The sequence below is a fragment of the Streptomyces sp. NPDC057474 genome (assembly GCF_042802555.1).
Lineage (GTDB): Bacteria > Actinomycetota > Actinomycetes > Streptomycetales > Streptomycetaceae > Streptomyces.
Genome location: NZ_JBHVDX010000047.1, coordinates 1 through 51,749 on the forward strand (window position 1 = coordinate 1; position 51,749 = coordinate 51,749).

Below are 51,749 nucleotides of genomic sequence, written 5' to 3' on the forward strand. Positions count from 1 at the left end.
GTTGATAGGCCAGATATGGAAGCCTGGTAACGGGTGGAGTTGACTGGTACTAATAGGCCGAGGGCTTGTCCTCAGTTGCTCGCGTCCACTGTGTTGGTTCTGAAACCACGAACAACCCCACGTCTGTCACAGAGCGTGGTGCGGTTGAGTTGTTTCATAGTGTTTCGGTGGTCATAGCGTGAGGGAAACGCCCGGTTACATTCCGAACCCGGAAGCTAAGCCTTACAGCGCCGATGGTACTGCAGGGGGGACCCTGTGGGAGAGTAGGACGCCGCCGAACAAATATTGAGAGAGCTGGTCCCCGAATTTCGGTTCGGGGACCAGCTCTTTTTTGTTGGGCGTCACTTGGAGTTCACATTGCGCGACCAGGATCCGCGCCATGGGTACCGTTGGAATGCTCAGGGCCGCGGGTGTCGGCGCCGGTGACGAAGTGGTCGTGCCGGCTTTCGGGAACCCGGAGGTCGCTCAGGCGGTGAGCCTGGCAGGGGCTGTGCCGGTGTTCGCCGACATAGACCCGGTGACGTACTGCCTGGATGCCTCGGCTGTCGAGGCCGCGGTGACGTCTCGGACGGTGGCTGCGGTCGTCGTGCATCGCTTCGGGCGGTCCGCCGACATCGTGGCGCTGCGTCAAGTCGGTCAGCGGCATGGGCTGTTGGTGCTGGAACAGGGGGAGTCTGCGACGCCGTACAGCGAGTTGGGGGAGCGTCGCCAGAGGGCCGCGTATCTCAGTGCGAAGCTGAAGGGCGTACGGACTCCCGAAGGGTGTGACGGGCACACCTTCCAGCAGTACGTCGTACGGGTGCCCGGGAACGGGCGGCCGGATCGGGACGCCTTCGCGCGGGCCGTACGGGCCAAGGGAGTCGAGTGCAGTGTGCCGGTGAAGACGCCGGTGCACCGGATGCCCGGGTTCCGGCGGGACGTATGTCTGCCGGAGACCGAGCGGGCCGCAGACGAGACGCTGGCGTTGCCCATCGGCGGCGAGATGTCTCGGCGGGAACTGCAGCGACTGGTGTCCGCGTGCAATGCGCTCGGCGGGCCGCTGCAGCCGGCCTTCTAGGTCTCTTGATGTGCGGGGTTACTCGGGGGCGCGGGGGCGCGGGGAGCTGTAGGCAGTGCGCTGGGTGGTTCGAAGCGTCCGCCGGTTCGGGGTATGATCTATCTCGTTGCCGCGGGGGAAACCTCGGACAGGTGACAGGCCCCTATAGCTCAGTCGGTAGAGCGTCTCCATGGTAAGGAGAAGGTCAACGGTTCGATTCCGTTTGGGGGCTCAGCCAAAAGGCCCCGCCCGATTGGGCGGGGCCTTTGTCGTGTCCGGAGTCAGTCCGTCTGGAGGCCCGGGACGCGCATCGCCAGGATGGCCATGTCGTCGGAGGGAGCGTCGGAGGCGAAGCGTTCGACCGCGCGCATGACGCGGGCCGCGACCGCGCCCGCCGTGAGGCCTGTGCAGTTGGTGAGGACCTCCGTGAGGCCGTCGTCGCCCAACATGCGGGTGCCTTCCCGGCGTTCGGTGACGCCGTCCGTGACACAGAGGAGGACGTCGCCGGGGTCGAGGGTGACCGTCTGCTCGTACAGCTCCAGGTCCTCCATGACGCCGAGCAGAGCCTGGGGTTCGGCGGCGGGCTCGACCGTGCCGTCCTGGCGGAGGCGCAGCGGGAGCGGGTGGCCGGCGCAGACGACCTTCAGTACGGCGCTGCCGTCCTCCTGGGGCCACAGCTCGCCGTACAGGAGCGTCAGGAAGCGGCTGCGTGCGCCCTCGTCGATGATCGCGGAGTTGAGGCGCTCCAGGACCGCCGGGCCGCCGTAGCCCTCACGGGCCAGCAGGCGCAGGGCGTGGCGGGCCAGGCCGGTGACCGCGGCGGCCTCCGGGCCGGTGCCGCAGACGTCGCCGATGGCGAAGCCGTACGCGCCGTCGCGGATGGGGAAGAGGTCGTAGAAGTCGCCGCCCACCTCGTTGCCCTCGCCGGCCGCGCGGTAGATGACCTCGACCTCGACGCCGTCGATCAGGGGGAGCTCGGGCGGGAGGAGGCTGCGCTGGAGGGACTGGCTGATGGCCACGCGCTCCGAGTACAGGCGGGCGTTGTCCAGGGCGAGGGCGGCCCGGCGGGAGAGGTCCTCCGCCAGCTCCAGGATCTCCTGGCGGAAGTGCTCGTCCGTGGGCTTGCCGAGGGTCAGCATGCCGATGACACGGTTGCGGGCCACGAGCGGGAGTACGACGGTCTCGCCGCCCACCGCCGAGGCTGTCGCCAGCGTCGTGCCGATGCCCGAGCTGACCGTGGCGGGTTCGCCCAGGCCCAGGCTGCGCATGGAGGTGCGCAGGGCCGCCTGGTGGGCCGCCTCGGCGGGGGCCGTCCAGACGCGGGCGCCCGGTGTGGGGATGGGCTCCGGCGGGCGGATCTTGGAGAGGAGGGCCTTGAGGCCGTCGATGAGGTCCTCGTCCTCGTGCAGCACGTAACTGAGGTAGGGGTCCGAGGCCTGGTCGGCGATCGTGTAGACCGCGCACCAGGTGGCGAGGGTCGGGATCGTCATCTGGGCCATGAGGGCCAGGGTCTGGTCGCGGTCCAGGGTGCCTGCCAGGAGGTCGGAGGCTTCCACCAGGAAGCTCAGCGATCCGCGGCGCAGACGCTCCAGCTCGCCCAGACGGGCCGACTCGACAGCCAGGGCGATGCGGTCGGCGGCGAACTGGAGGCGCAGGGCCTCCTCGTTGGAGTACCGGCCCTGGGACTCGGCGGCGACGCCCAGGGAGCCTGTGAGGCGGCCCTCGACCTTGAGGGGGACCGTGACGACCGAGCGCATGCCCGTGCCGTTGAGGAGGGGGACGGCGCCAGGGACGGCCGTGAGGTCGTCGTGGACGGCGGGCATGCGGGCGGAGCCGTAGCGGCCTGGGCCGGCGTCGACGGGGACGCGGGCGAAGCGCTGGCGGGCCGAGGGGAGGCCCGTGGAGGCCCGTACCTCCAGCTCGGTCTCGTCGTCCGTGGCCAGGAGCAGGAAGGCGGAGTCGCCGTCGAGCATGTCGCGGGCGCGTTCGACCGTGCGCTGGAGGAGGCCGTCGAGGTCGTCTGGGGCGGGGGAGCCGATGAAGAGCTCGAAGGGGTCCGTGGCCTGGCCGTCGCCGGAACCGGAGCCGTCACCGGCCGGCATGCGGATCGGGGTCTGGAGGACGGCGCGCTCGTGGTCCCGTACGAGAAGGCAGACTGTGGAGGGGTCACCGGCCGCGTCGCGGACCCGGAGGTGGGAGGCGTAGACCGGAATCACACGGCCGTTGGCGCCGCGGATGCCGTAACTGCCCTCCCAGCGGGAGAGTTGGAGGGCCTCGGCGACGCCGGTGCTGGTGCCGGGGGTGTGCGGCCAGGCAGCGAGGTCGGTGAGAGGCTTGCCGATGACCTGGTCGGGGGCGTAGCCGAAGAGTTCCTCGGCGTCCTCGTTCCACGCGCCGATAGCGCCCGCGCGGTCGATCTGGACGACCGCGACGCGGACCCGGCCGTCGGCGAGCGGGAGCAGGTCGGCGGGGAGGGACGGGCCGGCCGAGCGGGTGCCCACCGGGCGGTCGGGGAGGTCGAGTTGGAACCAGACCTGCTTGTGCGTGGACGTGTATTCGACGCCCCAGCGGGAGGCCATCGCCGCGCACAGCTGGAGGCCCCGGCCGCCCTCGCGGTCCGGGCTGCCCATGTTGATGTGGCTGCCCTGGAGGGGGATCTCACGTTCGGGGTATCTGTCGGCGACCTCGATGCGTACGCCGTCGTCCGCGCGGAGACAGAGGACGTCGGCGTTGGTGCCGGCGTGGACGACCGCGTTGGTGACGAGTTCGCTGGTGAGGACCACCGCGTCGTCCACGATGTCGGCGAAGCCCCAGCCCTGGAGGGTGTCGCGGACGAACGAGCGGGCGATCGCGACGGATCGTGAGACGGCAGTGAAGCTGGCGGCCGCGCGCGCGGTGATCACAGAACTCCTTGTCCGGTTCTCGACGTGCGGGGATCCTGGGACGGCCTCCTGCCGTGGCAGAGGCTGGTACTCCGTCGGCCTGGGGTCCTGGGGGGTCTCCCCAGGATGCAGTCCGGTGGTCATGGTGCGGCCGCCCCTCCGATGCCTGCCCGCTCGTGCTCGTGCGCCACCGCCCAGGCCGGACGGGACCGGCATGGCTGGACAGCCGCATGCAAGGTTACTTACCTTCGCCGTCCATGCGGATGCCGGTCGTCTGTGTTTCCGTCCGGAGGTGTGCGGACCGTGTGCGAAGCTGCCGAACTGTTATGGCCTGGTTCAGCCATGGTGAAACACTGGGCAGGCTTCCGGGAGAAGGTCGAGCAAAGCCGAGTACCTTCCCAGTGCGCCGGGGAGTGGCACCCGGCCCGCTGAGCAGAAGTATCCGAGTACGAAGTGGTACGAGTGGTACGAGCAGTGTGAGCAGTACGAAGCGTTCGATCACGGCGAAGTACGTCTAGCAGGAACGGTCGACCCTTGCGGGAGGGGACACAGTGGAGTCTGGCGCAGCGACGCGGGGCACTAAGGCGCGCGCGAAAGGCGGACAGTCCCTAGGTGACCAGCGCACATCACGTAAACCGCGCAATGGGACCACGACCGTGGACACGGCTGCCCTGAACCGGCTGCTCACGGCGCTGGAGGCGATGCGGGACGGCAACTTCCGCAAGCGGCTGACCGTCTCGGGCGACGGTGTCATGTCCGAGGTCGCCGCCGTCTTCAACGAGGTGGCGGACCGGAACATGCACCTGACCGGCGAGTTGTCGCGGGTGCGGCGCGTGGTGGGGCGTGAGGGCAAACTCACCGAGCGGTTGGAGACGGGCGCCACCGAAGGGTCCTGGGCGGCCGCTATCGACGCCTCGAACGCGCTGGTCGACGACCTCGTACGGCCTGTCTCCGAGGTCAGCCGGGTGCTGTCGGCCGTCGCGGACGGTGATCTGTCGCCGCGCATGGAGCTGCGGACGCAGGCGCCGGACGGGAGCGGGCACCCGCTGCGCGGGGAGTTCCTGAAGGTCGGACGTACGGTCAACAACCTGGTCGACCAGCTGTCGACGTTCACCGACGAGGTCACGCGGGTGGCCAGCGAGGTGGGCACCGAGGGGAAGCTGGGCGGGCAGGCCAAGGTGCGCGGCATGTCCGGTTCGTGGAAGGACCTGACGGAGTCCGTCAACACGATGGCGTACCGGCTCACCGCACAGGTGAGGGACATCGCGCTGGTGACGACCGCGGTCGCGAAGGGTGACTTGTCCCGGAAGGTCACGGTTCACGTGGCCGGCGAGATGCTGGAGCTGAAGGAGACCGTCAACACGATGGTCGACCAGCTCTCCGCGTTCTCCTCCGAGGTGACCCGAGTCGCCCGTGAGGTGGGCACGGACGGGCAGCTCGGTGGTCAGGCCGAGGTGCCGGGTGTGGCGGGTGTGTGGAAGGAGCTCACCGATTCGGTGAACACCATGGCCGGGAATCTCACCGCGCAGGTGCGGGGGATCGCCCAGGTCACCACCGCGGTCGCCAACGGCGATCTGTCGCAGAAGGTCACCGTGCCCGCACGCGGTGAGGTCGCCAAGCTCGCCGAGACCATCAACCAGATGACCGAGACGCTGCGGATCTTCGCCGACGAGGTCACCCGTGTCGCCAACGAGGTCGGTGCCGAGGGCCGGCTGGGCGGTCAGGCGCAGGTGCCGGGCGCGGCGGGAACGTGGAAGGACCTCACCGATTCGGTGAACACGGTGTTCCGGAACCTCACCATTCAGGTGCGGGACATCGCGGCGGTGACCACCGCGGTCGCCAACGGCGACCTCTCGCAGAAAGTCACCGTGGACGTGGCCGGCGAAATGCTGGAGTTGAAGAACACCGTCAACGGGATGGTCGACCAGCTCTCGTACTTCGGTGACGAGGTCACGAGGGTGGCCAACGAGGTCGGTGCCGAGGGCCGGCTGGGCGGTCAGGCGCAGGTGCCGGGCGCGGCCGGTACGTGGAAGGACCTGACGGACTCCGTCAACACCGCGTTCCGAAATCTCACCGGACAGGTGAGGAACATCGCGGCGGTGACGACGGCCGTGGCCAACGGCGACCTCTCGCAGAAGGTCACCGTCGATGTCGCGGGCGAGATGCTCGAACTGAAGAACACCGTGAACACGATGGTGGACCAGCTGTCGTCGTTCGCCGACCAGGTGACGCGGATGGCCCGGGACGTGGGCACGGAGGGCCGTCTCGGCGGTCAGGCCCGCGTGGACGGCGTGTCCGGTACGTGGAAGGAACTCACCGACTCCGTCAACTCGATGGCGTCCAACCTCACCGGCCAGGTGCGGAACATCGCGCAGGTGACGACGGCCGTGGCGCGGGGCGACCTGTCCCAGAAGATCGACGTCGACGCGCGCGGCGAGATCCTGGAGCTGAAGAACACCATCAACACGATGGTGGACCAGTTGTCGTCCTTCGCGGACCAGGTGACCCGGGTCGCCCGGGACGTGGGCACGGAGGGCCGCCTCGGCGGTCAGGCGCAGGTGCCCGGGGTCGCCGGTGTGTGGCGCGACCTCACCGAGTCCGTGAACGGCATGGCGGGCAACCTGACCGGCCAGGTCCGCAACATCGCGCAGGTCGCCACGGCGGTGGCCCGCGGCGACCTCTCCCAGAAGATCACCGTGGACGCGCGCGGCGAGATCCTGGAGCTGAAGAACACGCTGAACACGATGGTGGACCAGCTGTCGTCCTTCGCGGAGGAGGTCACCAGGGTCGCCCGCGAGGTGGGTACGGAGGGCCAGCTCGGTGGTCAGGCCGAGGTGCAGGGTGTCTCCGGCACCTGGAAGGACCTCACGCAGTCGGTGAACTTCATGGCGAACAACCTGACGATCCAGGTGCGTCAGATCGCCGAGGTCACGACCGCGGTCGCCAAGGGCGACCTGTCGAAGAAGATCACCGTGGACGCGAAGGGCGAGATCCTCGAACTCGTCACCACCGTCAACACGATGGTCGACCAGCTGTCTTCCTTCGCCGAGCAGGTGACCCGGGTGGCCCGCGAGGTGGGCACCGAGGGCATCCTCGGCGGCCAGGCGCACGTGCCGGGCGTCACCGGCATCTGGAAGGACCTCAGCGGCAATGTGAACCTGATGGCCAAGAACCTGACCATGCAGGTGCGGAACATCTCCCAGGTCGCGGCGGCCGTCGCCAACGGCGACCTGACCCGTACGGTGACGATCGAGGCTGCCGGTGAGGTCGCGCAGCTCGCCGACACCTTCAACAGCATGGTGAAGACGCTGAGTTCCTTCGCCGACCAGGTCACCAAGGTGGCCCGTGAGGTGGGCACGGACGGGATCCTGGGCGGCCAGGCGCACGTGCCGGGTGTGGCGGGCACGTGGAAGGACCTCACCGAGTCCGTGAACTCGATGGCGTCCAACCTCACCGGACAGGTCCGCAACATCGCGATGGTGACGACCGCCATCGCCAAGGGCGACCTGACCAAGAAGATCGACATCGACGCGCGCGGCGAGATCCTTGAGCTCAAGACCACCATCAACACGATGGTCGACCAGCTGTCGTCCTTCGCCGAGGAGGTCACCCGGGTGGCCCGCGAGGTGGGTACCGAGGGGCAGCTGGGCGGTCTGGCGCGCGTGCGGGACGTCGACGGCACCTGGCGGGACCTCACCGAGTCGGTGAACGAGATGGCCGGGAACCTGACCCGGCAGGTGCGCGCCATCGCGCGCGTGGCCACCGCGGTGACCCGGGGCGATCTGAACCTCAAGATCGACGTCGACGCGTCCGGCGAGATCAAGGAGCTGCAGGACTACATCAACAAGATGATCGCCAACCTGCGCGACACCACGATCGCCAACCAGGAGCAGGACTGGCTCAAGGGCAACCTCGCCCGGATCTCGGCCCTGATGCAGGGCCGCCGGGACCTCGACGACGTGGCCTCGCTGATCATGAGCGAGCTGACGCCGGTGGTGTCCGCGCAGCACGGCGCGTTCTTCCTCGCGCTGCCGTTCCTCGACGGCAAGGACCTGGCCCCGGACAACGACGACCAGTACGAGCTGCGCATGCTCGGCTCGTACGGCTACTCCATGGGCTCCATGCCGACGTCGTTCCGGCCCGGTGAGGCGCTGGTCGGGACGGCCGCGAAGGAGAAGCGCACGATCCTGGTGGAGAACGCCCCGAGCGGCTATCTGAAGATCTCCTCCGGGCTGGGTGAGGCTCCGCCCGCGCAGGTCATCGTGCTGCCGGTGCTCTTCGAGGGGACCGTGCTCGGGGTCATCGAGCTGGCGTCGTTCACACCGTTCACGCAGATCCAGAAGGACTTCCTGAGCCAGATCGCGGAGATGATCGCGACGAGCGTGAACACCATCTCCGTCAACACCAAGACCGAGGTGCTGCTGAAGCAGTCGCAGGAGCTGACCGAGCAACTGCGTGAGCGGTCCGACGAGTTGGAGAACCGGCAGAAGGCCCTCCAGGCGTCCAACGCCGAACTGGAGGAGAAGGCCGAGCTGCTGGCCCGGCAGAACCGCGACATCGAGGTCAAGAACACCGAGATCGAGGAGGCGCGGCAGGTCCTGGAGGAGCGCGCCGAGCAGCTCGCGGTCTCCATGCGCTACAAGAGCGAGTTCCTCGCGAACATGTCACACGAGCTGCGCACGCCGCTCAACTCGTTGCTGATCCTCGCCAAGCTGCTCGCCGACAACGCCGAGTCGAATCTGACGCCCAAGCAGGTCGAGTTCGCCGAGACCATCCACGGGGCGGGTTCCGACCTGCTCCAGCTGATCAACGACATCCTGGACCTGTCGAAGGTCGAGGCGGGCAAGATGGACGTCTCGCCGACCCGTATCGCCCTCGTCCAGCTCGTCGACTACGTGGAGGCCACCTTCCGGCCGCTGACCGCGGAGAAGGGCCTCGACTTCTCCGTACGGGTCTCGCCGGAGCTGCCCGCCACGCTGCACACGGACGAACAGCGGCTGTTGCAGGTGCTGCGGAACCTGCTGTCCAACGCGGTGAAGTTCACCGACTCCGGGGCTGTGGAGCTGGTCATCCGGCCGGCCGGCGCGGATGTGCCGGTGGCCATCAAAGAGCAGCTGCTGGAGGCGGGCTCGCTGCGGGACGCGGACGCCGGCATGATCGCGTTCTCGGTGACGGACACGGGCATCGGCATCGCGGCCAGCAAGATGCGGGTCATCTTCGAGGCGTTCAAGCAGGCGGACGGCACCACGAGCCGCAAGTACGGCGGGACTGGTCTGGGGTTGTCCATCTCGCGGGAGATCGCCCGGCTGCTGGGCGGCGAGATTTACGCACAGAGCGAGCCCGGACGCGGCTCCACCTTCATCCTCTATTTGCCGCTGCACCCGAGCGAACTGCCCCCGCAGGGCTACGCGCACAACGCGCCCGCCGCGCTGGAGGCGGGGGAGCTGCTGGCCTCCGAGAACGAGCTGGCCGAGCGCACCGAGACGCCGGCCGAGGTGAAGTCGTACCGGGAGACCCAGAGCGGGGCCGCCGCGCTCTTCAGGCGGCGCCGCAGGTCCGTGTCGGCCGGCTCCCCGTCCGCCCTGTACCAACAGGGCAACGGGCAGGCGCAGGAGCACTGGGCGCAGCAGGCCGCCCAGGAGGCGGCATCGCAGTCGCGCCCGACGGTCCGCTTCGACGGCGAGAAGGTGCTCATCGTCGACGACGACATCCGCAACGTGTTCGCGCTCACCAGCGTCCTGGAGCAGCACGGCCTGTCCGTGCTGTACGCCGAGAACGGCCGTGAGGGCATCGAGGTCCTGGAGCAGCACGACGACGTGACGGTCGTTCTGATGGACATCATGATGCCTGAGATGGACGGATACGCGACGACCACGGCGATCCGCCGGATGCCCCAGTTCGCCGGACTGCCGATCATCGCGCTGACGGCCAAGGCGATGAAGGGTGACCGGGAGAAGGCGATCGATTCGGGAGCCTCGGACTATGTGACGAAACCGGTCGATCCGGATCATCTGCTGTCGGTCATGGAGCAGTGGATGCGGAGTGAGTGACCGGGAGTGCGGCAGGTGGTCACAACCCGTTGGGCGGCGCACGGAGTTGCTGACTGAGTGTGGCCGAGGTCGTGTAGAAACGCGGGAATCGGGGAACCTTCTGGTCCCCTGCTGCGTTTCTGCTACGAGCACAGTGACATCATGGTGACAGGGTGTGGCGACAGGCGGGGTGCGGCTACGATGACCGGCACAAGGACGGGTGGCGCGAGGGAGTCGTCCCCTGGGGTGACGCCGAGTGGTGTCACGTCGAGTCCTGTGGACAGGGGAGGCCCCAAGCCGGGGCGAGGAGGGCGGGCCATGGTGCAGAAGGCCAAGATCCTCCTGGTCGATGACCGGCCGGAGAATCTGTTGGCGCTGGAGGCCATCCTCTCCGCGCTCGATCAGACACTGGTGCGGGCATCGTCCGGGGAGGAAGCGCTCAAGGCGCTGTTGACGGACGACTTCGCGGTCATTCTGCTGGACGTCCAGATGCCGGGAATGGACGGTTTCGAAACAGCCGCGCACATCAAGCGGCGTGAACGGACCCGGGACATCCCGATCATTTTCCTCACCGCCATCAACCACGGACCGCACCACACGTTCCGTGGGTACGCGGCGGGTGCGGTCGACTACATCTCGAAGCCGTTCGACCCATGGGTGCTGCGCGCCAAGGTCTCGGTGTTTGTCGAGCTGTACATGAAGAACTGCCAGCTCAGGGAGCAGGCGGCGCTGCTGCGGCTCCAGTTGGAAGGTGGCGCCAAGGGCACCGCGGGCGGTTCCAAGGAGCCCTCCGGCGGCATTCTCGCCGAGCTCTCCGCGCGGCTCGCGGCTGTCGAGGAACAGGCGGAGGCGCTGTCCAAACAGCTCGACGACGACTCCGCGGACGCGGCCGCCGTGGCCACCGCGGCCCATCTCGAACGCAAACTGACGGGCCTGCGCAGGGCGCTGGACGCCTTGGAGCCGGGCACGGGCGGACCCTCGTCGGTGTCGTCGCAGAACTGAGCACGTTCCGGAGCGCGGGCCGGGGTCACGCAAGTGGCCCAGGCCCGTGCCCCGTTGTGACAGGTGGCCGTGCGGACTGAGGGCGTGCCAGGCCGGCCGTGTCAGCTTCGGGGCCTCAAGTGCGCGACACGAACGGGTGAAGCGGTAGGCACACGTGTCGGCTGTGGCCTCCACCGGTAACCTCACACTCATGGCCTCACGTCAGTCCGCAGCGAAGAAGCCGCCCGCGAAGAAGGCGGCCGCTCCGACGAAGGCTCCGGCGAAGAAGGCCCCCGCGAAGAAAACCGCCGCCAAGAAGGCACCCGCCAAGAAGGCGACGGCGAAGAAGACGGCCCCTCCGAAGCCGGCGCCCAACCCCACCGGAGGCGTGTACAGACTCGTACGCGCCATCTGGCTCGGTGCCGCGCACGCCGTCGGCGCCGTCTTCCGCGGCATAGGGCAGGGCGCGAGGGGTCTCGACCCGGCGCACCGCAAGGACGGCGTCGCGCTCCTGCTGCTCGCCCTCGCCCTGATCGTCGCCGCCGGCACCTGGTCCAATCTGCACGGCCCGGTCGGCGATCTCGTCGAGATGCTCGTGACCGGTGCCTTCGGCCGGCTCGACCTGCTCGTGCCGATACTGCTCGCGGTCATCGCCGTACGGTTCATCCGGCACCCCGAGAAACCCGACGCCAACGGCCGCATCGTCATCGGCCTGTCCGCGCTCGTCATCGGCGTGCTCGGACAGGTCCACCTCGCCTGCGGCTCGCCCGCCCGCAGCGTCGGCATGCAGGCGATAAAGGACGCCGGGGGGCTCATCGGCTGGGGCACGGCGACCCCGCTGACGTACACCATGGGCGACGCCCTCGCCGTGGCGATGCTCGTGCTGCTCTCGGTCTTCGGGCTGCTCGTCGTCACCGCGACGCCGGTCAACGCGATCCCGCAGCGGCTGCGGCTGCTCGGACAGAAGCTGGGCATCGTCGCGGACGACGAGGACGACGACGAGTACGGCGAGGACGACGCCCGCTACGCCGAGCAGTGGCGCGGTTCGCTGCCCGCGCGCCCCCGCAGGCGCGGCTCGGACCCCGAGCCGTACGACCCCGACGGCGCCGAGCAGGAGGCCCTCACCAGGCGCCGCCCGAGGCGCTCCGCGGTACGGCAGCCCGACCCGAATCGCCCGATGGACGCCGTGGACGTCGCCGCGGCCGCCGCCGCAGCGCTCGACGGGGCCGTGCTGCACGGGATGCCACCGTCGCCGGTGGTCGCCGACCTCACCCAGGGCGTGAGTGTGGGGGACCGCGAGGAGACCACCCCCGTTCCGGCCGCGCGCAGCAAGACGCCCAAGCAGGAACCCCCGGCCGCCAAGCCGCCCAAGGGCGCCCGGCAGGACACCCTGGTGCCGGACCTCACCAAGCAGGCCCCCGACGCGCCCCGCGAGCTGCCGCCGCGCGCCGAACAGCTCCAGCTCTCCGGCGACATCACCTACTCCCTGCCCTCGCTCGACCTCCTGGAGCGGGGCGGCCCCGGCAAGACACGCAGCGCCGCCAACGACGCCATAGTGGCCTCCCTCTCGAACGTGTTCTCCGAGTTCAAGGTCGACGCCTCCGTCACCGGCTTCACCCGCGGGCCGACGGTCACCCGCTACGAGGTCGAGCTGGGCCCGGCGGTCAAGGTCGAGCGGATCACCGCGCTGACCAAGAACATCGCCTACGCCGTCGCCAGCCCGGACGTACGGATCATCAGCCCGATCCCCGGCAAGTCGGCCGTCGGCATCGAGATCCCCAACACCGACCGCGAGATGGTCAACCTCGGCGACGTACTGCGCCTCGCGGACGCGGCCGAGGACGACCACCCGATGCTGGTCGCGCTCGGCAAGGACGTCGAGGGCGGCTATGTGATGGCCAATCTGGCGAAGATGCCGCATGTGCTCGTCGCAGGTGCGACCGGCTCGGGTAAATCGTCGTGTATCAACTGCCTGATCACCTCCGTCATGGTCCGCGCGACCCCCGAGGACGTCCGCATGGTCCTCGTCGACCCCAAGCGCGTCGAGCTGACCGCGTACGAGGGCATCCCGCACCTCATCACGCCGATCATCACCAACCCCAAGCGGGCCGCCGAGGCGCTCCAGTGGGTAGTGCGCGAGATGGACCTGCGCTACGACGACCTGGCCGCGTTCGGCTACCGGCACATCGACGACTTCAACGAGGCCATCCGGAACGGCAAGGTCAAGCTGCCCGAGGGCAGTGAGCGAGAGCTGTCCCCGTACCCGTACCTGCTGGTGATCGTGGACGAGCTGGCCGACCTGATGATGGTCGCGCCGAGGGACGTCGAGGACGCGATCGTGCGCATCACGCAGCTCGCGCGCGCGGCCGGCATCCATCTGGTGCTCGCCACACAGCGGCCGTCCGTGGATGTCGTCACCGGTCTGATCAAGGCGAACGTGCCCTCGCGGCTCGCCTTCGCCACCTCCTCGCTCGCCGACTCGCGCGTCATCCTCGACCAGCCCGGCGCCGAGAAACTGATCGGCAAGGGCGACGGGCTGTTCCTGCCGATGGGGGCGAACAAACCGACCCGTATGCAGGGCGCGTTCGTGACCGAGGGTGAGGTCGCGGCGATCGTCCAGCACTGCAAGGACCAGATGGCGCCCGTCTTCCGGGACGATGTCACCGTGGGCACCAAGCAGAAGAAGGAGATCGACGAGGAGATCGGCGACGACCTCGACCTGCTGTGCCAGGCGGCCGAACTGGTCGTCACCACGCAGTTCGGTTCGACCTCCATGCTCCAGCGCAAGCTGCGCGTCGGCTTCGCCAAGGCCGGGCGGCTGATGGACCTCATGGAGTCGCGGGGCATCGTGGGGCCGAGCGAGGGCTCCAAGGCACGTGACGTTCTTGTGAAACCCGACGAGCTGGACGGCGTACTGGCCGTGATCCGGGGGGAGACTGAGGCGTAAGGCCGCAAGCGGGATCGCGGAGGGGCGCACGGCAGGGAAAACCGGTTGTCCGACGGGCGGAACGCGGATGCAATTACGGCATCCAGGTATTCGAACGTGACTCACCCGTAAGGAAATAGTGAGCAACCGTTTCCCCTCGGCGTACGTCAAGTTGGACGAGGGGACAGCCTCGTGCCCCACCCTCACCACCAGCAGGATGTCCGGCCATTCTGATGGCGTACAAAGTCCACCGCCCGGTTGCCCCACCCTTTCGTACCCCCCCTAGACTGAACCTCCAGCACAGGTGGCTACACGCTCGAAAGGCGCCCCCGTGTCCATCGGCAACTCCCCTGACGGCAACTTCCCCGAAGACGAGCGTCCGTTCGAAGACGACCGTGACGAACGCTCGGCGGAACGCCCCTCGATCGGCCGTGCCCTCCAACAGGCACGCATCGCGGCCGGGCTGACCGTCGACGACGTCAGCAACGCCACCCGGGTCCGCATGGCCATCGTGCACGCGATCGAGCAGGACGACTTCGCCTCCTGCGGTGGCGACGTCTACGCGCGCGGTCACCTCCGCACCCTCGCACGCGCTGTGGGCATCGACCCCGTCCCGCTGCTCGCGCAGTTCGACGAGGCCCACGGCGGGCGGCCTGCGCCGACCCCGGCGGCCCCGCTGTTCGAGGCGGAGCGGATCCGTCCCGAGCGGCGTGGCCCCAACTGGACCGCCGCCATGGTCGCCGCGATCGTCGCGGTGATCGGCTTCGTCGGGTTCACCGCGTTCAACGGCAACGACGACGGCGACACCACGCAGGTCGCCGAGGGCTCCACGCCGACCACCAGCAAGCCCGCCTCGCCCACGCCCAAGGCCGACAAGCCCGACGCCGACCCGAAGCCCGACCCGACCGACAGCGCCATCGCGGCCGCGCCTCGTGGCAAGGTGACCGTCCAGGTCAGTGCCGCCGACGGCCGCAGCTGGATCTCCGCCAAGGACCACAACGGCCGGCTTCTGTGGGACGGCCTGCTCAAGCAGGGCCAGTCCAAGACCTTCCAGGACAGCTCCAAGATCGACCTCGTCCTCGGTGACGCCGGGGCCATCCAGCTCTACGTCAACGGCAAGAAGATCGAGGACGACTTCCAGCCCGGCCAGGTCGAACGCCTGACCTATACGAAGGGCGACCCCGAGGTCGGCTGACCCTTCGGATCGCGCCGGGGGCAGGCACAGACACCACAGAGGGAAACGCGGGTACGGGGTTGGCCAAGATCGGCCAACCCCGTCGACGTGGGCTGTCAGTGGGACGAAGTAGTCTTGAGCCCATGCCTGAACGCCGTACCGTCGCACTCGTCACTCTTGGCTGCGCCCGTAACGAGGTGGACTCGGAGGAGCTCGCAGGCCGCTTGGAGGCGGACGGCTGGGAGCTCGTCGAGGACGCCGAGGAAGCGGACGTCGCGGTCGTCAACACCTGTGGCTTCGTCGAGGCCGCCAAGAAGGACTCCGTCGACGCGCTCCTGGAGGCCAACGACCTCAAGGGGCACGGCAGGACCCAGGCCGTCGTGGCGGTCGGTTGTATGGCCGAGCGGTACGGCAAGGAGCTCGCCGAGGCGCTGCCCGAGGCCGACGGCGTGCTCGGCTTCGACGACTACGCGAACATCTCCGACCGCCTCCAGACCATCCTGAACGGCGGCATCCACGCCTCGCACACCCCCCGCGACCGGCGCAAGCTGCTGCCGATCAGCCCGGCCGAGCGCCAGGACTCCGCGGCCGAGGTCGCGCTTCCGGGGCACGCCCCCGCCGATCTTCCGGAAGGCCTCGCTCCGGCTTCCGGGCCGCGCTCACCGCTGCGCCGCCGTCTGGACGGCTCGCCCGTCGCCTCTGTGAAGCTCGCCTCCGGCTGCGACCGCCGTTGCTCCTTCTGCGCCATCCCGTCCTTCCGCGGCTCCTTCATCTCGCGCCGGCCCTCGGATGTGCTGAACGAGACACGGTGGCTGGCCGAGCAGGGCGTCAAGGAGGTCATGCTGGTCTCCGAGAACAACACCTCGTACGGCAAGGACCTGGGCGACATCCGGCTGCTGGAGTCCCTGCTGCCCGAGCTCGCCGCGGTCGACGGCATCGAGCGGGTGCGCGTGAGCTATCTCCAGCCCGCCGAGATGAGGCCCGGCCTCATCGACGTGCTCACTTCCACACCCAAGGTCGTGCCCTATTTCGACCTGTCCTTCCAGCACTCCGCCCCCGCCGTGCTGCGCTCGATGCGCCGCTTCGGCGACACCGACCGCTTCCTGGAACTGCTCGACACCATTCGCGCCAAGGCCCCCGAGGCCGGCGTGCGGTCCAACTTCATCGTGGGCTTCCCCGGCGAGACCGAGGACGACCTCGCGGAGCTGGAGCGGTTCCTGAACGGCGCGAGACTGGACGCGATCGGTGTCTTCGGGTACTCCGACGAGGAGGGCACCGAAGCGGCGACGTACGAGAACAAGCTGGCCGAGGACGTCGTCGCCGAGCGGCTCGCCCGGGTTTCGCGGCTGGCCGAGGAACTGGTCTCGCAGCGTGCCGAGGAGCGCGTCGGGCAGACCGTGCGCGTGCTGGTGGAGTCGGTCGGCGGCGACGAGGGCGCGTACGGCCGCGGTGCTCACCAGGCGCCCGAGACGGACGGCCAGGTGCTGTTCACGAGCGGCGAGGAGCTGAGCGTCGGCCTTATGGTCGAGGCGAAGGTGGTCGGCACGGAAGGCGTCGACCTGGTGGCCGAGGTGCTTCCGGGTTCACTCGGCTCCCTCGCGTGTACTGAGGAGGCGGCCAGATGACGGGAGTCCCGGCATCCGCGGCGGGCGGCACCTCCGGCGCCAAGGGCGCGACGAGCGCCTCCGGCGTCACCGGCGCCCCGAGCGCTGCCGGAGAAACGCGGCCCGTGCGTGGCGGGAAGCTGGGAGCTGCCGCCGTCAACCAGGCCAGCCTCTGGAACATCGCGAACATCCTGACCATGGTCCGCCTGGTCCTCGTGCCGGGCTTCGTCGTGCTGATGCTCATGGACGGCGGGTACGACCCGGTCTGGCGGGCCTGGGCGTGGGCCGCCTTCGCCGTCGCCATGATCACCGACGTCTTCGACGGCCACCTGGCCCGGACGTACGACCTCGTCACCGACTTCGGGAAGATCGCCGACCCCATCGCCGACAAGGCGATCATGGGTGCCGCGCTGATCTGTCTGTCGTCCCTCGATGATCTGCCGTGGTGGGTGACGGGAGTCATCCTCGGCCGGGAACTCGGGATCACGGTCCTGCGTTTCATCGTCATCCGGTACGGAGTCATCCCGGCGAGCCGCGGCGGCAAGCTGAAGACCCTGACCCAGGGCATCGCCGTCGGGATGTACGTCCTGGCGCTGGAGGGGCCCCTGGCCACCCTGAGGTGGTGGGTGATGGCCGCGGCGGTCATCTTGACCGTCGTCACCGGACTCGACTATGTGAGACAGGCCATTGTGCTGCGGCGTCGCGGAACCTCCGAGCGCGAAGCCGCGGCGGAGGGAGCGGAGCGTTGACTTCCACGGCCGCCGAAGTGCTGCGACTACTGACAGTGAGGGGAGAGACGCTCGCCGTCGCCGAGTCGCTGACCGGCGGTCTGGTCGCGGCCGCGATCACCGCGGCCCCGGGGTCCTCCAAGGCCTTCCGCGGCTCGGTCACCGCGTACGCCACCGAGTTGAAGCACCAGTTGCTCGGTGTCGACGACACCCTCCTGGATCGGCGCGGAGCGGTGGATCCGCAGGTCGCGGCCCAGATGGCGGACGGCATCCGCAAGGCGCTCGGCGCCGACTGGGGAATTTCGACCACCGGCGTAGCAGGTCCCGAACCACAGGACGGCCGGCCCGTCGGCACGGTCTATGTCGCCGTCGCCGGGCCGTCGACGGCGGAATCCGGCGTATCAGGTGGCGGGAAAGTGTCGTCGTTGCGGTTGAACGGCGGCCGGACGGACATCCGTATGGAGAGTGTACGGAGCGTACTCGCACTGCTTCTTGAGGAGCTTGCGGGCGAACAGACCGGGAACGAGCGGGCACAGGATACGGAACAGAACGGGGGGACTTGATGTTTGCAGCCCTGAGTGAACACAACAGCGCTCCCCGCACGGCCGCAGCGCAAGGCGGTACGGTGGGGCGTGAAGGATGCGGCTACACGGTCCGAGGAGGGAGCCACCGATGATTCTGCTCCGTCGCCTGCTTGGTGACGTGTTGCGTCGGCAGCGCCAGCGCCAGGGCCGTACTCTGCGCGAAGTCTCCTCGTCCGCCCGAGTCTCACTCGGCTATCTCTCCGAGGTGGAGCGGGGGCAGAAGGAGGCTTCCTCCGAGTTGCTCTCCGCCATTTGCGACGCGCTGGACGTACGGATGTCCGAGCTCATGCGGGAAGTGAGCGACGACCTCGCCCTTGCCGAGCTGGCCCAGTCCGCAGCGGCCACCGAGCCGGTGCCAGCACCAGTGCGTCGACCGATGCTCAACTCCGTCTCAGTGGCCGGTGTGCCACCGGAGCGGGTCACGATCAAGGCGCCAGCCGAAGCGGTGGACGTCGTCGCGGCGTGATCGACCGCGAGTGTGTGCGTGAGGTCGGCGCGCGCCGGTGAAGAAGTAGAAGCGAAGCGGGAGCCCCGGGCGGGCCTCCAGGGAGACCTGGGGGTGCCGGCCGGGGCTTTTTGTGTCGCGCCCGGTCGTGGGGCGGCCCGGTGGTGCTGAGGCTCCCGTTTGCCGGGGGGGTGGTGTGCGGTCATGGTGGAGGGGCGGTATCGGGGGCGTGCGCGCGACTCGTTCGTACGGCCGCGCAGGGTTGTACGAGCGCACAGCGGCGTCGTACAGCGCACTGGGTCGTACGAGCGCACAGGCTCGCACGGTCGTCTCGAGAAACCGGAGCGTGCTGATGTACGTGGTGAAGAGCCCGCTGTCCGAGGCCGATCTCAAGACCGTCTCCGAGGCGCTGCAGGGCGCCCTGGTCGATCTCGTCGACCTCTCCCTCGTGGCCAAGCAGATCCACTGGAACGTGGTCGGGCCACGCTTCCGCTCGGTCCATCTCCAGCTCGACGAGGTCGTGGACACCGCCCGGCTGCACTCCGACACGGTCGCCGAACGTGCCTCCACCCTCGGTGTCCCGCCGGACGGGCGGGCCGGGACGGTGGCCGGGAGCAGCGGTATCGGCAGCGTCCCGGACGGCTGGGTCAAGGACACGGACGCGGTGGGGACCCTGGTGGACGCCCTCGGCGCGGTGATCACCCGGATGCGGACGCGGGTGGAGAGCACCGCGGAGGCGGACCCGGTGAGCCAGGACATCTTCATCGGGATCACGGCGGATCTCGAGAAGCACCACTGGATGTTCCAGGCGGAGAACGGGTAGCGCGGCGGCGGATGCGTGCGGGTGTCGGCTTCCTTCCCGCGACCGGTGGGTGCGGCGGGGGCGTGAGGAGGGCGGTGAGCGGCTGCGGGGCGCATCGGGTGCCCTGTGGATGCGGTCCTCGTGAGGGGGCCGTGCGTCCCTGTGCCGGTGGTGCGCCCTCTCCGGCCGTGACGAGGGCCGTCTAGCGTCGTTCTGGGGGCCCGGAGGCCTTGGAGGTGGCGGCCATGCGAATAGTTCGCTGGGGGGCGGCTCTGGGGCTCGGCGCGCTGTGGTGGTGGGGTGTGCTGCGACTCGCGTTGGTGCCGGATGCCGGCGCGGTGGAGGGGGCGGTCGCGGCCGGCGGGTGGGGGCTGAGTCTCCTGCCTGTGCACTGCGTGCCGAAGGGGCGGGTGCTTGGGGAGGTCGGGGGGCGCTTTTGGGGGCGCGTCGGGGGGCGTGGGGGACGGCGGGGGCATGGGGGCGAGTGGGGGAGTGCGATCGACGGGGGAAGCGCGGTCGACCGGGGGGAGTGTGGTTGACCGGGCTGGGGCGGGCGGTCGGGGCGGTCCAGGGGTGCGCGGTGGGGGCCGTGGTCACCAGGGCATGGCCACCCCGCCGTTCGGGCGGAGGATCTGACCCGTCGTGAACGCCGAGGCGTCGGAGGCGAGGTGCAGCACGGCGTGCGCGATGTCGTCGGGCTCGCCGACCCGGCTCAGCGGTGACAGCCGGGCCATGAAGGACTCTGTCCGTGCCTGTGCCTCGCCGTCGTGGCGGTCGGTCATGGGCGTACGGATCCAGCCCGGCGCCACCGCGTTGACGCGGATGCCGTGCGGGCCGACTTCGGTCGCCAGGGTCTTCGTCAGCTGGACCACCGCCGCCTTGGTCACGCCGTAGCAGAGCAGCCCCGGGCCGCCGGTGTCGACGGCGCCGGAGGCCATGGTGACGATGCTGCCCCGTGTCTCGTCGGCGATCATCCGGCGGGCCGCTTCCTGGCAGGCGTGGAGCACGCCCTTGAAGTTGACGTTCCACACCCGCTCGAGATCCTCGTCCCGGGTCTCCAGCACCGGGCTGCTGTGCATGATCCCGGCGATCGCCGCCATCACATGGAGCCGCTCGCAGCAGGCCACCGCTCGCGCGAGCTGGGCACGGTCGGTGACGTCGAGGTGGTGGGTGTGGGCGGTGCCGTTCCCGGCCTTGATCAGGGTCGCCGTCTCGTGCAGGCCCTGCGCGTCGCGGTCCGCGCAGTGCACGGTGGCGCCCGCCTCGGCGAGCAGTACGGCCGACGCGCGGCCGATACCGCTGCCGGCGCCGGTGACGAACGCGGTGCGGCCGGTGAGGTCGTACGCCGGGATGGGCATGAGGCGACGGTACGAGTGTTTCTGACGGTCCGTCAATTGGGTGTGCGGCGTTGGACGCGGGGGTTCGGGCGGGGTGTTCTGGCGGTGCCCGGAGCCGGTGCCGGGCCCGGCTGGCAGGTGGGGCACCAGTAGGTGGGACGTTCGCGGGAGCCATCGCCCTGGTCGGCCGCGCGGACGGGGGTGTGGCAGTGCAGGCAGGGGCGGGGGGCTCGGCCGTACACGAAGAGGTCGTGGTGGCGGTGGCCTGTCGTGCTGCGGATCGGGCGGTCGCGGTTGGCTTCGAGGAGCTTCTTGGCGAGGGCGGGCAGCCGGGCGGCGAGATCCTCCGGGAGGGCGCCGACGGGGAGCCACGGGGTGACCCGGAGCAGGAAGCAGAGCTCGCTCTTGTAGACATTGCCGATACCGGCGAGGTTGCGCTGGTCCAGGAGCGCCTCGCCGAGGGGGCGGGCGGGGTCGCTCAGGAGGTTGGTGAGGGCGCGGTCGGGGTCCCAGTCCGGGCCGAGCAGGTCGGGGCCGAGGTGGCCCACGGCGCGGTGTTCGTCGGTCGTGCGGATCAACTCCAGTACGGGGAGGCGGTAGCCGACGGCCGTGCGGTCGATGTTGCCCAGGATCGCGCGGATCTGGTGCGCCGGGCCGCCTCGCCAGCGCTCGCTGTTGGCGTACACCTTCCAGGAGCCGTCCATCCGCAGATGGGAGTGCAGGGTCAGGCCGCCTTCGATGCGGGTGAGGAGGTGTTTGCCGCGGGGGGTCACGTCCAGGACGGTACGGCCCGTGAGGTCGGCCGTGGCGTATCTCGGTACGCGTAGGTCGGAACGGGTCAGAACCTTGCCGGCGAGGGCGGTGTGGAGTCGTCTCGCCGTTTGCCAGACGGTGTCACCTTCGGGCATGGGTCAAGGGTGGCACGGGTGAGGGGCCGGACGCCTTATGGCTCGGGGGCTCGGCCGGTTGGCCGGTGCGGGTTGTGGTGGCTGGTCGCGCGGTTCCCCGCGCGACTTACGGGGCCGGGGCCTTCGTGGCTCTTTGCTCAGTGATCACGAGTGGTCACGCTCGGATGCGTAGGCCGCGCGGGGTTGCGATGAAGCCCGCTGCTTCCAGGAGGGGGCCGTGGGGGGACGTGAGGGCGGAGGTGCCGTTCACGCGTTCCACTGTGACCGTGCCGAGGGAGCCTGCGCGTGCTGCTGCGGACAGGGCTTCGGCGGCCGGGAGGAGGCGGGGGTCGTCCATGGGTCTGGCGTCCGGGTCGGCGGGCCAGGCCAGCAGGGTCTTGCCGCCGCGCTCCATGTAGAGGGTCAGTTCACCGTCGACCAGGACGACCAGGGAGCCCGCCTTGCGGCCCGGTTTGTGTCCGGCTTCGGTGGGTGGTTCGGGCCAGGGGAGGGCGGCGCCGTAGGCGTTGGCGGGGTCGGCCGCAGCCAGGACGACGGCTCGGGGGGAGGGGGCGGGGCGGGTGCGGTGCGGGTCGCGGCCTGTTCGGCCGTAGGGCCCGGTTCGGCTGTACGGCCCGCCTTCGCCGTAGGGGCCGCTTTGGCTGTAGGAACCGTCTTGGTCGTACGCGCTGTGCTCGCCGGGGCTGCCGTCCGGGGCGGAGCCGAAGTCGGCCGGAGCGGCGAAGTCGACGGGGGTGAAGGGGGCGCCGGGCATGGGGGCACGTTCGGAGTCTGGGCTGTGGAGGGCGTGTCCGTCGGGGAAATCGACCCAGGGGGTCGGGCTTGAGGTCGGGGCCTGGGTTGCGGCGTGGCCTTCGGCGAAGCCGTTCGGGACGGGGCTGGGCAGGGGCTCGTTTCGTTCACGGGCGTTGGCCACCGCGCGTAGGCGGTCGACGGCGCCGTCCATCGCGAACTGCGCGGCTCCCAGGCCCTCGACGACGTAGCCGCGGCGGGCCTGGCCGCTTTCCTCGAAGACGGACAGGACGCGGTAGACGGCGGAGAACCCGCCTTCGACGCCTTCGGCGGCCACGGCGCCGCGGGTCACGACGCCGTGGCGGTCGAGAAGGGTGCGGGCCAGAGCGTGGGCGCGGACGGTGGGGTCGGGCTCGTGGACGGGGAGGAGGGACCAGCGGCCGGCGACCGTGGGTGGGCCCGTACGGGACTGGGGGCGTGCGGCGGCGGTCAGGGAGCCGTACCGGCCGCGCGGGACCGTGCGCTTGGCACGGTGGGCGGTGGAGCCCGCGGTGCGGCCCGATCCCAGGAGGGAGCGCATGGGGGTGAGAGTGTCGTTGGTGAGCCTGCCGGACCACACCAGATCCCAGACGGCGTCGGCCAGTTGAGGATCGGTGACGTCGGGGTGGGTGGTCGCGCGGACCTGGTCGGTGATCTGGCGGAAAAAGAGGCCGTAGCCGCCGTAGAGGGCGTCCAGGATCGACTGGTGGAGCGCGGTCAGCTCCAGGGGGTGCGGGGGCGGGAGGAGGAGCGGGGCCGTGTCCGCCAGATACAGCGAGACCCAGCCGTCCTTGCCCGGGAGGGCTCCGGCGCCCGCCCAGACGGCCTCGCCGGCCGCGGTGAGTTCGTCGAGCATCGCGGGGGTGTAGTTGGCGACCCGGGAGGGCAGGACCAGCTTCTCCAGGGCGGAGGCGGGGACGGAGGCGCCCTGCACCTGCTCGATCGCGCGCACCAGGCCGTCGATGCCGCGCAGTCCGTGGCCGCCGCCCACATGCTGCCATTGCGGCAGGAACTGGGCGAGCGCGGCGGGCGGCACCGGCTCCAGCTCGTGCCGCAGAGCTGCCAGCGAGCGGCGGCGCAGGCGGCGCAGCACGGCCGAGTCGCACCACTCCTGGCCGATGCCCGCCGGGTGGAACTCGCCCTGCACGACACGACCGTTCGCCGCCAGTCGATGGAGCGCCCCGTCCGTGACGGCCACACCCAGGCCGAAGCGGGCGGCGGCCGTGGCCGAGGTGAACGGGCCGTGCGTGCGCGCGTACCGGGCCAGGAGGTCGCCGAGGGGGTCCTTGACCGGCTCGGTGAAAGCCTCCGGGACACCGACCGGCAGGGCCGTGCCCAGTGCGTCACGCAGTCGGCCCGCGTCCTCGATCGCCGCCCAGTGGTCGGTGCCGGCGATCCGGACGCGGATGGCGCGGCGGGTCCCGGCCAGCTCTAGCGCCCACTGCGGCTCGGCGCCGCGCTTCGTCAACTCGGCGTCCGTGAGGGGGCCGAGGAGCCGGAGCAGGTCCGCGATGCCTTCGGCGTCCTTGACGCGGCGGTCCTCGGTGAGCCACTGGAGCTCCCGCTCCAACTCGGTCAGCACCTCGGCGTCGAGCAGTTCCCGCAGCTCCGCCTGGCCCAGCAGCTCGGCCAGCAGCCGGGAGTCCAGCGACAGGGCGGCGGCGCGGCGCTCGGCGAGCGGGGAGTCGCCCTCGTACAGGAACTGGGCGACGTAGCCGAAGAGGAGGGAGCGGGCGAACGGGGAGGGTTCCGGGGTGGTGACCTCGACGAGGCGGACCTTGCGGGACTCGATGTCGCCCATCAGCTCGGCGAGACCCGGGACGTCGAAGACGTCCTGGAGGCATTCACGGACCGCCTCCAGGACGATCGGGAACGAGCCGAACTCGCTGGCGACCTGCAGCAGTTGGGCCGCGCGCTGGCGCTGCTGCCACAAGGGCGTGCGCTTGCCCGGGCTGCGGCGGGGCAGCAGGAGCGCCCGGGCGGCGCATTCGCGGAAGCGGGACGCGAACAACGCCGAGCCGCCCACCTGGTCGGTGACGATCTGGTCGACCTCCCCCTTGTCGAAGGCGACGTCCGCCGCGCCGACCGGGGCCTGCTCGGCGTCGACCGCCGTGTTCAAGGGTGCGCCCGCCTTCATGGGCTCCTGGTCGAGCAGGTCCAGGCCCATCAGGTCGGCGTCGGGCAGGCGCAGCACGATGCCGTCGTCGGCGTGCATGACCTGGGCGTCCATGCCGTACCGCTCGGAGAGCTTCGCGCCGAGGGCGAGGGCCCAGGGAGCGTGGACCTGGGCTCCGAAGGGGGAGTGGACGACGACTCGCCAGTCGCCCAGCTCGTCGCGGAAGCGTTCGACGACGATGGTGCGGTCGTCGGGGACGTGGCCGCAGGCCTCGCGCTGTTCGGCCAGGTAGGAGAGCACATTGTCCGCGGCCCAGGCGTCGAGTCCGGCGGTCAGCAGGCGCAGCCGGGCGTCCGCCTGGGACAGGGAGCCCACTTCGCGCAGGAACGCGCCGACCGCGCGGCCCAGTTCGAGCGGGCGACCGAGCTGGTCGCCCTTCCAGAAGGGCAGGCGGCCCGGGACTCCCGGCGCGGGGGAGACCAGCACCCGGTCGCGCGTGATGTCCTCGATGCGCCAGGAGCTGGTGCCAAGGGTGAAGACGTCCCCGACACGGGACTCGTACACCATCTCCTCGTCGAGCTCGCCGACCCGGCCGCCGCCCTTCCTGGGGTCGGAGCCCACGAGGAAGACCCCGAAGAGGCCGCGGTCCGGGATCGTGCCTCCGGAGGTGACCGCCAGGCGCTGGGCGCCCGGTCGCCCTGTGATCGTGCCCGCGATCCGATCCCACACCACGCGCGGGCGCAGCTCCGCGAAGGCGTCGGACGGATAGCGGCCCGCGAGCATGTCGAGGACGGCCGTGAACGCGGACTCGGGGAGCGCGGCGAAGGGCGCGGCGCGGCGGACGGTGGCGAGGAGGTCGTCGAACTGCCAGGTGTCCATCGAGGTCATGGCGACGACCTGCTGCGCCAGGACGTCCAGGGGGTTGCCGGGGATCCTCAGGGACTCGATGGAGCCGCTGCGCATCCGCTCGGTGACCACGGCCGACTGGACCAGGTCGCCGCGGTACTTGGGGAAGACCACGCCTGTGGAGACCGCGCCCACCTGGTGTCCCGCGCGGCCCACGCGCTGCAGGCCGGAGGCGACCGAGGGCGGTGACTCCACCTGGATGACGAGATCCACCGCGCCCATGTCGATGCCCAGTTCGAGGCTGGAGGTGGCGACCACGGCGGGCAGCCGGCCCGCCTTCAGATCCTCCTCGACCAAAGCGCGCTGCTCCTTGGAGACCGAGCCGTGGTGGGCCCGGGCGAGGACCGGGGGCGCTCCCTGGGCCGCGCCCGAGCCGCCCATCAGCTCCGCCGGGCCGTGGTGCTCGTCCAGGGGCTCACCGGTGGCCCGCTCGTACGCGATCTCGTTGAGCCGGTTGCACAGTCGCTCGGCGAGGCGGCGGGAGTTGGCGAACACGATCGTGGAGCGGTGGGCCTGGACGAGGTCGGCGATCCGCTCCTCGACGTGCGGCCAGATCGACGGCCGTTCCGCGCCCTCGTTGCCGTCGGCGACCGGGGAGCCGCCCAGCTCGCCCAGATCCTCGACCGGGACGACCACCGAGAGGTCGAACTCCTTGCCGGACGGAGGCTGGACGATCTCCACCCGGCGGCGCGGGGAGAGATAGCGCGCGACCTCGTCGACGGGGCGCACGGTGGCGGACAGGCCGATCCGGCGCGCCGGCCTGGGCAGCAGCTCGTCGAGCCGCTCCAGGGAGAGCGCCAGATGGGCGCCGCGTTTGGTGCCCGCGACGGCGTGCACCTCGTCCAGGATCACCGTCTCCACGCCCGTCAGCGCGTCGCGCGTCGCCGACGTCAGCATCAGGAACAGCGACTCGGGGGTGGTGATCAGGATGTCCGGCGGACGCGTGGACAGGGCCCGGCGCTCGGCGGCCGGGGTGTCCCCGGAGCGGATGCCCACCTTCAGCTCGGGCTCGGGCAACCCCAGGCGCACCGATTCCTGCCGGATACCGGTCAGCGGACTGCGCAGGTTCCGCTCCACGTCCACCGCGAGTGCCTTCAGCGGTGACACGTACAGCACCCGGCAACGCTTCCTCGGGTCGGCCGGGGGCGGGCTCGACGTCAGTTGGTCCAGCGCGGCGAGGAACGCGGCCAGTGTCTTGCCGGAGCCGGTCGGGGCGACCACCAGCACGTCCGAGCCCTCGCCGATCGCCCGCCACGCCCCGGCCTGGGCCGCGGTGGGCGCGGAGAAGGCCCCCGCGAACCAGCCGCGGGTCGCGGGGGAGAAGCCGTCGAGGGCTCGATCTGCGGAGCTGACCATGCCCCCATCCTGCACCCGACCACTGACAATGGCCCGGACCTGCGGAAACGGCTCGGACCGGGGAGGCCGGGGAGGTCGGGAGGTGGGGGAGGCAGGGCGGGCTTCGCTGCTCGTTGCTGTGCTGTGGGGTGAGTGGCCTGCTCGAGTCGCCGCGCGGCGTGCGCGGTGCCTGTGACCGCGCATGCCTCGCCCTCGGGCACGGGTCCCGCCCCTCCGGACAGTCCGCGACGCAGAATGGGGGCATGGCGGGTTCGGCGGAGCGGGCGAGGCACTGGCAGTACGCGGAGCTGCCTGGCGTCGACCGGGCCGCTGCCCCAGCGTGCCGTCCGCACGGCCGGAGCCCCCGTCGCGGCACGCGCGCGTGCCGCGCTCGACGCGCGGATGGCCGACCAGCCGACCCTGGAGCGGCTCGCCGCCGACCTCGGCACCAGCCCCTTCGCCCTCTTGCGGGCCTTCCGCACGGCCTACGGCATGCCGCCGCACACCTGGCTGACCGACGCCCGCGTCCGCCGGGCACGGAGCCTGCTCGACGCGGGCACGCCTCCCGCTGATGCGGCCGTCGCCGTCGGCTTCACGGACCAGCCTCATCGCAACCGCCACTTCAGCCGGATCGTCGGCGTGCCTCCGGGCGCGTACCAGCGGGAACGCATGGTGTCCTGGTGGCTGCGTCGGCTGCTCCAATCGTCCTCTGGGCGGAGGGGCGCCGCAGGGCCGGTGGCCGACCGGGGAGCCGCCGGAGGAGCGAAGGCCGACCCGAGGATCAGCAGGACGGCGGGACAGGACGGCCCACAGGGCGAGGACGGCCAACAGCGGGATCGGCGGAACGACCGGCGGGACGACCGGCGGGACGACCGGCAAAGAGAGGGCCGATGAACGTCTGGGCCGCGCGATCGTCGTCACCGCCGTCGGATGCTACGCCGTCAAGCTCATCGGCCTCCTGGTCCCCGAGGGCGTTTCGGAACGACCGATCGTCCAGCGCCTCGCCGCCCTGCTGCCCGTGGCACTCCTCGCCGCCCTCACGGCCCAGCAGACCTTCGCCGACGGGCACGACCCAGTACTGGACGCGAGGACCGCAGGGCTGGCCGCAGCGGCCGTAGCCCTGCTCCTCCGTGCCCCCTTCCTGCTCGTCGTGGCCGCGGCGGTGATCGTGACGGCGGGGGTGCGGGCGATGACGGGATGACGGCTGACGCGGCTGCTGTGCGGCACGCGCGCGTGGGCGCGTGCCTGGACCCGCGTTCGTACGACACACGCGCGCGTGCACCCTGTCTGTGACGCACGCGCGCGTGCCGGTCGACCGGCCTCAGCCGATCGACCGGCCGTACGCCCGCAACGTACGCAGTGCCTCGATCGTCACGATCGGGCGGCTCTCCATGGCGGTGCTCGGGGCCCACTGGCGCCAGCGGATCGGCCAGCCGCCGTCCTCCGTCTGTTCGCTCGTCAGGAAGTCCAGGGAACGGGACATCTCCTCGTCGGTGAACCACGTGCGCGCGAGGGAATCCGGGGTGTGTGCGAAGTCGTGCGGGTAGTGGTGCTCGCCCGGTGCGTAACCGGCGGACACCGGGTAGTCGTTCGGCCGCTCCGGATCCAGCGTGGCGAGCCGGTGTTCGCGCACCAGGCGGCCGAGTCGGTCGGCGGCTGCCCGGGCGCGCGGGCGGTCGGGCACGGACTCCAGGAACGCCACGGCGGCGTGGACCTCGTAGGGGTGCGACTTCTCCAGGGACTCGACCGCCTGCCAACAGAAGTCGGTGGCCCGGAACAGCCACGCGTGCCACACCTGGTTGCGGTGCAACAGGCCCACCACGGGCCCGGTGGCCAGCAGATCACTGGGCGGGTCGTCGACGATCGGCACGAACGGGGCCGCCGGGTAGCCGCGCTGGGCGGGGTGCACCGCGGGGAGGGCGCCGTCCGGGGTCGACACGGCGGTCAGATAGCGGCACACGCGCTCCACCCGCTGTCCGCCGCAGCGCCCGATCGAGTCCAGGACCCGCAGCGCGTGCCCGGTGTGCAGCGGCTGGCTCACGGGCCCGCGCAGATCGGGTTCGAGCGCGTGGCCGTACCCCTCGTCGGCGTTGCGGTAGGCGGACAACGCGGTCTCCACCGGGTCGGCGCCCCCGTCCAGGAAGTGGTACGCGAAGCGGCGCTGCTCCAGCACACGCGCGGTCAGCCAGACGAACTGTTCGGCGCGAGCCAGCGGGGTGCGCGCCGGGGACGACGAGGGGAGTGGGGATGCTCCGGTTTCGGCCATGGCTCCGACCGTAGGGCGGAAAGCGGTATCGGCAAGCCGTCCCGGCCAGGCCCACCCCCTGGGGCGGGATACTGGAGTCATGCGGTTGACGGTCTTCTGGCAGCGGATGGCGGATCACTTCGGTGAGGGGTACGCCGACACCTTCGCGCGCGATCATGTGATGTCCGACCTCGGCGGGCGCACGGTGCACGAGGCGCTGGACGCCGGCTGGGAGGCCAAGGACGTGTGGCGCGTGGTGTGCGCGACCATGGGCGTTCCGGCCGAAAACCGCTGAAAAACCACGGACTTCACCAGGCGGACGCCGGTCGTTGGACCGGAAGATCCGGGGGCGGCGACTGATTGTCGGTGGCGTGGGCGAGACTTGGCCCGTGGCCCCCACAGACGAGACCGCGCAGTACGAGCACCAGGCGTCCCCGTTCGGCACGACACCACCCACCGGCCCCCCGGCCGGCCCGGGGCCCGGTGCCGCGCCGAGTGGCCGCATGCCCCGCTGGCTGCCGCGCGCGATGGTGCTGGCACTCTCCCTCGTCGCCGTCTTCCAGTTGGGCAGCTGGGCGTTCCACCAACTCATCGGGCTGCTGACCAACATCCTCATCGCGTTCTTCCTGGCGCTCGCGATCGAGCCCGCGGTGAGCTGGATGGCCTCGAAGGGACTGCGCAGGGGCTTCGCCACCTTCCTGGTCTTCCTGATCACGCTGGTCGGGGCCGCCGGGTTCGTCACCCTGCTCGGTTCGATGCTCGCCGGCCAGATCATCAAGATGGTCGAGGATTTCCCGGCGTACCTCGACTCCGTCATCAGCTGGATCAACACGAGCTTCCACACCGAGCTCAAGCGCGTCGACATCCAGGAGGGGCTGCTCCGCTCCGACTGGCTGCAGAAGTACGTCCAGAACAGCGCCACCGGCGTCCTCGACGTCTCCACGCAGGTGCTGGGCGGTCTCTTCCAACTGCTGACGATCGCGCTGTTCTCGTTCTACTTCGCCGCCGACGGCCCACGGCTGCGGCGCGCGCTGTGCTCCGTACTGCCGCCCGCCAAGCAGGCCGAGGTGCTGCGCGCGTGGGAGATAGCCGTCGACAAGACCGGTGGCTATCTGTACTCACGCGGCCTGATGGCGCTGATCTCCGGCGCCGCGCACTACGTCCTGTTGGAGTACCTCGACGTGCCCTACGCGCCCGCGCTCGCGGTCTGGGTCGGTCTGGTCTCGCAGTTCATCCCCACGATCGGCACCTATCTCGCGGGTGCCCTGCCGATGCTGATCGCCTTCACGGTCAACCCGTGGTATGCGCTGTGGGTCCTCGTCTTCGTGGTCATCTACCAGCAGTTCGAGAACTACGTGCTGCAGCCCAAGCTGACCGCCAAGACCGTGGACATCCACCCGGCCGTCGCCTTCGGATCGGTCATCGCGGGCACCGCGCTCCTCGGCGCCGTGGGCGCGCTCATCGCCATCCCCGCCATCGCCACCCTGCAGGCCTTCCTCGGGGCGTACGTGAAGCGGTACGACGTGACGGACGACCCCCGGGTGCACGGCCACCGCAGACGCGGCACGGGCAACCTCCTCGCCCGCCTGCGGAGGCGGTCGCACCGGAGAGCGGAGGAGGACGGGACCGGCGGCGACGTCCTTACGCGCGTGCGCAGGCGGCTGGAGGAGAAGCTGGACCAGAAGCGGGGCACGAGACAGCCGGCGGACGACTCCGCGAACGCACGGCGGGACGACGACACCGCGCGCCGGGACACGGAGGTCGAGGGCGGGCCCGGCACTGAGAACAGCGCGGGGCCCGAGAACGGCGCGGGGCCCGAGAACGGCGCGGGCCCCGAGAACGGCGCGGGCCCCGAGAACGGCGCGGGCCCCGAGAACGGCGCGGGCCCCGAGAGCGGCGCGGGCCCCGAGAGCGGCGCCGGGCCCGAGGACGGCACCCCGTAGGACTGCTGTCGCCGTAGCCCTCCACCCGGTGCCGAGCTCCTTCATCGGCCGCCGCCTCCGCGTCCACCCGCTCTCCCGGAAGTCTTCCGGGTGCCGAGTGGTGCGCTTGACACTAAAATCGAACATCCATTCTTATGGAGACTTCGGTGAGGCCCTCGGCGGGAGTTCGGCAGGGTTTTCGTGGAGAAGTGCCCGAGTTATCCACAGGCCGGGCGGGCGTCGGGGCCCATTGTCAGTGGCAGGCGTTAGCGTCTTTCACGTGAAGCGATCGACTCAAGCAAACCGGGTGGAACCCATGGCAGGAACCGACCGCGAGAAGGCGCTGGACGCCGCGCTCGCACAGATTGAACGGCAGTTCGGCAAGGGCGCGGTGATGCGTCTCGGCGAGCGGCCGAACGAGCCCATCGAGGTCATCCCCACCGGGTCGACCGCACTCGACGTCGCCCTCGGCGTCGGCGGCCTGCCGCGTGGCCGAGTGGTGGAGGTGTACGGCCCGGAGTCCTCCGGCAAGACGACCCTGACCCTGCACGCCGTGGCGAACGCGCAGAAGGCCGGGGGCCAGGTGGCCTTCGTGGACGCCGAGCACGCCCTCGACCCCGAGTACGCGAAGAAGCTCGGTGTCGACATCGACAACCTCATCCTGTCGCAGCCGGACAACGGCGAGCAGGCCCTGGAGATCGTGGACATGCTGGTCCGCTCCGGCGCCCTCGACCTCATCGTCATCGACTCCGTCGCCGCGCTCGTCCCGCGCGCGGAGATCGAGGGCGAGATGGGCGACAGCCACGTGGGTCTGCAGGCCCGTCTGATGAGTCAGGCCCTGCGGAAGATCACCAGCGCGCTCAACCAGTCCAAGACCACCGCGATCTTCATCAACCAGCTCCGCGAGAAGATCGGCGTGATGTTCGGCTCCCCGGAGACCACGACCGGTGGCCGCGCGCTGAAGTTCTACGCCTCGGTGCGACTCGACATCCGCCGCATCGAGACACTGAAGGACGGCACCGACGCCGTCGGCAACCGCACCCGTGTCAAGGTCGTCAAGAACAAGGTCGCGCCGCCTTTCAAGCAGGCCGAGTTCGACATCCTCTACGGGCAGGGCATCAGCCGCGAGGGCGGCCTGATCGACATGGGCGTGGAGAACGGCTTCGTCCGCAAGGCCGGTGCCTGGTACACGTACGAGGGCGACCAGCTCGGCCAGGGCAAGGAGAACGCCCGTAACTTCCTGAAGGACAACCCCGACCTCGCCAACGAGATCGAGAAGAAGATCAAGGAGAAGCTGGGCGTCGGCGTCCGGCCCGAAGAGCCCACCGCCGAGCCGGGTGTGGACGCGGCGGTCTCGGCCACGCCCGTGGACGACGCCGCGAAGACGGGGCCCGCGTCGGCTGTCAAGGCTCCCAAGACCAAGGCCGCAACGGCGAAGAGCTAAGTCCGTGACGCGCAGAACGGACTGGGGCGAGTACGCATACCCCAGTGCCCCCGAGAGCCGGGGGCGCGGGGGTACCGGCGGGGGTGTCGGGGGATCCGCCGCGGACGGGTACGGGTTCGGACCGTACGACGACACGCCGTCGTACGGCACGGACGGGCCCCCTGACGGTGAGTCCTGCGACGACCCGTACGACGGTGACGGCGAGGGTTACGCCGGTCGGCGGGAGGACGGCTCGCGCTCCGGTGCGGGCTCGGCCGTCGGCACACGTCGGCGTGGTGGCGGTGCCTCGCGTGGTGCGAGCGGCGACGCGCGTGGCGGACGCGGCGGCCTGGGCGGTCGGCGGCGTGGCTTCGGGGAATCGGGCGACGGCTCGGACGACGGGGGTCCACAGGACGGGGGTTCGTCTTTCTCGTCGAGGGCCGAGAAAGGGGAGTCCTCAGGGGACCCGGCTGAGCGGGCGCGCGCGATCTGCCTGCGCCTGCTCACCGGGACCCCGCGCACCCGCAAACAACTCGCGGACGCCCTGCACAAACGCGAGATCCCCGAGGACGTGGCGGACGAGGTGCTGTCGCGGTTCGAGGAGGTCGGGCTGATCAACGACAGCGCGTTCGCGGACGCCTGGGTGGAGTCCCGGCACCACGGCCGGGGCCTGGCCCGGCGAGCCCTCGCCCGGGAACTGCGTACCAAGGGCGTCGACTCGGCACTGATCGACGAGGCCGTCTCCCAGCTCGGCTCCGAGCAGGAGGAGACCACCGCGCGCGAGCTCGTCGCCCGCAAGCTGCGTTCCACCCGCGGCCTCGACCGAGACAAACGCCTCCGCCGCCTCGCGGGCATGCTCGCCCGCAAGGGCTACCCCGAGGGCATGGCCCTCCGAGTGGTCCGGCAGGCACTGGAGGAAGAGGGGGAGGACACGGAGGGGTTGGTGGACGAGGGGTACTGAGCCGAGGGGGAACGAACGAGGGGTGTTTAGCGCGGGGCGCCGGGATCCTGGCGGGTGATGGCGCCCGAGGGCTGCGGTTCGGGGGCGGGGACAGGAACGAGAACGACCCGGCTGCGTCCGAACGGCGTTCACCGCGAGCCTGCCCGTGTGCCAAGCCCTTCGGACCGTTCAGGCCGTTTCGGGCCCGGGGCTCACTGCCAGTCGGCCGGGCGCTCGACGTGCTCCAGGCGCAGCACCTGTCCCGTGCGGCTGTAGCGGCGGATGCGGGGGAGGGGCGGGTAGTAGGCGTGGACGGAGATCGCGTGCTCCTCGGCGGACTCGTTGAGCACCTCGTGGACGTGGTGGCGTCCGAAGGAGCGGCCCTTGCCGGCGGACAACTGCCGCTCGCGGTCGACGCCTTCGGTGAGCTCGAGGGTCTTCCAGCCGTCGGTGGGCAGCCGGGCGGCGAGCGAATACTCCTTGAGTTCGCCCGCGGCGGTGACGAATGCGCCCACCGAGTCGGCGTGGTCGTGCCAGCCGGTCCCGGTGCCGGGCGGCCAGCCGATGAGCCAGGCCTCGCTGCCGCCGGGGCCTTCGAGGCGCACCCAGGTGCGGCCCTCGGGATCGAGCGGGAGCGAGGCGATCAGCTCGGCGTCGACGGCAGCCCGGCGCGCGAAGTCGAACAGTTCCGCCTGCGTGGGGGCGGATACGGCCGGAGCGGAGGCGGGGGGAACAACGGGGGACACAGACACGGGTACCGTCCTGAAGTACGTTCGCTCGGGAGCGCGCGGCGGCACACATGCGGCGCGCGCGGATGAAGAGGGATGCGAATTCAGCAGGACGGACGACACACGCAGCCCGCATAGCGGACGAGGTCCATATGGACCCTCCGCCACAGGCGCGTCGAGGTGTCGGTCACGGTCCGGAGTAGACCATGACAGCGCGGAGCGGTCAACTGACCGTCACAATGTGGACACACAGCGACGGTCGCTCCGACAGGCTCGGGCGCTTCACCGTGAACTAGCGGCCGCCCCGGAGGTCTCGCTCTGCTGCTTCGCCCCGCCCAGCGTCGCCTCGGCCGCCGCGTACAGGTCGGCCGGGCGTACGCCGGTCAGGGCGGTGACGAGGTAGCCGTCGGGGCGGATGAGGAGGACGGTATGGGCGCCCGCGCCCGGGTAGGTCTCGGCGACCAGCAGCTCGGCGTGGTGCGGCAGGGCGGAGACGGCGGCGGCGAGGCGCGGCATGAGCCCGGCGCTCATCCAGTGCTTGCGTTCCCATACCCCGGTACCCGGCGCGATCAGCACCACCAGCAGTGCCCCGCGCCCGAGCCGGTCCCGGAGTGGTACGAAGGAGCCGTCCTCCGCGGTCACCTCCACATCCACGACCTGGGTGCCCAGCGGTGTGTCGACCGGAGTCTCCGCGGCGGCGCGCGGAGGCATGAGCGGGGAGTCGGAGTACGCCCCCGGCGCACCCAGTGCCCCGCGCCCCAGGTATCCGTCCGCGAGGAGCGCGTCGTGGCCACGGGACGAGCCGGGGACGTACGACCGCAGGCCCTTGCCGCCGCGCAGCAGGGGCAGCACCTGGTCGGCGGCGCGCAGCCGGGCGGCGACGACCGCGCGCCGCTCCGCCTGGTAGCTGTCGAGCAGGGCCTCGTGCGGGCCGTGGTGCCAGGCCAGGGCCAGTTTCCAGGCGAGGTTGTCGGCGTCCCGCAGCCCCTCGTCGAGGCCCTGGGTGCCGAGTGCCCCGAGCAGGTGCGCGGCGTCCCCGGCAAGGAAGACCCGGCCGACCCGCCACCGCCGGGCGAGCCGGTGGTGCACGGTGTGGACGCCGGTGTCCAGCAGGTCGTACGGCGGTGTGGAGCCCCCCGTCCAGCCGGCGAGGGTCTCCCGTACGCGGGCCACGAGGAGTTCGGGCGTCACGAGGTCCTTGCCCGGCGGCAGGAGCCAGTCCAGGCGCCAGACACCCTCGTCCAGCGGCCGCGCGGTGATCTCCCCGCCGGATGGGCCCGACGTGCGCCACGGCGGCATGCGGTGCAGCAACGCTTCGCCTGGCCAGGGGAGTTCGGCGCGAATCGCCGCGACCGCGTGCCGTTCCACCGCCGTACGGCCGGGGAAGCGGATGTCCTGCAGTTTGCGGACCGTCGACCGCGGGCCGTCGCAGCCCACGAGGTAACTGCCCCGCCACCAGGTGCTCTTGGGGCCGCGGGTGTGGGCCGTGACGCCGGACTTCTCCTGCTCGATCGCGTCGAGCCGGCTCTCCACGGCGACCTTGACGAGCCGTTCGCCCGCGATGGCCTCGCGCAGGGCGGCGGTCAGGACGTGCTGGGCGATGTGGAGCGGGGGGAGGTCGGCGGAGCCCTCGACGACATCCTCCGGGCCGCCGCGGGCGCCCTTCGAGCCCTCCCGTGGCGGGACGTCCGTCTCGTCGAAGTCGGCCTCCCCGAACCGGACCTGACGCATCACCTGCTTGCGCCGCATCGACCGCCATCCGGCCCAGCGGCAGCCGGCCCGGGAGAGCGGGACGCCGGACAACCGTTCCAGCAGCGCGGCCGTGTCCTCGTGCAGAACCACCGTCCGCGCGAGCCGCTGCTCGTCCTTCCCCGGCCCCTCGTCGAGGACCACGGACGGCACCTCCTGCCGCGCCAGCGCAAGGGCGAGCGTGAGCCCCACGGGCCCCGCGCCGACGATGATCACCGGGTCCACGGCGCGACGCCCCCTGCCCGACGTGACGTCCCGGCGGACGTGGGTGAACAGGAAGTTGGAGCAGGGTGCACGATCACAGAACGTATGCAACCCATTGCCGGTGCTTGCGTCAAGTGACGGAGGGCAGTGGCGATCATGCCACTGCCCTCCGGGGACCGAATCGGGGGACACCCAGGGCGGATGTCACCTGATCGATCGTCAGGTGTCCTTCTTGTCGATGTAGGTGCCGAGGCCGGGCAGTCCGCCACCCTCCCCGCCGGTGGCCGTCGTGCCTCCGACCGCCGCAGCGGGGATGACCGCTCCGGTCGACTTCTTGCCCCGCCGCAGCCGCTGCTCCAGCCAGCTCGCGAAGCTGGTGATGATGAAGTTCAGGACGATGTAGATGATCGCCACCACGACGAAACTGGGGATGACGTTGGCGTAGAACGCGGCGAGCGTCGCACGCCCGTTGAGCAGTTCGGTGAACCCGATCATCACGCCGCCGAGCGCGGTGTCCTTCACGATGACCACGAGCTGGCTGACGATGGCCGGCAGCATCACCGTGACGGCCTGCGGCAGCAGAATGGTGGACATCGTCTGGCCCTTGCGCAGTCCGATCGCCTGGGCGGCCTCCGTCTGGCCCTTGGGGAGGGCGAGGATGCCGGCGCGCACGACCTCGGCGAGCACCGAGGCGTTGTAGAGCACCAGGCCGGTGACGACCGCGTAGAGCTGCCGTTGCTCGGTGGTGACGTCCGTCGAGCGAGCGAAGAGCTCGTTGGCGAACAGCATCAGCAGCAGGACGGGGATGGCACGGAAGAACTCGACCACCGCACCGGCCGGGATGCGGACCCACCGGTGGTCGGAGAGACGCGCGATGCCGAAGAGCGCACCGAGGGGAAGGGCGATCACGATGGAGAACGCCATGGCCTTGAGCGTGTTGGCGAGACCGGGCAGCAGATACGTCGTCCAGGCCTCGGAGGTGAAGAACGGCTTCCAGAGCTTCCACTCCAGCTGGTTCTTGGTGTCCAGCGCCCGCCAGAGCCACCACGCGAGGAGGGCCATCAGGACAAGGAAGACCACCGTGAGGATCACATTGCGCCGCTTGGCCCGGGGGCCGGGGGCGTCGTAGAGAACGGAACTCATCGCTTCACCGCCAGTCGCTTGCTCAGCCAGCCGAGGATCAGGCCGGTGGGCAGGGTCAGAACCACGAACCCGAAGGCGAAGATCGCGCCGATCAGCAGGGTCTGCGCCTCCTTCTCGATCATGCCCTTCATGAGATAGGCGGCCTCAGCCACACCGATCGCGGCGGCCACGGTCGTGTTCTTCGTGAGCGCGATCAGTACGTTGGCCAGCGGTCCGATGACCGCGCGGAACGCCTGCGGCAGCACGATGAGGCTGAGGACCTGCGTGAAGCTCAGTCCGATGGCGCGGGCCGCCTCGGCTTGGCCGACGGGCACGGTGTTGATGCCGGAGCGCAGCGCCTCGCAGACGAACGCCGCGGTGTAGGCCACGAAACCGAGAATGGCGAGCCGGAAGGCCTGTAGCTTGACGTCGCCGCCCGCACCCATCGTCACCCGGAAGATGTCGGCGAGGCCGAGCGAGGTGAAGACGATGATGACGGTCAGCGGGATGTTCCGCACGACGTTCACATAGACGGCGCCGAAGCCGCGCATCAGGGGTACGGGGCTCACGCGCATGGCCGCGAGCAGCGTCCCCCAGATCAGGGAGCCGATGGCTGAGAAGACGGTGAGCTTGACCGTCATCCAGAACGCACCCAAGAAGGTTGGGTCGTTGTAGTTTGAAAGGAAGTCGAACACTGTCTCCCGCGCTTCCGGGTGTGTGGCGTACGAGGCAGGCGACGCACCGCGCCGCCGCCTCTACCGCACTGTGCGGCGGGCGGCGGCGCGACTACGAGGACCGCGCTGGGTGCGGATACCCGCTTACTTGACGATGTCGCCGATCTTCGGGGCAGGCTCGTTCTTGTAGTCGGCAGGGCCGAAGTTCTCCTTGACCGCGGTCTCCCAGGCGCCGTCGCTGACCATCTTCTCCAGGGCGGCGTTGATCTTGTCCACGGTCGCGGAGTCGCCCTTCTTGACGCCGATGCCGTAGTTCTCGTTGCTGAGCTTCAGGCCCGCGAGCTTGAACTGACCCTTGTAGTTCTCCTGCGAGGCGAAGCCCGCGAGGATCGAGTCGTCGGTGGTGACCGCGTCCACGGCGCCGCTCTGCAGACCGGCGATGCACTCCGAGTAGCCGCCGTACTCCTTCAGCTGAGCCTTCGGAGCGATGTCCTTCTTGACGTTCTCGGCCGAGGTGGAGCCGGTCACCGAGCAGAGGGTCTTGCCGTTGAGGTCCGTGCCCTTGCTGATGTCCGAGTCAGCCTTCACCAGCAGGTCCTGGTGGGCCAGCAGGTACGGGCCGGCGAAGTCGACCTTGGCCTGACGCTCTTCGTTGATCGAGTAGGTGGCCGCGATGAACTTGACGTCGCCGCGGGCCAGCGCGTTCTCACGGTCGGCGCTCTTGGTCTCGACGAACTCGATCTGCTTGGGCTCGTAGCCGAGCTCCTTGGCCACGTACGTCGCCACGTCGACGTCGAAGCCGGAGAAGGAACCGTCGGGGTTCTTCAGGCCGAGACCTGGCTGGTCGTACTTGATGCCGATCTTGATCTTGTCGCCGCCACCGGAACCGGAGCCCGAGCCGCTCTCGTTGCTGCTGCTGTCGTCGCCACCACAGGCGGTGGCGGTCAGGGCGAGGACGAGGGCGGTGGCCGCTGCGGCGGAGACCTTGCGAAGCTTCATGGTGAACATCCTTTGGCTGATGAAGAGATGCGGACCGTCATGGTGCGGGTGCCGGGGGCCGTGATCGGCGTCGGCAGGGCCGTCAGTGGTGCAGGATCTTCGACAGGAAGTCCTTGGCCCGGTCGCTGCGGGGGTTGCTGAAGAACTGGTCCGGCACAGCCTCTTCGACGATGCGGCCGTCGGCCATGAACACCACCCGATTGGCTGCCGAACGGGCGAAGCCCATCTCGTGGGTGACCACGACCATGGTCATGCCCTCCCGGGCGAGCTGCTGCATGACTTCCAGGACCTCGTTGATCATCTCGGGGTCGAGCGCCGAGGTCGGCTCGTCGAAGAGCATGACCTTGGGGTCCATGGCCAGTGCCCGCGCGATCGCGACACGCTGCTGCTGACCGCCCGAGAGCTGCGCGGGGTACTTGTCCGCCTGGGTGCTCACGCCGACCCGGTCCAGCAGGCTCCGGGCCTTCTCCTCGGCCTTCTTCTTGTCGGCCTTGCGGACCTTGAGCTGCCCCAGCATCACGTTCTCGAGCACGGTCTTGTGCGCGAAGAGATTGAACGACTGGAACACCATGCCGACGTCCGCTCGCAGTCGTGCAAGCGCCTTGCCCTCCGCGGGCAGCGGCTTGCCGTCGAGCAGGATGTCGCCGGAGTCGATCGACTCCAGCCGGTTGATGGTGCGGCACAGGGTGGACTTACCGGACCCGGAGGGTCCGATCACCACGACGACCTCGCCCCTGGTGATCGTCAGATCGATGTCCTGGAGTACGTGCAACGCGCCGAAGTGCTTGTTGACGCTCTTCAGGACGACCAGGTCCTCGGTCGCGGGCACCGCGTCCTTGACCACCGAAACTTCGGTCATCGCTTTGTGGCTCCGTCCTCCTCGGTTTCGGAGGACAGTAGTGACCGGCGACGACCAGCGTCATTACATCTGAGCGAGAATTGAGCATAACGATCTGGTAGCCGGACGGACACTGCACGTGACGGGCCCGCGCGGGGCGTTTCGGCTGGGTAACGGAACCCGCTCGGAACCCGTACGGCCTTGACGGCGTCCCCACTCATCAGTGTGACTGCGAATGCGTCGATGTGCGCGTGCCCGAGATGCGAATCCGCGTAATGTGTGCCAGCCGAGACGCACAAATGACCGAAACGCGATACGGACCGAGCTGGAAGGGGCCGGATATGAGGCTGCTCCTCGTCGAGGACGACAACCATGTCGCCGCCGCCCTCTCCGCGGTCCTGGCCCGGCACGGCTTCGACGTCACGCACGCCCGCAGCGGTGAGGAGGCGCTCCAGGCGCTCGTCCCGGAGGGGAACGGCTTCGGGGTCGTCCTGCTCGACCTCGGCCTGCCCGACCAGGACGGTTACGAGGTCTGCGGCAAGATCCGCAAGCGCACCAGCACCCCGGTGATCATGGTGACGGCCCGTGCCGACGTACGCTCCCGGATCCACGGCCTCAACCTCGGCGCCGACGACTACGTGGTCAAGCCGTACGACACCGGCGAGCTCCTCGCCCGTATCCACGCCGTCGCCCGCCGCCGGGCCCCCGACGAGGCCGCGGCTCCCGGCGACAGCGGGCTGCGCCTCGGGTCCGTGCTCATCGAGCTGCCCACCCGCCAGGTCAGCGTGGACGGCTCGGTCGTCCAGCTGACCCGCAAGGAGTTCGATCTGCTCGCGCTGCTGGCCCAGCGGCCCGGGGTGGTCTTCCGCCGGGAACAGATCATCAGCGAGGTGTGGCGGACCAGTTGGGAAGGGACCGGCCGCACCCTAGAGGTGCATGTCGCATCCCTGCGGTCCAAGCTGCGGATGCCCGCCCTGATCGAGACGGTGCGCGGGGTCGGCTACCGGCTGGTCGCCCCGACGCCGTAGCGTGCCCGCGTGCGCACTCGTCTTCTTCCGCTGCTCATCGTCCTGATGGCCGCCGTGCTGCTGGCCCTCGGCATCCCGCTCGCGGTGAGTCTCGCGGCGGCGCGGCAACAGGAGGTCGTCGTCGACCGCATCGACGACACGGCGCGCTTCGCGGCCCTCGCCCAGTTCGTCACCGAACGCCCGAGCGGCTCCCGCGTGGAGACCACGGACGGCCGCGGTGAGACCCTGCAGCGGGAGCTGGAGCAGTACTTCAGCGTGTACGGCATCAAGGCCGGCGTCTTCTACCGGGAGAAGGACCGGTCGGCGATGGCCAACGCCCCCCACGACTGGGGCAGACCCACCGAGGGCGAGGGGCTCGACGCCTTCGACGAGGCGCTGCTGGGGCGCCGTCCGCACGACCCGAAACAGGTGTGGCCCTGGCAGGAGGGCCGGCTCGTCGTCGCGTCCCCGGTCATCCACGACGGTGACGTCGTCGCCGCCGTCGTCACCGACTCGCCCACCGACCAGATGCGCTCGAAGATCCTGCGCGGCTGGCTGATCATCGGCGCGGGCGAGATCGCGGCGATGCTCCTCGCCGTCGGCGCCGCACTGCGACTGACGGGCTGGGTCCTCAAGCCCGTACGCGTTCTCGACTTCACCACCCACGCCATCGCCTCCGGACGCCACAAGTCGCGGGTCGCGGTGGCCAGCGGCCCGCCCGAACTCCGGCGCCTGGCACGGTCGTTCAACGAGATGGCCGACAACGTCGAGGACGTCCTGGAACAGCAGCGCGCCTTCGTCGCCGACGCCTCGCATCAACTCCGCAACCCGCTCGCCGCGTTGCTGCTCCGCATCGACCTGCTCGCGCTCGAACTGCCCGAGGGCAACCAGGAGATCGCCTCCGTCCGCACCGAGGGCAAGCGCCTCGCCTCGGTCCTCGACGACCTGCTCGACCTGGCGCTCGCCGAGCACGCGGAGTCCGATCTGCGGCTCATAGACGTGGGCGAGCTGACGGCCGAGCGCGTCGCGTCCTGGTCGCCGCTGGCCGACGACAAGGGCGTGACGCTGGCCGGCGTCTGCCCGGCCACCACTGCCTGGGCCGACCCCATCGCCCTGTCCAGTGCCTTGGACGCGGTGATCGACAACGCGTTGAAGTTCACGCCCGCGGGAGAGACCGTCGAGGTCCGGGTCGCCTCGAACGGCGAGAACTCCACGGTCGTCGTCACCGACGGCGGGCCCGGCCTCAGCGACGAGGAACTGGAACGCGTCGGCGACCGCTTCTGGCGCAGCACCGCGCACCAGAACATCAAGGGCTCGGGCCTCGGACTCTCCATCTCCCGGGCGCTGATCGCGGCGGGCGGCGGCTCCATCTCGTACGCCCACCACGAGCCGCACGGGCTGCGGGTGACGGTGACGGTGCCCCGGTCGCGTCCGCCGGCCTGAGAGGGGCCTTCCAGGGGCCTACGGGACCCGGAGGGCGTCTCCCCGCACCGCTGGGCCGTCGTACCCGAACCGCCGGGCTACGGCTTCACCGACAGGTAGTACGCCGCCGCGCCCTTGTGCAGCGGCAGCGGGTCCGTGTAGATGGCGGTGCGAAGGTCCACGACCTGGGCCGCGTGGACGTGTTCGCCGATGTTGTCCCGGCTCTTCAGGACGACGCGGGTCAGCCACTCGGTGAGCCGGGGGTCCAGGTCCTCGCGGGTGATGAGCAGGTTCGCCACGGTGAGGGTGGGCACGGAGCCGGTGAGGATGGCCGGGTAGGCGTCGGCGGGCATCACGGACGTCCGGTAGTGGCTGAAGACGCCGCCCTGGTCGTGCAGCTTCGTCACCAGGTCGCTGCGGATCGGGACGAACCGGAAGTCGTACTTCTCCTTCTCCGCGAGATCGGTCAGCCCTTTCGTGGGCAGTCCGCCCGACCAGAAGAAGGCGTCGATCTTTCCGGTACGGAGGGCGGCGGGACTCGTGCCGATGGTGTCCCGCCGCGCGTCGATGTCCTTGTCGATGTCCAGGCCGTCCGCTGCCAGCAGGCGTTCGGCTATCAGCCGTACCCCGGAGCCCTCGGGCCCGACGGCGACCCGCTTGCCCTTCAGTTCCGAGACGTTCTGGATGGTCGAGTCGGCGGGGACGACCAGCTGCACGTAGTCGTCGTACAAGCGTGCGACGCCGCGCAGCTTGTCGGCACCGGGCTGGTCCTCGTCGATGTACGTCTGCACGGCGTCGGCCGCGGCGATGGCGAAGTCGGCCTGGCCGGTGGCCACGCGGCGGACGTTCGTCTGGGAGCCGTTGCTCGGCATGAGCTGGACCCCCAGACCCGGCATGTCCCCGGCGATCGCGTTCCGCAGCCGGCTGCCGTACTCCTGGTAGACGCCCCGCTCGGCTCCTGTGGTCAGCGTGATCGCCCCGCTGGGGGGCTCTTCGCTCGGCCACAGCCACCACGCGAGCAGCCCGAGGACCACCAGCGAAGCCACCGAGCCCAGCAGCGCGTGCCGCCTGCCGATGCGTGGGAGTACCTGGACCATGCGACGAGATCCTGCCAGGTCACCGGACGGGCGGCCAGGGTCGGACCCATCCGGTGCGAGGCTGTGACCTCGGCGTGCCGGACCCGCGCTCGACGGGCCCGGCGGCCGGGAAGCGGAAACGCGGTCAGTGGCCGGTTGCCACCGCCGCGCGGAGCCGTTCCAGCTCCTGGTACATGACCTCGCCCGGGCACTCGGTCGCCAGCCAGTCCCGGTGGCCGCTGATCTCCGCGACCTCCTTCTGGACGCCGTTGACCGGGTTCGTGTACGTCACGCGGGCCTGCGGGTCGACGCCGTGCTGCCGCACCAGCACCTTCACCAGCTTGGTGAGCGCCGCGCGGGCGGCCTCCTTCGGGCCCTGCTCGGTGAAGGTGCCCAGCAGGGCGATGCCGAGGTTGCCGGAGTTGAAGCCGCCGACGTGGAAGGCGGTCACCAGCTTGCCGTCGGCGTCGTGCGCGGGCAGGCCGTCGTCGCCGGAGTAGCGGCCCTCGTAGATACGGCCCTCCTCGTCGATGAGGAAGTGGTAGCCGATGTCGCCCCAGTCGTTGGTGACGGCGTGCAGCTGGTAGATCGCGCGGACCGTGGCGGCCGGGTCCGGGTCGTCGTTGGCCATGGCCGTGTGGTGCACGGTGATCGTCTGGAACGGGTAGAACGCGGTCGGTGAGTTCTCCGTGCCGTCCGCCTTGAACCGCAGCGACTCGTCGGCGCCCCAGGCGGCGCGCGTGAGGTACTCGACGCCCCGGACGCGGGTGGGGTCGGACGGCACGGTCACCGTCCGGTCCGGGCCGTGCAGGGTGTCGAGCGCGAGCGAGCGCAGTCCGGTGGCTCCGTCGGGCGCCTTCAGCTCGTAGCCGGCGGCCTGGTCGGCCGCGACCAGCACGCCGCCGCCGTTGGCCACCGAGCACCCGCCGTCGCCGAGGGACTTCCATGCGCCCTGGCCGCCGTCGGCGTCCCGCAGCCGGATGCCGCCGCCGGTGGTCTCGTCGGTGCCGCCCCAGCGGACGCCCACGTAGCCGATGGGGAAGGCCGCCTCGACGGGTGCCTCGCCGGTGGCGGCCTCGCTGCGGGTCTTCGGGAAGGTCTCGGTCGTAGTGCCGGCCTTGGTGTCCTCCGTGCCGGTGTCCGCGGTACCGGAGTCGCCGGTCGTGGCCATCACGGTCGGCGTGATGACAGCGCCGGCCGCGACAGCGCCGGCGGCGCCGATCACGGCACGACGGGTCACCCGGGACTTGGCACGGTGGGTGGGGGAGGTGGGGGGAACGCTCACGATGGGTCCTCAATCGCTCGGGGTGGTACTTGAAGACACAACGGAGAGTACGGAGTGGAGTAACTGCTTCCGCCAGCGCCCCCGACCCTGACGGAGCGTCAAAGCTTCGTTACATGAAGGGACTTGAGGGCGGAAGGAGGCGTCAGGACCGTGTGGGACGGACAGAACTGTCGACGCGGGGCGGACGGTCGATAGGGTCGCCGGATGAGTTCCTCTCCCGCTCGCCTGGTCCGCGAGTTCCATCGGGCCTTCGGCCTCGACGCCCGTACCGCGCCCACCGAGGTCTCGCCCGAGCTGGCCGCCCACCGCGGCGAGCTGCTGGCCGAGGAGGCCGCGGAGGTCGCCGAGGTGGCGGTCGACGGCCCGCTCGACCGGCTGGCCCACGAGCTGGCCGACGTCGTGTACGTGGCGTATGGCACCGCCCTCGTCCACGGCATCGACCTCGACTCGGTGATCGCCGAGATCCACCGCTCCAACATGACCAAGCTGGGCCCCGACGGCCGGATCGCCCGCCGGGCCGACGGCAAGGTGCTCAAGGGGGACCACTACCGGGCGCCCGACGTGTCGGCGGTGCTGCGGGAGCAGGGCTGGACCGGCTGAGCACCCTGGCCGGGTGGGTGCTCAGAAGCGGCCGGAGAGGAACTCGTCGTCCGAGTCGGCGGTGACGGCGGTGACGGTGTAGAGGTCGCGGCCCGCGTCGCGCCTGCCCTGGGCGTGGTTGTACTGGACCTTGAAGACATAGGTGCCGGGGGCGAGCGTGACACCCGACTTCAGCGTGATGACGTACCCCAGCTGGTCGCTGGTGGAGTTCTGGCCCACGGCCACCTTGTCACCCAGGGAGGTCCAGGTGCCGCTGCTCGACACACCGCCGGTCTGGATGACGCGCACGACGACCTTGAGCGAGGTGAGCGGCTCGGTGGACTTGACGGTGACGGTGCTCTGGTCCCAGTAGTCGTTGGAGTCGGTGTCCACGCTTCCGTCGGCCCACAGCGGGTCGGCCGTCGACTGCGACTCGGTGTTCTGGGTGGTGGTGCTCCCCTTCCCCTGGGTGCCGGCCGAGCCGGAGGTGCCTCCGGTGGTGCCGTCCGTGTCGGACTGCGAGTCCGCGTCCGGGGTCGACTGAGCCGCGCCGCCCGCCCCCGCACCGGAGCCCGCTCCGCCGGACACCGGGACATAGACGACCTCGGGGCCGTCCTTGCCCTTGTCCTGCTCGTTCGGCGACGGGGCGACGGCCGCCTTCTTGGTGTCGCCGGATGAGGACTTCTCCTTGGTGGGCTCGTCGGCCGCCGTCGTCACCTTCTCTGCGGAGCCGCTGTCCCAGTCGATGGCGGCCACGGCCGTGGCGGAGCCGGCGATCACCAGGACCGCTGCGGCGGAGCCTCCGACCGCGGTCCACACCCGGCGGCCGGGCAGGAAGCCGCGGAGCGGGGTGCGGGTCTTCCGGGCGAAGAGGTCGGCGAACTCGCCGTCTCTGTCGTCGCTGGGGGTGGGCGTGTGTGGCATGGGAGCGGTCCTTAGAGAAGTGTCCGTGGGCGCGGGCGTGCGTACAGGGGTTTGCCAGGGGTGGCTCAGGGGTTCTGCGGGATGTCCTCGGGTTCGAGCGTCATCACGTCCGACTCCGACGCGTCGGGCAGTTCGGCGACGCGGTACGCCTGGCGTTCCGTCATGGCCTGGAACAGCTGGCGGGCCGTACGGCCGTTGCCGAAGCCCCGGCCCCGGGGCATCGCGTCGAAGCGTGAGGTCAGCGACTCGCGGGCGTCCGGGGCGAGTTCGTACTGGTGCTGGGCGGCCTGGTGCTCGACGATGCTCACCAGTTCGGCGCTGCCGTAGTCCTCGAAGAGGAGAGTGCGGTTGAAGCGGGAGGCGAGGCCGGGGTTGGAGCCGACGAACACCTCCATCTCCTTGAGGTATCCCGCGACGATCACCACCACGTCGTCGCGGTGGTCCTCCATCAGCTTCAGCAGGGTGGCGATCGCCTCCTGGCCGAAGTCGTTCGAACCGGTGTACTGGGTGAGCGAGTACGCCTCGTCGATGAACAGCACACCGCCCCGGGCCTGTTGGAAGAGGCGGGTGGTCTTGGGGCCGGTGTGGCCGACGTACTCGCCGACCAGGGCCGAGCGGTCGGCCTCGACCAGATGGCCGCGCTCCAGCAGGCCGACGGCGGCCAGGATGCGGCCGTAGAGCCGGGCGACGGTGGTCTTTCCGGTGCCCGGGTTGCCGGTGAAGACGAGGTGGCGGCTGAGCGGGGGCGGGGCCAGGCCCATCTCCTCGCGGCGGCGGACCATCCGCATCAGCTTCACCAGGGACGAGACGTCCTGCTTGACACGGTCCAGACCGGCGAGGCCGTCGAGTTCGGCGAGCAGGTCCTCGATGGTGTCCTCGGGAGGCGCTTCGGTCTCCCGCGCGCTGGTCGGCGGGTCCACGCCCGGGCTCCCGGCGGCCGCCAGGGACTGGTCCGCGCCGGTCGGCAGGGACGGGTTCTTCACGTCCCGCGACACGCAGTCGTCGAACACCGGGCGGGCGCCCTTCTCCAGCGCCACGTCCTCCTCTGTGTCCCGGATCAGACAGCCGCGCAGGACGGGGGCGCCGCCGGCCGACACGTGCAGCGCCGGGAAGGCCGAGCCGTCGCTGCCCGCTCCGGCGAAAACGCAGTCCTCGAAGGTGCCGCGCGCTTTTTCGCCGACGAACAGGCTGTTCTTGCCGGTCCTGGCCACGGTGACGGACCTGACCCGGGGTTCGGCCTGCGGGCCCACCACCAGACCGGAGCCGGCGGCGTCCCGGACCGTGCAGCCCTCGACGCTGGGCGTGGCGCGTTCGCCGATCACCAGTCCGGCGGTGCCGGTCCCGCTGATCCGGCAGTCCCGCAGCACCGGGGCCGTCCCCGTGCCGCAGGAGATCCCGGCCCGCTCGGCGTCCGTCACGTCGCACTCCTCCAGGACCACCGTCCCCGTCGACTCGGTGGTGATCCCGGCCCGGCCGCGCACCACCGAAAGGCCGCGCATCCGGGCCTCGGCCGCGCTGTCGATCCGCACCCCGGACAGGCCGCAGTCCGTGATGCGGCCGCCCTCGACGGTGAGCCCGGCACGGTCGGTGGCCCGGATCCCGTGCTCCGGTGTCGAGGCGATACGGCACGACGTGAGCGCCACCCGGGAGTCGTCGCAGGCGTGCACCGCGCTGAACGAGGACTCCGTCATGTCACCGGCGGCCACGCGGACCTCGGAACGGTCGCCCGCCAGTAGCGCGTTGGCCCGGCTGCCGGTCACCGACGTGCCCTCGGCGGTCAGCCGGGCCGAGCCCCGGGCCACCAGACCCGAGCCGTGCGCCCGGTCGACCTGGCAGTCCACCAGTTCCACGCGGCTCTCGCCGTCCGCGCTCACACCGGGCCCCGAGCCGTCCCGCAGCCGGCAGTTCAGCAGCAGGACGTCCCCGGTGCCGGAGACGGCGACCCCGTCCGTGCCGGTGCGCAGGATCTCGCAGCGGGTCAGCAGGACGCCGCCGTCCGCGCTCTCCCGTCCCTCGCGGCCTTCCCGGTTCACGGTGTCTTCCCAACCCTCGGGGCGCGTCGAACTGCTCAGCACCCGCACGCCTTCGGCGGCCGTCTCCGCCACCCGGCAGTCCAGTGCGGCGACGGCCGCCTCGTCCTCCACCAGCAGACCGCTGCGGCCCGGCCCGGAGATCCGGCACTCGCGCAGCACCGCCCGGGCGGCGCCCCGTACGCGGACGCCGGACCCGGTGACCCGTCGTACGGTCAGTTCGGTGGCCTCGGCGACGGCCCGGGCGCCGATGACGACTCCGGTGCCCTCGATGTCCTCGACGACGACCCTGGTCAGCCGTGCCGATCCGGTGGTGTTGAGGTGCACGGCGGCCAGCTCGGCCCCCGCCACCCGGCAGTCCGTCAGCGTGAGCGCCGCGTCGCCGCCCGCCTCGACCCGGCCGCCGGAGATCTCGCAGCGCTCCAGCTCCAGATCGCCGGCGCCCGCCAGCACCGCGGGCAGCGCCGGGTCCTGGCCGGTCAGGGCGAGGCCCTCGACCCGTACGCCCGGGGCGGTGACCTCCAGCACGGGGCGGCCGGGGGACGCGGCCAGCAGCCGTACGGCGTGCTCCGGGCCGTCCTCGGGCAGCAGCCGCACCGCGCGGTCGAGGAGCAATTGCTCGACGTACTCGCCCGGGGCGATCCGGATCTCGTCGCCGTCGCGGGCGGCGCGTACGGCGGAGGCGATGCTGCGGTGCGTGCCGCGGCCCTTGGGGGCGACCCGGTGCACGGTGGAGGTGGGGGTCACAGGAGTTCCGTTCCGTCGGGGAGAGCGGCCGGGTCGATGGTCAACGGCTGCGGTGGTGTGGGTGCCGGGGCCGGTGTGGTGGGCGTGCTGCTCGAGGACGGGAAGGCGCGGGTCGGCTGGATGTTGGCCGTGTCCTTGTTGTTGATCCCGTAGTTGAGGGTGCCCGCGCCCAGTGCCTCGGCGGCCTGCCAGATCAGCTCGCCGGGGCCACCGCGGTGGAAGATCCGCGAGCCCGCGGTGGCGTGCCAGGTGTAGCGGAGGAGTCCGCTGGTGATGCCCGCGAAGGCCGAACCCGCCGCGCCCCAGGCACCGGCTTCGAGGGCGTCGAGGCCGGTGCGCTTCTGCCCGTTCACCCCGAACACGGCCGCGTTGACGGCGTTGTTGACGAAACCGGTGAGGACACCGACTCCCAGGTTGTTGAAGAAGTCGTAGGAACCGGAGCGCCAGCGGGTGGGGTTCTCGAACACGGTCCACTCGCCGTCCCAGTCGTCCTTGGAGGCCAGCGGGTGGCGGTTGAAGTCCATGCCCTGGTCGAGGTTGGTCAGGCCGTACTTGAGGTAGCCGAGGCGTGTGGTGTCGTATGCGACGTTGACGCCGACGCGGATGCCGCCGCCGATGGCACCGTTGAGGGCCGCCCGCTGGAGGGCCGTGGTCGGGTCGAACCTGGTGTTGCCGAGGTCCGCGGTGATGGCGGAGACGGCGAAGCTGGTGCCGAACTCGATCAGGTAGCCCGTGGTGAAGTCGAGGACGGCCTTGCGCAGTTGGTGCCGCCACATCGGCATCGCGGCCGAGGAGCCGTCGTCGACGCCGGTCCAGATCTCGTGGAACACATCGCGGAACTCACGGTTGAAGCCGCGCAGTTCCGTGGTGTAGCCGCGGAAGTCCACCTCGCGCCCGATGAGCCGCCAGCTGCGGTGCCCGTCGAGGCCCACCTCTCCGCCGACCTTGGGCAGACTGCTGATCTCCGGCAGCTTGGCGATGTCGAAGTTCGACCAGCGGCCGAAGGCGTCGGTGCCCCAGACCCGGCCGGTGATGGTGCGCTGGGCCACCAGCCGGCCGTCCTGGTACTCGCGCCACTGGTTCCACAGCGATTCCGTCTCCCGGAACCGGCCCTCGAAGCCCTCCACCGGATCACGGCGGTGGACCACCTTGCCCATGTCGAACTCCTGCCAGATCTCCCGGTTCACGGTGGCGGAGACGTCCGGCTCGAAGTGGCGCGCCGACTGGGAGAGGAGATCGGACAGGGTGATCCGGCCGGAGTCCACGGGCGGTGCGACGGCGGACTGGTTCACCGTGTACGCGTACTCGCGGACCCGGCCGCCGTCGCGGAACCGTACGACGTCGGTGCCGATGTGGTCGCTCCAGCGGCCCTTGGCGAGGTCCTGGTAGGTGCGCATGCCCTTCGAGCCGACCGTGCCGTCGGCGTCGATCTTCTGCCAGGACCAGGTGCCGTCGGACCCGCGGGTGGCGTCGATCCAGACGGAGCCGTCGCCGGTGGCGTCGCGCTCCCGGATCGCGTCGCCCCGCCGGCCGTTCGGCAGCCTCTCGAAGTCGGTGAACGAGTCGTCCCAGGTCCGGGTGTGTACCAGCGAGCCGCGGTTCTGGATCCGGATGCCCTCGGTGACCTCGCCGTCCGGGCCGGTGGCCTTCCAGGTCCAGCGGTCCTTGCGGGGGTTGCCGTGGGACTCGACGTACAGATCGTCCCAGTGGTCGCGTCGGCCGGTGATCTGCAGCTGGGTGTTCTTGTCCACCCAGACCCCGGAGACGTCGTCGGCGCCGATGCCGCGCGCCGGGTTCTCGGCGAGGTACTCGCGCACGCCGGTGCCCTGCGAGCGCATGGACAGCAGCTCGTTGCCGTCCGCGTCCTTGAACACGTCCACGAAGCCGCCGTCGGCGGAGACGTGCCGGGTGCCGGTGGTGCCGGTCTTCGTGTCCAGCCAGGGCAACTCGTACGAGTCCGCCGCGCCGTTCCACTTCGGGGCCGGGGCCCACTGCTTGGGATCGGTCGCGCTGCGGCCCACCTCGATGACGTTGCCGTTCTCCAGGGTGCGGGTCTCCCGGACGATCCGGCCGAACCGGTCGACGTCCTGCCAGCTGTGACCGCCGTGCGAGACCAGACGGACGCCGCGCAGCTTGGTGCCGTCGGCGGCGGTCTCCGTCCACTTGGACACCTGGAACATGGAGTCGCCGGTGATGAAGTTCCGGAAGAATCCGTCGAACCGGCCGTGGCCCGCGCTCGGGTACCAGGCCGCCGCCGGGAGGCGCTGGTCGGAGATCCGGGCGACATGCAGGGTGCCGCCGTCGGCGAGTTGCGTCAGCTCCTCGGTGAGTTCGTCGATGAAGTCGATCGGCTTGTTGTTCGGGCCGACGGCAGTGTGCACCAGGGGGTTCGCCCGCATCCCGCCGGGGGCGGGGCCGGACAGCACCGGGTGCTCCAGATACTGACGGGAGCCGTGGTAGCCGTCCAACGGCCATACGTCGCCACGCCGCTGGGCCACGGCCTGCTGCCCGGTGGCGGGGTCGGGATACGTGTCCTTGTAGCCGATCCGGGTCCAGGACCAGTCGCGTGTGCCGTGCAGCACCTCGGTGCCGTCCTTGTCGAAACGCGTCCAGACCCAGTCGCCCTTCGTGTTCTTCTCCGCCCGGATCAGACCGCCGTCGAGGGTCTTGGTGTACGTGCGCACATCGAGGACGTCCATCGGGGCCCAGCGGTAGGGAAGCGTGTCGTGGAAGGTCCTGCGGTCGCTGTCGAAGACCCGCTCCCCGGCCCGCAGCTTGTTCCCGGCCTCGTCGAACTCGGTCCAGCGGGCCCGGCCGGACCGGTCCAGATCGAGGTGGAGGACATTGCCGTTGCCGAGCACCTCGCGCTCGAACAGCGTCACCTTGCCCTCGCCGATCAGCTTGATCCGACCGGTGGCGGACTGCTCCACCTTGGCCGTGTCGAAGCGGCCGGTGAGCGGGGTGCCCGAGGAGTCGAGCCGTACGGCCTGGCCGGTCGCGTGGTCGATCTTCCAGTACTGGCCGTTGACCTTTCCGCCCTTGACCCGTACGGCGACGGTCTCCTCCAGCAGCTTGCCCGCCGGATCGAACACCGTTCGCTCCAGGGGCTGGGCGGCCGGTCCGGTGGGGACCAGGGCGATCCGGCCGTCGTCGAGCAACTCGGCGCGGAAGCCCGGCAGTTCACGGCCCGCCGATTCCAGCACCTGCGGTACGCCGCCGGGGGCGTCGGCGTCGAAGCGGAACATGCCCCGGCCGCCGGGGAGTTGGACGT

Annotated in this window: 33 protein-coding genes, 1 tRNA gene, 1 rRNA gene and 3 pseudogenes; 21 read left to right on the forward strand and 17 right to left on the reverse strand. The window is 70.5% G+C overall.

Features of this window, described 5'->3' with window-relative positions; genetic code table 11:
* Positions 1–163 precede the first annotated feature (163 nt).
* From rrf to ACFU53_RS16325, 3 genes are all read left to right on the forward strand, one after another.
* Positions 164–280 (forward strand): 5S ribosomal RNA (rrf, locus tag ACFU53_RS16315).
* A 114-nt stretch (positions 281–394) separates the two neighbouring features.
* Positions 395–1,057 (forward strand): DegT/DnrJ/EryC1/StrS family aminotransferase, encoded by a 663-nt coding sequence (locus ACFU53_RS16320; protein WP_383991918.1) that lies wholly within the window; start codon positions 395–397, stop codon positions 1,055–1,057.
* A 138-nt stretch (positions 1,058–1,195) separates the two neighbouring features.
* Positions 1,196–1,268: transfer RNA gene (locus ACFU53_RS16325), tRNA-Thr, on the forward strand.
* Positions 1,269–1,317: 49 nt separating this feature from the next.
* Here the strand turns inward: ACFU53_RS16325 and ACFU53_RS16330 are convergent.
* Complete coding sequence (locus ACFU53_RS16330) at positions 1,318–4,062, reverse strand: SpoIIE family protein phosphatase (protein WP_383991837.1); 2,745 nt, start codon at positions 4,060–4,062, stop codon at positions 1,318–1,320.
* 407 nt (positions 4,063–4,469) lie between these two features.
* Between ACFU53_RS16330 and ACFU53_RS16335 the strand changes: the two genes are divergently transcribed.
* From ACFU53_RS16335 to ACFU53_RS16375, 9 genes are all read left to right on the forward strand, one after another.
* Positions 4,470–9,968, forward strand: coding sequence for a HAMP domain-containing protein (locus tag ACFU53_RS16335; protein WP_383991840.1), 5,499 nt, complete (start codon positions 4,470–4,472; stop codon positions 9,966–9,968).
* 297 nt (positions 9,969–10,265) lie between these two features.
* The gene (locus tag ACFU53_RS16340; protein WP_383991843.1) at positions 10,266–10,949 is read left to right on the forward strand and encodes a two-component system response regulator; all 684 of its coding nucleotides are present in this window, start codon (positions 10,266–10,268) and stop codon (positions 10,947–10,949) included.
* A gap of 190 nt (positions 10,950–11,139) precedes the next feature.
* Complete coding sequence (locus tag ACFU53_RS16345; protein WP_383991846.1) at positions 11,140–13,875, forward strand: DNA translocase FtsK; 2,736 nt, start codon at positions 11,140–11,142, stop codon at positions 13,873–13,875.
* A 310-nt stretch (positions 13,876–14,185) separates the two neighbouring features.
* Positions 14,186–15,049: a helix-turn-helix domain-containing protein gene (locus tag ACFU53_RS16350; protein WP_383991849.1), complete on the forward strand. Its 864-nt coding sequence runs from the start codon at positions 14,186–14,188 to the stop codon at positions 15,047–15,049.
* A gap of 122 nt (positions 15,050–15,171) precedes the next feature.
* Positions 15,172–16,653: a 30S ribosomal protein S12 methylthiotransferase RimO gene (gene rimO / locus ACFU53_RS16355; protein ID WP_383991852.1), complete on the forward strand. Its 1,482-nt coding sequence runs from the start codon at positions 15,172–15,174 to the stop codon at positions 16,651–16,653.
* Positions 16,650–17,381: a CDP-diacylglycerol--glycerol-3-phosphate 3-phosphatidyltransferase gene (gene pgsA, locus ACFU53_RS16360; RefSeq protein ID WP_383991854.1), complete on the forward strand. Its 732-nt coding sequence runs from the start codon at positions 16,650–16,652 to the stop codon at positions 17,379–17,381. The genes rimO and pgsA overlap by 4 nt, the downstream gene beginning before the upstream one ends.
* The gene (locus tag ACFU53_RS16365; RefSeq protein WP_383991857.1) at positions 17,378–17,923 is read left to right on the forward strand and encodes a CinA family protein; all 546 of its coding nucleotides are present in this window, start codon (positions 17,378–17,380) and stop codon (positions 17,921–17,923) included. Before pgsA ends, ACFU53_RS16365 begins: the two co-directional genes overlap by 4 nt.
* A gap of 109 nt (positions 17,924–18,032) precedes the next feature.
* Positions 18,033–18,410, forward strand: a complete 378-nt coding sequence (locus tag ACFU53_RS16370; RefSeq protein WP_383991859.1) for a helix-turn-helix domain-containing protein — start codon at positions 18,033–18,035, stop codon at positions 18,408–18,410.
* A gap of 331 nt (positions 18,411–18,741) precedes the next feature.
* Complete coding sequence (locus tag ACFU53_RS16375; RefSeq protein ID WP_383991921.1) at positions 18,742–19,212, forward strand: Dps family protein; 471 nt, start codon at positions 18,742–18,744, stop codon at positions 19,210–19,212.
* A gap of 572 nt (positions 19,213–19,784) precedes the next feature.
* Here the strand turns inward: ACFU53_RS16375 and ACFU53_RS16380 are convergent.
* The 3 genes from ACFU53_RS16380 to ACFU53_RS16390 form a co-directional block, all read right to left on the reverse strand.
* The gene (locus ACFU53_RS16380; RefSeq protein ID WP_383991862.1) at positions 19,785–20,549 is read right to left on the reverse strand and encodes an SDR family NAD(P)-dependent oxidoreductase; all 765 of its coding nucleotides are present in this window, start codon (positions 20,547–20,549) and stop codon (positions 19,785–19,787) included.
* 32 nt (positions 20,550–20,581) lie between these two features.
* Positions 20,582–21,436 carry an Fpg/Nei family DNA glycosylase gene (locus tag ACFU53_RS16385; protein WP_383991865.1) on the reverse strand — a complete coding sequence of 285 codons (855 nt, stop codon included), beginning with the start codon at positions 21,434–21,436 and terminating at the stop codon, positions 20,582–20,584.
* Positions 21,437–21,590: 154 nt separating this feature from the next.
* A complete protein-coding gene (locus tag ACFU53_RS16390) occupies positions 21,591–26,585 on the reverse strand; it encodes an ATP-dependent helicase (RefSeq protein WP_383991868.1) in 4,995 nt (1,664 codons plus the stop codon).
* 303 nt (positions 26,586–26,888) lie between these two features.
* Here ACFU53_RS16390 and ACFU53_RS16395 point away from each other — a divergent pair.
* Both ACFU53_RS16395 and ACFU53_RS16400 read left to right on the forward strand, forming a co-directional pair.
* Positions 26,889–27,458, forward strand: a pseudogene (locus ACFU53_RS16395) (helix-turn-helix transcriptional regulator); the annotation flags it as partial.
* A pseudogene (locus ACFU53_RS16400) lies at positions 27,455–27,765 on the forward strand (AzlD domain-containing protein). The pseudogenes ACFU53_RS16395 and ACFU53_RS16400, both read left to right, overlap by 4 nt.
* Before the next feature lie 120 nt (positions 27,766–27,885).
* On the opposite strand, the gene ACFU53_RS16405 reads toward ACFU53_RS16400, so the two are convergent.
* Entirely contained in the window at positions 27,886–28,830 is a 945-nt protein-coding gene (locus ACFU53_RS16405; protein WP_383991871.1) for a hypothetical protein, read from the reverse strand.
* Positions 28,831–28,909: 79 nt separating this feature from the next.
* Between ACFU53_RS16405 and ACFU53_RS16410 the strand changes: the two genes are divergently transcribed.
* The 4 genes from ACFU53_RS16410 to recX all read left to right on the forward strand — a co-directional run bounded on the left by ACFU53_RS16410 (position 28,910) and on the right by recX (position 33,115).
* On the forward strand, positions 28,910–29,104 hold the full coding sequence (locus ACFU53_RS16410; RefSeq protein ID WP_383991874.1) for a DUF3046 domain-containing protein: 195 nt from the start codon (positions 28,910–28,912) through the stop codon (positions 29,102–29,104).
* 208 nt (positions 29,105–29,312) lie between these two features.
* Positions 29,313–30,752 carry an AI-2E family transporter gene (locus ACFU53_RS16415; protein ID WP_383991924.1) on the forward strand — a complete coding sequence of 480 codons (1,440 nt, stop codon included), beginning with the start codon at positions 29,313–29,315 and terminating at the stop codon, positions 30,750–30,752.
* 295 nt (positions 30,753–31,047) lie between these two features.
* Positions 31,048–32,175, forward strand: a complete 1,128-nt coding sequence (gene recA / locus ACFU53_RS16420) for a recombinase RecA (protein WP_383991877.1) — start codon at positions 31,048–31,050, stop codon at positions 32,173–32,175.
* Between the two features lie 4 nt (positions 32,176–32,179).
* Positions 32,180–33,115 carry a recombination regulator RecX gene (gene recX, locus ACFU53_RS16425; RefSeq protein ID WP_383991880.1) on the forward strand — a complete coding sequence of 312 codons (936 nt, stop codon included), beginning with the start codon at positions 32,180–32,182 and terminating at the stop codon, positions 33,113–33,115.
* Between the two features lie 191 nt (positions 33,116–33,306).
* On the opposite strand, the gene ACFU53_RS16430 is transcribed toward recX, so the two are convergent.
* From ACFU53_RS16430 to ACFU53_RS16460, 7 genes are all read right to left on the reverse strand, one after another.
* Positions 33,307–33,846 (reverse strand): cysteine dioxygenase, encoded by a 540-nt coding sequence (locus ACFU53_RS16430; RefSeq protein WP_383991882.1) that lies wholly within the window; start codon positions 33,844–33,846, stop codon positions 33,307–33,309.
* A gap of 80 nt (positions 33,847–33,926) precedes the next feature.
* Positions 33,927–33,974, reverse strand: a complete 48-nt coding sequence (locus tag ACFU53_RS16435; protein WP_309506048.1) for a hypothetical protein — start codon at positions 33,972–33,974, stop codon at positions 33,927–33,929.
* Positions 33,975–34,104: 130 nt separating this feature from the next.
* Positions 34,105–35,796: an FAD-dependent monooxygenase gene (locus ACFU53_RS16440; protein ID WP_383991885.1), complete on the reverse strand. Its 1,692-nt coding sequence runs from the start codon at positions 35,794–35,796 to the stop codon at positions 34,105–34,107.
* A 198-nt stretch (positions 35,797–35,994) separates the two neighbouring features.
* Complete coding sequence (locus ACFU53_RS16445; RefSeq protein WP_383991888.1) at positions 35,995–36,918, reverse strand: amino acid ABC transporter permease; 924 nt, start codon at positions 36,916–36,918, stop codon at positions 35,995–35,997.
* A complete protein-coding gene (locus ACFU53_RS16450; protein WP_383991891.1) occupies positions 36,915–37,592 on the reverse strand; it encodes an amino acid ABC transporter permease in 678 nt (225 codons plus the stop codon). Before ACFU53_RS16450 ends, ACFU53_RS16445 begins: the two co-directional genes overlap by 4 nt.
* Positions 37,593–37,715: 123 nt before the next feature.
* Complete coding sequence (locus tag ACFU53_RS16455) at positions 37,716–38,570, reverse strand: glutamate ABC transporter substrate-binding protein (protein WP_383991894.1); 855 nt, start codon at positions 38,568–38,570, stop codon at positions 37,716–37,718.
* Between the two features lie 82 nt (positions 38,571–38,652).
* Positions 38,653–39,429, reverse strand: coding sequence for an amino acid ABC transporter ATP-binding protein (locus tag ACFU53_RS16460; RefSeq protein WP_383991897.1), 777 nt, complete (start codon positions 39,427–39,429; stop codon positions 38,653–38,655).
* Between the two features lie 320 nt (positions 39,430–39,749).
* Here ACFU53_RS16460 and ACFU53_RS16465 point away from each other — a divergent pair, with 320 nt between their 5' ends.
* Positions 39,750–40,436 carry a response regulator transcription factor gene (locus ACFU53_RS16465; protein ID WP_037700951.1) on the forward strand — a complete coding sequence of 229 codons (687 nt, stop codon included), beginning with the start codon at positions 39,750–39,752 and terminating at the stop codon, positions 40,434–40,436.
* Between the two features lie 9 nt (positions 40,437–40,445).
* Positions 40,446–41,858, forward strand: coding sequence for an ATP-binding protein (locus ACFU53_RS16470; protein WP_383991900.1), 1,413 nt, complete (start codon positions 40,446–40,448; stop codon positions 41,856–41,858).
* Positions 41,859–41,935: 77 nt separating this feature from the next.
* On the opposite strand, the gene ACFU53_RS16475 is transcribed toward ACFU53_RS16470, so the two are convergent.
* A complete protein-coding gene (locus ACFU53_RS16475; protein WP_383991903.1) occupies positions 41,936–42,934 on the reverse strand; it encodes a TAXI family TRAP transporter solute-binding subunit in 999 nt (332 codons plus the stop codon).
* Positions 42,935–43,058: 124 nt separating this feature from the next.
* Positions 43,059–44,198, reverse strand: a complete 1,140-nt coding sequence (locus ACFU53_RS16480) for a peptidoglycan recognition family protein (protein ID WP_383991906.1) — start codon at positions 44,196–44,198, stop codon at positions 43,059–43,061.
* A gap of 204 nt (positions 44,199–44,402) precedes the next feature.
* On the opposite strand from ACFU53_RS16480, the gene ACFU53_RS16485 reads away from it, so the two are divergent.
* On the forward strand, positions 44,403–44,798 hold the full coding sequence (locus tag ACFU53_RS16485; RefSeq protein WP_383991909.1) for a MazG nucleotide pyrophosphohydrolase domain-containing protein: 396 nt from the start codon (positions 44,403–44,405) through the stop codon (positions 44,796–44,798).
* Positions 44,799–44,819: 21 nt separating this feature from the next.
* On the opposite strand, the gene ACFU53_RS16490 is transcribed toward ACFU53_RS16485, so the two are convergent.
* The 3 genes and pseudogenes from ACFU53_RS16490 to ACFU53_RS16500 form a co-directional block, all read right to left on the reverse strand.
* Positions 44,820–45,701: a hypothetical protein gene (locus ACFU53_RS16490; protein ID WP_383991912.1), complete on the reverse strand. Its 882-nt coding sequence runs from the start codon at positions 45,699–45,701 to the stop codon at positions 44,820–44,822.
* Between the two features lie 65 nt (positions 45,702–45,766).
* Positions 45,767–48,478, reverse strand: coding sequence for a right-handed parallel beta-helix repeat-containing protein (locus ACFU53_RS16495; RefSeq protein ID WP_383991915.1), 2,712 nt, complete (start codon positions 48,476–48,478; stop codon positions 45,767–45,769).
* Positions 48,475–51,749: pseudogene (locus ACFU53_RS16500) on the reverse strand (hypothetical protein); the annotation flags it as partial. The pseudogene ACFU53_RS16500 and the gene ACFU53_RS16495, both read right to left, overlap by 4 nt.

Coding starts and splice junctions, on each gene's coding strand:
- ACFU53_RS16385 (WP_383991865.1), bottom strand. CDS start 21,436: ATGCCCGAAGGTGACACCGTCTGGCAAACGGCGAGACGACTCCACACC.
- ACFU53_RS16490 (WP_383991912.1), bottom strand. CDS start 45,701: ATGCCACACACGCCCACCCCCAGCGACGACAGAGACGGCGAGTTCGCC.
- ACFU53_RS16415 (WP_383991924.1), top strand. CDS start 29,313: ATGCCCCGCTGGCTGCCGCGCGCGATGGTGCTGGCACTCTCCCTCGTC.
- ACFU53_RS16475 (WP_383991903.1), bottom strand. CDS start 42,934: ATGGTCCAGGTACTCCCACGCATCGGCAGGCGGCACGCGCTGCTGGGC.
- ACFU53_RS16460 (WP_383991897.1), bottom strand. CDS start 39,429: ATGACCGAAGTTTCGGTGGTCAAGGACGCGGTGCCCGCGACCGAGGAC.
- ACFU53_RS16330 (WP_383991837.1), bottom strand. CDS start 4,062: ATGACCACCGGACTGCATCCTGGGGAGACCCCCCAGGACCCCAGGCCG.
- ACFU53_RS16380 (WP_383991862.1), bottom strand. CDS start 20,549: ATGCCCATCCCGGCGTACGACCTCACCGGCCGCACCGCGTTCGTCACC.
- ACFU53_RS16320 (WP_383991918.1), top strand. CDS start 395: ATGCTCAGGGCCGCGGGTGTCGGCGCCGGTGACGAAGTGGTCGTGCCG.
- ACFU53_RS16485 (WP_383991909.1), top strand. CDS start 44,403: ATGAGTTCCTCTCCCGCTCGCCTGGTCCGCGAGTTCCATCGGGCCTTC.
- ACFU53_RS16445 (WP_383991888.1), bottom strand. CDS start 36,918: ATGAGTTCCGTTCTCTACGACGCCCCCGGCCCCCGGGCCAAGCGGCGC.
- ACFU53_RS16410 (WP_383991874.1), top strand. CDS start 28,910: ATGCGGTTGACGGTCTTCTGGCAGCGGATGGCGGATCACTTCGGTGAG.
- ACFU53_RS16455 (WP_383991894.1), bottom strand. CDS start 38,570: ATGAAGCTTCGCAAGGTCTCCGCCGCAGCGGCCACCGCCCTCGTCCTC.
- ACFU53_RS16375 (WP_383991921.1), top strand. CDS start 18,742: ATGTACGTGGTGAAGAGCCCGCTGTCCGAGGCCGATCTCAAGACCGTC.
- ACFU53_RS16405 (WP_383991871.1), bottom strand. CDS start 28,830: ATGGCCGAAACCGGAGCATCCCCACTCCCCTCGTCGTCCCCGGCGCGC.
- ACFU53_RS16370 (WP_383991859.1), top strand. CDS start 18,033: ATGATTCTGCTCCGTCGCCTGCTTGGTGACGTGTTGCGTCGGCAGCGC.
- ACFU53_RS16340 (WP_383991843.1), top strand. CDS start 10,266: ATGGTGCAGAAGGCCAAGATCCTCCTGGTCGATGACCGGCCGGAGAAT.
- ACFU53_RS16465 (WP_037700951.1), top strand. CDS start 39,750: ATGAGGCTGCTCCTCGTCGAGGACGACAACCATGTCGCCGCCGCCCTC.
- recA (WP_383991877.1), top strand. CDS start 31,048: ATGGCAGGAACCGACCGCGAGAAGGCGCTGGACGCCGCGCTCGCACAG.
- ACFU53_RS16390 (WP_383991868.1), bottom strand. CDS start 26,585: ATGGTCAGCTCCGCAGATCGAGCCCTCGACGGCTTCTCCCCCGCGACC.
- rimO (WP_383991852.1), top strand. CDS start 15,172: ATGCCTGAACGCCGTACCGTCGCACTCGTCACTCTTGGCTGCGCCCGT.
- ACFU53_RS16345 (WP_383991846.1), top strand. CDS start 11,140: ATGGCCTCACGTCAGTCCGCAGCGAAGAAGCCGCCCGCGAAGAAGGCG.
- pgsA (WP_383991854.1), top strand. CDS start 16,650: ATGACGGGAGTCCCGGCATCCGCGGCGGGCGGCACCTCCGGCGCCAAG.